We start from the raw sequence: 56,812 nt of genomic DNA, 5'->3' as shown, positions 1-56,812 counted from the left end.
ATCTAGTACAGTGGGTTCCATTAAAGGAATCATACAAATCATCACCTATTCCATCATTGTAGGAGGTTGTGTTGTCCTTTCTCTCATCTTGATACTCTGGCTGAGAGAAAGAATATATGAAATCGGCATACTCTTGTCTATCGGCATAGGAAAGAAAGACATTATCGGACAATTTATCATGGAATTGGTCTTTCTATCTATCCCTAGTCTAGTGATTTCGACTATCGTAGGCTATATTGCAACAGGAAAAATAGTCAGCGAGATGATAGCTAACGGTAAACTCATCAGTATGCTAGACAAAGCAAGGATGACAAGTGGTAATGTGCTGGTGGTAGCACAAAGCTATGGTTTGATGATTTTTATCATCGTTTTATCGGTTTTAGTCACTTCAGGAATATTCTTACTGAAAAAACCAAAGGAAATTTTATCAAAAATAAGTTAAGGAGTTATTAAAATGAGTGTATTAAGTATGAAACATGTGAGCTATAGTTATAAAGATTCAAAAGAAAATATCTTAATTGATGTCAGTACGGATTTTGAATTAGGAAAATTTTATGCTATCGTAGGAAAATCTGGAGCAGGGAAGTCCACTTTCCTATCCTTGCTAGCAGGTCTTGATGTCCCAGTAAATGGCGAGATACAATTTGAAGGCGAAAACATTGCCACAAAGGGGTACAGTCATCATAGAAGTAAACAAGTCTCCTTGGTATTTCAAAATTATAATTTGATTGATTATTTGACCCCCATGGAAAATGTTCGTTTGGTCAATAAAAAAGCAGGCAAAGACATCTTACTTGAATTAGGCTTAGACAAACAACAAATCAATCGCAATGTCATGAAACTATCAGGTGGTCAACAGCAACGGGTGGCTATCGCAAGAGCCTTGGTATCTGAAGCACCGGTCATATTAGCTGACGAGCCGACAGGAAACTTAGACGAACACACTGCCCTTGAAATTATTGAAATGCTTCATAAATTGGCAAAATCAAGAAATAAATGCGTCATCGTAGTGACTCACAGTAAGGAAGTGGCAAAAGCAGCAGATATTGTATTGGAGATAACAGATAAACGCTTACAGGAAGTTGCTGCTAAAGAAGTTTAGATAAGGAGAAAGGTATGTTTAGAAACGCATTATCATATATCACAAGAAAAAGACTCAAGAGCCTCGTTATTTTTGCTGTTATCTTAGTCATGGCAACACTTAGTTTGGTTAGCTTATCGATAAAAAATGCAACTACCGAGGCCTCAAAGGAAACCTTTAAAGATATTACCAATAGCTTTTCCATTCAAATCAATAGAAGAGTCAATCAAGGGACTGCCAGAGGTGCAGGAAATGTCAAAGGCCAAGATATCAAAAAAATTTCAAGTTCAAAAGAGATTGAAAGCTATATCAAACGGATTAATGCCGTTGGTGATTTGGTCGATCATGATATCATTGAAACAGAAGAAACCAAGAGAAATCAAAGTGTTGAAAGAGCAAAAACTTTTGGTAAGGCAGTCATGCTGACGGGGGTGAATGACTCTTCTAAAGAAGACAAATTTGTCTCCGGGTCCTTTAAGTTGGTAGAAGGAAGACATCTAAAAACAGGGGATAAGGACAAAGTTATCCTACATAAGGATTTGGCGGAAAAAAATAAACTCAAAATCGGAGATAAGATTAAACTAAAATCTAATCTTTACGATGCTGATAATGAAAAGCAAGCTAACGAAACAGTAGAAGTAGAAATAGTAGGATTATTTGAGGGTAAAAACAAGGCCAACGTTTCCTACTCACAAGAACTTTACGAAAATAATATCGTATCAGATCTTCATACAGCAGCTAAATTATATGGCAATACCGAAGATACTGCCACATATCAAGACGCTACTTTCTTTGTTAATGGAGACAAAGACATTGATAGTGTTATCGAAAAGATGAAAAAACTAGACATTGACTGGCAGTCTTACGATCTCATTAAGAGCTCAAACAATTATCCAGCCTTGCAACAATCTATCTCTGGTATTTACAAAGTAGCAAATACCTTGCTCATAGGTAGCTTAGTCTTTGCAGGTCTCGTTCTAAGTCTGCTATTGCTATTGTGGATCAATGCTAGAAAAAAAGAGATTGGTATTATGCTGGCACTTGGTATCACCAAAGTTCATATACTAGGTCAATTTATCATGGAAGTGCTCACCATTGGCGTTTTTGCCTTTATTGGATCTTACTTCTTGGCAAATCATACAGGTAAGACAATCGCAAATAGTATATTAAATAGTGTTACATCAGACATTGCTAAAAAGACTGCCTCAGAAGCTACTTCAGCCAATCTTGGTGGGGGAGCTGAAGTCGATGGCTTTAATAAATACCTAACCAGTCTCGATATTCATATCCGTTCAATAGACATGATTTATGTAATCATTGCTGGTATCATTATCATGTTGATAGCTCTACTGTTATCTTCTCAAAAAATGCTACGAAAACATCCAAAAGAATTATTGACAGATATTGAATAAAATTGGTTAAATCTAACACGCTAGCTTAAAAATAAACCAACAGCCATCTGTGTTTTTCAGAGAACTGAGTCTGACATAGATGGTTTTTTATCTGTGTATAGGATAAATTTGGAAAGATGAGCAAACTTGTGCTATAGTGTAATAGAGGAGGGGAAAATGAATATACTAGTCGTAGAAGATGAGCAGACAATTTTAGAAGGAATCTGTGAATTTTTAGAAGAACATAATTATGATTGTTTTGCGGCTTCGGACGGACAAGAGGCTATTGAGACGTTTGAAAATAACGATGTTCATTTGGTCTTATTGGATATTATGCTACCAAAGTTAAACGGAATAGAAGTACTCCATCGTATCCGAAAAAAGAGTAGTATCCCTGTTTTGATGTTGACTGCTTTTAATGATGATGATTCTAAAATTAAGGCTTTTTCGGAGTTGTGTGATGGCTATATCGAAAAGCCGTTTTCGCTTTCTCTACTTAAAACAAGGGTGGATACTATAATAAAAAGGTATTATACTTCTTATTCGACTTTCACTTATAAGGATTGCCAAGTGAATTTTTCAAGTTACACGGCGACCTATCAGGGAAAAGAAGTTGCTGTTCATGCTAAGGAGCTAAAAATCTTGGAACTTTTGTTACAACATGAAAATATTGTGCTAACTAGAAATCAGATTATAGACGGCGTTTGGAAGGAAGATGAGCCTATTCCATATGACAGGGTGGTCGATGTGTATATCAAGGAACTGAGAAAAAAACTAGGCTTGGATTGTATAGAGACCGTCCGAAATGTGGGATATAAGATGACGATAAGATGAAAAAGATAAAACTATTTCCAAAAATATTTATATATACCTTTGCAATTATGTCTTCGTTGATCATCATCAGTCATTTGCTGATTTATTTTATTTTTCCAATCACTTATTTAGCTGATCGAAAAGAAAGTATTAGGCATACCGCAGACAGACTAACAAAAACAATTGATGGTAAGGATTCGTCTTTTATCCATCAAACATTAGAGCTGTTTTCTAAAAATGATGATGTCCAAGTTTTGCTGAAAACGAATACGATGGATAATGCGGTTGATGTCAAGGATAAGATAACAATAAACCGTGATAGTCAGGATAATTCTCTAATTATAGAAGAAAGAAAGATTCATACCAGCACAGGTGGGGTTTTAGTCTTGCAATTTATCTCTTCAAAAGACATGAAAAGAGAGGCAAAAGATATTAGTCTGTCTTTTTTACCCTATACAATTATTATTAGTTTTATTTTTTCGATGATCATTTCCTATTTCTACACAAAAATCATTGTATCTCCCATTGTGGATATTACAAAAATGACTAATCATATGATGAATTTGGAAAAAGGTGCCCTTTTAAAGGTCACTTCCTACGATGAAATAGGCAGTCTAAAAAATCAGATTAATACTCTATACACCAGATTGTTAGGGGTGATAGATGACCTAGATCAAAAGAATAAGGAAATTATCAATCTTGAAAAAAGAAAAGTCGAATTTTTACGCAGTACGTCGCACGAGTTGAAGACGCCCCTTGCCAGCCTCAGGGTTCTCTTGGAAAATATGAAGTACAAGGTAGGCAAGTATAAAGACAGGGATAAGTATCTGGATGTATCGCTTGAGAAGATTGATAAGTTGACCAGTATGATTGTTGACATAGTGACCATCTCATCTCTCCAAGAATTAGAAAACGACAAAGAGCATGTCAATCTCAATCAGGAGGTTCAGAGGATATTAGAAGATTACGCCCTCTTAGCCCAGCATAAGCATATCGAGATACAAAATTTCTTAACGACAGAAGAGGTCTACATGTCAAAACGTGCTCTTAATAAGATTTTGACAAATCTCATTAGTAATGCGATAAAATATTCCTATGAAAATGGAGAGATAACGATTAGCACAAAAAACGACTGCTTTTTTATCGAAAATACCTGCGAACCTTTAGATAACGAAAAGATAGATTCATCTTTTAACTTATTTTCCGGAAGTGAGGACGACAATAGCAATGGCTTGGGACTTTTTGTGGTCAAGAGTATCTTGCTCAATTCTGCTATTCCTTACGGATTTGAAAAAAGTGAAAAAGGTATGAAGTTTTATTTTAGGATTCGTTAAAGTTATAAACCGAAAAGTATGCAAATATATTTTTTAAAACATGATACAGAGGAGTAATATGTATGCCCTTATTTAATTTTGAAAAAGAACCTGTTGAGTCAATCTCAACTCGCTGTAAGAATCTTCGAAAAGCAACTGGTTTTAGGCAAGGAGATATTACTGATAAGAAATATATTAGTAATATCGAAACGGCAAAGTATAAAGGGGGAGATAACTTTATTAGTATTTCAACCCTTGAAAGTTATGTAGATTTGTTTGAGAAAACCATGGAAGAAATCATTTTTGAAAATGAGGTGGAACTAGAGGAGTTGTTACGAGATTTCTTTAGCAATCTATTTAGGCTTGTTGGGGTTCGTAATTTAGATAAGGATATGGATCCCAGGATATTTCACAACTAATCAAGTTATAGCACATCGTTGGCAGAATAGACTTAATAAGGCATTGTTAGAGTCAGTTGACATTTTTGTAGTACTTCAAAATAATCTATTGACTCTAGTAACTGAAAAAGAGCTTCAAAAGTTTGGAATATAAAGAGATGGGCAGAATTGAAATTCAATTCTGTTTTTTTATTTACAAATTTGTTGGTAATGTGTGGGTATTTTTGATAGGGAAAATACCACGTACACTACCAACTTAAATTTTTCGAGATGTTCTAAAATAGAATTACCAAAATTCAGCAAGGCTTTATTGGAATCAATTCGCTGGTCATCATGACAGCTTACGTACTGGTAGGTTATGCATTTATCGGACTGAATCATGTACTCGGTCCCAAAGATTAGATTGGAGACTTCGTCTGTTGCAGACGCGCTAGCAGGGCTTCGCGCTAATGAAGCCCGTTATTTCTGGAATAAATTCAAAGTTGAGTTTGAGACGTTCCCGGTAGTAGAACGCCCAGAATTGATGGCTGACATCACCGATCTACTCGAACGCGAGCGTGGCTTGGTCTTTGCAGCTAAACCTTTGGAAATTGCTCAGCTATTTTTGGAAGCTCGCATCCTTTGGACCCACGTCTTTTATGAAGACGGCTTGGCAATCAATGTCTTGTACGAGCTAGATAACCTCAAGAAACGCGCAGTCGGTGTGAAACTGTCTGACGGCATGGAAATTCCAGCAGAGCTAGTCGACAAGTTTAAGTTTGCTCGTCAGAAGTCAAAACTAGCCGACACCATTCGTGGCTCTTACTTCACCCTAAAAGGCGACAACGAAGTCATGATTAAGCGTTGGTTGGAAAATGTGAACAATAACTAATCACAGTCAAGGTTGGAACAGCAGTACCCAGCCTTTTTATGTGACTAACTTTGACTTGCCCATCAAACTGGGTTACAATGGAAGGACGATTAAGTAAGTTAGGAGAAAACTGTGCATAAAACAAGCAACAAAAGCGAAAAATTATGGCTCTTTTTCAAAATATTTATCCCAGTTCTAATTTATCAGTTCGCCAATTATTCGGCTAGTTTTGTCGATAATGTCATGACTGGGCAATTTAGTCAGTTGCATCTTGCGGGTGTCTCGACGGCTAGTAATCTATGGAACCCTTTCTTCACCCTGGTGACGGGGATTGTTTCAGCCTTGGTTCCTATTGTCGGACACCACTTGGGACGGGGAGAAAGAGAGAAAATTAAGACAGATTTTCATCAATTTCTCTACTTGGGGCTGATTTTATCGGCAGTGTTTTTTTTGATTGTTCAGTTTATCGCAAAGCCCATCCTTGGACACATTGGCTTGGAGGCAGAAGTTCTCAAGGTTAGCTTGGGCTACCTGTCCTACATCACGATTGGCATTTTGCCCCTGATTTTGTTTAGCATTTGCCGATCTTTCTTCGATGCGCTGGGCTTGACCCGCATGTCCATGTACCTGATGCTCTTGATTTTGCCCTTTAATTCCTTTTTCAACTACGTTTTGATTTATGGAAAATTTGGCCTCCCAAGTTTGGGAGGCGCTGGCGCTGGTCTGGGGACTTCGCTAACCTACTGGGCGGTCTTTATCGTGATAGCAGTGGTTATGTCGGTCTACCCCAAAATAAAAACCTACCGAGTTTGGCAGTTTGAAAAGGTGAATTGCCATCTCATCAAGGATGATGTCCGTCTTGGCTTGCCAATCGGCTTGCAGGTCTTTGCGGAAGTCGCTATCTTTGCTGTCGTTGGACTCTTCATGGCAAAATTTTCATCAGAAATCATCGCCGCCCACCAATCTGCCATGAATTTCGCTTCCTTGATGTATGCTTTTCCTTTGAGCATCTCGACAGCCTTGTCCATCGCTGTTTCCTTTGAAGTAGGTGCCCGCCGTTATCAAGATGCCAAAGAATACAGCCAACTCGGTCGCCTAACAGCCGTAGGGTTCGCCATCTGTACCCTCAGTTTCCTCTTTATTTTCAGAGAAAATGTGGCTGCGCTCTACAACAGTAACCCAGATTTTGTACGAATAACCTCGACTTTCCTAACTTTCAGCCTCTTTTTCCAATTTGCAGATGCCTATGCAGCACCCATACAGGGAATTTTGCGTGGTTACAAGGACACCACCATGCCATTTATCATCGGTGTCGGTGCCTACTGGATAATATCTCTGCCCCTAGCCCTGATTCTAGATGGTACCACCAAACTTGGTCCTTACGGTTACTGGGTTGGCTTGATTGTGGGAATCTTTGTCTGTGGCTTGGCGCTTAATCAGCGGTTGAAGAAGATTCGCAGACGCTATCAATAATCTCAAATCCACCTCCGTGGTGGATTTTTTGCTATAATTAAAGCTATGAACGAACTGATTAAACATAAACTAGAACTCTTGCCGGATAGTCCAGGTTGTTATCTGCATAAGGATAAGAATGGGACTATTATTTATGTGGGCAAGGCCAAGAATCTTAAGAATCGTGTGCGCAGCTATTTCCACGGAAGTCATAACACTAAGACAGAGCTTTTGGTGTCTGAAATCGAGGATTTTGAGTATATCGTCACGACGTCAAATACCGAGGCGCTTTTGCTGGAGATTAACCTCATCCAGGAGAACATGCCCAAGTACAATATCAAGCTCAAGGATGATTCCTCTTACCCTTATATCAAGATTACCAATGAGATTTACCCTCGCCTTATGATTACCCGTCAGGTCAAGAAGGATGGCGCCACTTACTTCGGTCCTTATCCTGACTCGGGCGCAGCCATGGAGATTAAGCGGCTCTTGGATCGCCTTTTTCCTTTTAAAAAATGTACCAACCCAGCCAACAAGGTCTGCTTTTATTACCATCTTGGGCAATGTAATGCCCATACCATTTGCAAGACTGACAAGGCCTATTGGGATGGTCTTGTCGAGGACATCAAGAACTTTTTGAACGGCAAGGACGACAAAATTGTTGACGGTCTGCGTGAGAAGATGCTGAAAATGTCTTCTGAAATGGAATTCGAACGCGCTGCTGAATATCGAGATTTGATTGAAGCCGTTAGTCTTCTTCGTACCAAACAACGTGTCATCCACCAAGACATGATGGACCGTGATATTTTCGGATATTATGTTGATAAGGGTTGGATGTGTGTGCAGGTTTTCTTCGTCCGTAATGGGAAACTCATCCAGCGTGATGTCAATATGTTCCCTTACTATAATGAACCAGAAGAAGATTTCTTGACCTACATGGGACAATTTTACCAAGACACCAAGCACCTGTTGCCTAAGGAAATTTTCATTCCGCAGGACATTGATGAAGAGCTGGTCAAGGCCATTGTAGATAGTAAACTCATCAAGCCACAGCGTGGTGAGAAGAAGCAGTTGGTCAATTTGGCGACGAAAAATGCGCGTGTGAGTCTGCAACAGAAATTTGACCTCTTGGAAAAAGATATTCGTAAGACCCACGGTGCGGTGGAAAATCTTGGGGAACTTCTCAATATTCCCAAGCCAACTCGCATTGAGGCTTTTGATAACTCCAACATCCAAGGGACAAGTCCAGTTGCTGCTATGGTGGTTTTTGTGGACGGTAAGCCAAGTAAGAAAGATTACCGTAAATTTAAGATTAAAACCGTTGTCGGTCCTGATGATTATGCCAGCATGCGCGAGGTCATTTACCGCCGTTACAGTCGTGTTATGAAAGACGGCTTGACGCCACCAGATTTGATTGTTATCGATGGTGGGCAAGGCCAAGTCAATATCGCTAAAGATGTCATTCAAAACCGCTTGGGACTAGATATTCCAGTCGCTGGTCTGCAAAAAAACGACAAGCATCAGACCCACGAATTGCTCTTTGGAGAGCCGCTTGAGGTGGTAGAATTACCAAGGAATTCTGAGGAATTTTTCCTCCTTCATCGGATTCAAGATGAAGTTCACCGCTTCGCTATCACTTTCCACCGCCAGCTTCGCTCAAAAAATTCATTTTCAAGCAAGCTGGACGGCATTGCAGGGCTTGGACCTAAGCGCAAGCAATTACTCATGAAACATTTTAAGAGCCTGCCTAATATTCAAAAGGCAGACATCGAGGATATCGTGACCTGCGGGATTCCGCGTCCAGTCGCCAAGGCGATTTTGCAGAAGTTGAATCAAGAAACAACTGATGCGGAGCAAGTAGCTCCCTCAGTTGATGTTAAACTGTAAAGTCGCGGTCAAATGGGGTAGGTAATTTGCAGATGAAACGTTCAACATGACGAAAAATCCGCGAAGGCTGAGTCAAAACAGTTTAGCATTGCGAAAAAATTCATGAACGCCGAGGTAAAACATTTCAACATCGCGAAAATTTCGCGAACGCCGAGGTGAATCTGACTGAATTAAAAGAATACTACGGTTTTCAGAACGAATCTGCTTGGATTTGGAAAAATACTATAGTCTTCAGAGCGACTCTGGTCGGATTTGGGAAAATACCATAGTCTTCAGAGCGAATCCGCTTGGATTTTAAAAAATACCCTAGTCTCCAGAGTAAATCCGCTTGGATTCAGAAAAATACTACAGTTTTCAAAGCTAATCTGGTCGGATTTTAAAAAATACTATAGTCTTCAGAGTGAATCTGCTTGGATTTAAAAAAATACAGCAGTCCCCAGAGTGAATCTGACTGGATTCAAAAAAATACTACAGTTTTCAAAGCGAATCCGAGTGGATTTGAAAAGATACTGTGTTATCCAGAGTGAATCTGCTTGGATTCAGAAAAATACTGCCTTATCCCAAGTGACTCTGCTCATATTTATAAAAAATCTACCAGCAAGAGAGTAACCACAGTTAATATGACGAAAATAAAGTTATAAAAATTCCTTTCTTTGTTTGATGACTTAGCAAAAGTGCTATAATAACAGCAAAGAAAGGAATTTTTATGTCGAAATCTTCTAAATCACTCAATGCTTTTCATCTGAATATCGTGGCTATCATTGCCATGTTTATCAATCATATCGGGCATACTTTGAATATGTCTACAACCCACCTGTCTGAAATTTTATCTATCTGGCCATCGGTCTACTGACTTTTCCTATCATGGCCTACTTGCTGGTTGAGGGTTTCCATTACCCCCATAGCAAGTGGAAGTATGTTGGGCGCCTAGCTATTTTTGGGGCTGATTTCCATCATCCCTTTTGAGAACCTATTCGACCCTGGATTTCCCGTGCCTTATTTTAATAACATTATGTTCACTCTGATGATGGGAGTCCTCATGATGATGGCTTTGGAAAAGGTCAAACGGTCTGTCTTTGTAGCTCTGATAGTGCTCATTTTTGCCATCTTAACCCTCTTTTCCGACTGGCAGGTTTATGCACTCTCATTATTTGGGGATTTTACCAAAATTATCAAAAGCCTGATGGCATCAGCAAGGTGATTATCACTCCCTTTTTGATAATGGCTCTCCTTTTGGGAAGCAATCTGTTAGATGGACCAACTCCCTATAATTTGTCCTGCTTTTTAGCTCAATTTGGAATTTTACTGACGATTCCGCTTCTAAAAGCCTACAATGAGCAACGTGGTTATTCACCAACTTGGGTAAAATGGGGTTTCTATGTCCTTTTATCCCTTGCACCTTAGTCTACTTTGGTTGCTTCGCTTCCTTATTCTAGGTCATTAAGTCTGCGACTTTTCGAATCTGGTGGCATGAATCAATGTTGAGTAATCAATATGACAAAAAAACATGAACTTTAGAGTTGTAAAGTTCACTCCATAACCCCTATTTATCAAAGGTGACCCTATGTTAAGTCTTAAACCAATTTTAGAACCCTTAACAGTCTGCCAAGTTGCAGATTATTCCCAAGTCAATTGGGATAGCGACTTCGTCTTTGTCGGTCAAACGGATGAAGAAAAGTCGCTAGTTTGCTACAGCAAGGACGTGCCTGAAAATACGACACAAGTAGATGAAGGTTGGTCAGGCTTTCGTATTGAGGGAGTTTTGGACTTCTCCCTAGTTGGGATCTTGGCGAAAATTTCTAGCTTGCTAGCTGAAGAAAAAATTAGTATCTTTGCCTTATCGACTTATAATACTGATTATGTCTTAACCAAGACGGCAGACTTTGACAAGGCGCTTGAAGTTTTGGAAGCTGCTGGGTATGCGGTGGTTAGATAAAGTATTTTAATTAAGAGAATGTGTAAAAGGCCTTGGAACAGTTATGTGGTTCCAAGACCTTTTGAGTTTTTTATTCATTCAATTATTGCGCTAAAAACAGAGCAATGATTATTGAAAATTTCTTCGTAATCAATATGACTGCCTAGGATAATGATATGAGCTACATCAGAGTGACTTTGCATATCTTGCAGGTCAGCATACATTTGCTTCTATGTTAAAAATTTTGACTTTATGATAAAATAGGTTGTATTTTATTTTACATTGAGAGTCTGGGACAAAATAATTCCCAGACTCTTTTACTGCTTAATATCCCAAAGTCGCATGGCGCGGTCAAAGTAGCTTTGGTTTTGTTTTTGGTCTTTTTTGATTTCTTTGAAGAGGTCTAGTTTATCAGTGATGACACCGTTGGCTGAGCTTATCAGGATGTGTTGCATGGTTGGTTCGTCGTTGATAGTCCAGACATAAACATCTTTTTTCTGACTTTCAGCGTAGAGAGCAAAGAGGTCATTGTAAGAAAATTCTTCGACAGCGTAGAAGTCAGTCTTGGTCTTGGCTAGTGGTCCGAATTGGAAGGAAATCAGGTAACCTGTGATAATTTGAGGTAGCTTAGTCTCGACATATTCGATGGTTGATTTGTCCATAGACATGACGCGGTGTCCTTGTTCCCAAACTTTGAGCCGTTTGAGTTCAGCGGTGATGCGTTTTTTGTAATCACTGGGTTCATTACCTGTCAGTTTGAGCTCGATGAAGAGTTTTTGGTGAATCTTGTCAGAAGCAGCTAGAAATTCTTCCAAGGTCGGGATCTTGCTAGTAAACCCATTTTCTTTGAGGGTGACTTTTCTGACTTGCGAAAGAGTCATATCGGAAATATTTTTGTCAATACCTGCTAAGCGCTTGAGATTATTGTCATGGGCAATGACAAACTTCTTATCCCTGGTGATGAGCACGTCCATTTCCGAAAAATTAGCCCCAGCTTTATGAGCAGCCTGCATGGCTTGGATAGAGTTTTCAACACCATTTTCGATATCACCACGGTGGGCAATCATGACTTCGCTAGGATTCGATTGCACTAGGTAAAGGTCCAAAGCATTGTAGCCCAGCCAGAAGATAAGAGTAGCTCCGATAAGCCACCGTCCCGTCCTCTGATAAGGAAAGGCCTTGGTCTTCTGCTCTGCTATTTTCCCCAAAGAAAGCAAGTGACGGCAAACCATACTGATGATGAAGTACTTGACGCTGAGGTTGAAAATGAAGCTGAACCCAGTGATACCGCTGTAAAAGGCAGTCTCAAGTAGGAGTGAGTTACCTTGTGGATCCAGCAGCGTAAAGAGGCCGACTAGCCCCGTGTCAAGCAGGCTGACGAGGAGAAAGGCTAGCGCTGTTGGAAGGAGCCACCTGCTGAGATTAGACAAGGTTTTTCGACGCGACAAGTCCCAGCTGTGCTTCATAGCCTGTCTCGGCGTGTCATTGCCGATAATGTAGAGCGGTAAAAAATAAATGAGACGGATGTTCAGGTAAACCACCAAGGTCATCAAACCACCATACAGCCAAGTCCCTTGCGTCGTCTTTAACAATTCACCGCTGATAAAGGAAGGAATCTTAAAGCGTTGGAGCAGAGTTGAATTGAGTCCCCAGTTAGCGATGGGAAGGAGAATGATGAGATAAAGAACAAAGAAGAATAGCTGAGGGCTCAGTAATTCCTTGGCTTTTTGCGGCAGTTGCTTGAAATCGCTGATAATATCTTTGCGCTGAGTCTGTCCAGTAACAGCCCTAGTCAGCACCGTGTATTCGAAGATAATAGTGGCAGTCAAGAGCACCAAATAGACCAGAAAAAGCAGAATGGCTAAAGGATGTTTGAAGAGCTGAGCGAAGTTAGCAGTGGTCAACCCAGTCATATTGGCCTGTCCCAAGACACGCTTGAAGAGGTAACTGAGGATACCCTTGGCAACATAATTTAAAAATGGGTAGAGAATGATTGACACGAGAACAAAACGTCTAAAAACCGGATAACGCTCAGCCCATCTTGATTTAATCGTTTGTAACATGAGTCTATTATATCACGAATAGCAAATGGAAGCTGAGGGAGTAACGGATTTTTTAACTAAACTATCAGAAATCATTTTTTAATTTCAATGAATAATAGATAAAAACTAGGAAAGTTAACCGAAATAGCTGAAACCTCTTTCAAAAAGTGTTAAAATAGAAGGACGGAACATTAGAAAGGGAAAGCTTATGAAATTTCTAGAGCTCAATAAAAAACGCCACGCCGTTAAGACATTTAATGACAAGCCAGTCGATTTCAAGGATGTTCGCACAGCGATTGAAATTGCGACTCTTGCCCCTTCAGCCAACAATATCCAACCTTGGAAATTTGTTGTCGTTGAGGACAAAAAAGCTGACTTAGCTAAAGACCTCCCTGACTTGAATAAAAAACAAGTCGAAGAAGCGCAATATGTCGTTGCTTTGTTTACAGATACTGACTTGATTCAACGATCACGCAAAATTGCCCGCGTCGGACGCCGCAATTTGCCTGATGACTTGATTGGTTATTATATGGAAACTTTGCCACCACGCTATGCTAAATTCTCTGACCAAGTTAAGGGAGAATATCTAGCTCTCAACGCTGGGATTGTGGCAATGAATTTGGTCCTTGCCTTGACAGACCAAGGCATCGCATCGAATATGATTCTTGGATTTGATAAATCTCTAACCAATGACATTTTGGACATTGATAAACGTTTCCGCCCAGAACTATTGATTACGGTTGGTTATTCGGATGCCAAAGTTGATCCAAGCTACCGCTTGCCAGTTGACGAAATCATCGAACGCCGTTAAAAAACTTAGAAAATAGGAGAACACATGACAACTGTAGATTTTAAAGCAGAAGTTGAAAAACGCAAAGATGCTATGATGGAAGACTTATTTAGCCTTCTTCGCATCAATTCAGAACGAGACGACAGCCAAGCTGACGCTGAACACCCATTTGGCCCTGGCCCAGTGAAAGCTCTTCATCATTTCCTAGCAATGGCAGAGCGCGATGGTTACGAAACTAAAAATGTCGATAACTACGCTGGTCACTTCACATTTGGTCAAGGTGAAGAAGAGCTTGGCATCTTCGCTCACTTGGACGTTGTGCCTGCTGGTAGCGGTTGGGAGACAAATCCTTACGAACCTGTTATCAAGGACGGTCGTCTTTATGCACGTGGCTCATCAGATGACAAGGGTCCTACAATGGCTTGCTACTATGCTTTGAAAATCATCAAAGAACTTGGCTTGCCAGTTTCAAAACGCGTTCGTTTCATCGTTGGTACTGACGAAGAATCAGGCTGGGGCGACATGGATTACTATTTCGCAAATGTCGGTCTTCCAGAACCAGACTTTGGATTCTCACCAGACGCAGAATTTCCAATCATCAACGGTGAAAAAGGTAACATCACTGAGTACCTTCATTTCTCTGGGGCAAATAGCGGATCTTATACCTTACATAGCTTTACTGGCGGACTTCGTGAAAACATGGTACCAGAATCAGCAACCGCAGTCTTCTCTGCCGATACAGACCTAGCAGACTTTCAAGCAAGATTGAATGCATTTGTTGATGGCAAACCTGTCACAGCCGACATCAAAGAAGAAAATGGTCAATTTATCGTCACTGTTTACGGTAAATCAGCACACGGTTCAACTCCAGAAGAAGGTATCAACGGTGCAACTTACTTGGCTATCTTCTTGAACCAATTTGCCTTCGAAGGACCAGCCAAAGCCTTTATCGATGTGACTGCAAATGTTCTTCATAACGATTTTGACGCTAAGAAACTTGGCGTTGACTATGTTGATGAACGCATGGGTGCCCTTAGCATGAACGCGGGAGTTTTCAATTTTGATGAAGCCTCAGCTGAAAATACCATTGCTCTCAACTTCCGTTACCCACAAGGTACTGATGCTAAGACAATTCAAGCTGGTCTTGAAAAAGTTGCTGGCGTTGAGAAGGTAACCCTTTCAGAACACGAACACACACCACACTATGTTCCTATGGATGATCCATTGGTAGCAACATTGCTTGCCGTTTACGAAAAACAAACAGGTCTTAAAGGACACGAACAAGTTATCGGTGGTGGAACATTTGGTCGTCTTTTGAAACGTGGTGTTGCTTACGGAGCTATGTTCCCAGACTATGTAAATACCATGCACCAAGCTAATGAATTTGCGGATGTGGAAGACCTCTTCCGTGCCTCAGCTATTTACGCTGAAGCCATCTATGAACTCATTAAATAAGATTTTGAAAACTATCGGACAAAAGCTTTATCGCTTTCTCTTTGTGCCACCTGAAAATTCGCTATTTTTGAAGAAAAATCAAAAGCAACGCTATATCGGTGGTCAAAAAACGCGAGATGTCGCTAAAGCCATACTCTTGTACGATGAGATTCAAAAGTAAAATCGCGAAAATAGAAGAGGTTTGAGCTCAGATCAGCCTCTTTTACCATAAGGAGACTGTTTATGGACAAGATTGAAGAGATTTTTCAAACTATTCAAGCTGATGAGCAAAATAAAAGCTATACCGAAGCTGGTATTCCGCCACTTTTTGCAGCACCGAAGACTGCGCGGATTAACATTGTTGGTCAGGCGCCTGGTCAAAAGACGCAAGAAGCAGGACTCTATTGGAAGGATAGGTCAGGTGACCGTTTGCGTGATTGGTTGGGCGTTGACGAGGAGACATTTTACCATTCGGGGAAATTTGCAGTGCTTCCGTTAGATTTTTATTTCCCAGGGTCTGGAAAGTCGGGAGACCTTCCGCCAAGAAAAGGCTTCGCTGACAAATGGCATAAGCCGATTTTAGACGAGCTTCCTGATATCCAACTAACCCTCTTGATTGGACAATACGCGCAGAAATATTATCTGGGAAAGACAGCGCAAAAAAATCTGACGGAGACGGTGAAGCACTACCAAGATTATTTGCCAACCTATTTGCCATTAGTGCACCCTTCCCCCCGAAATCAGATTTGGCTCAAAAGGAACCCTTGGTTTGAAGAGGATTTACTTCCTGATTTGAAGAACATTGTGGCTGATATTTTGAAAGATTAACCTTTTATTGTCTCACGAAAACCACTAGCTGTGCTAGTGGTTCCGAAAAGCTTTTAGCGATGTATCAAAAAAGTCCCCCTAAAGCAATGTCATTAAGTTAAGACATGCTTTAGGGGGACTTTTAAGGTTATCTTAGTGTGCAACACGTTTACGAGCCGCTTTTTTACGATTTTCTTCGATGAAAGCCGCTTTCTTTTCTTCTGGTTCGATGATTTTTTTCTTAACAGCAAATGCTGCGCCAGCAACAGTTGCAACAGTGGCTACCACACCAGTAGCAAGACCTTTTGCGAATGCGAATTTTTTAGCCATAATAATTCTCCGATCTATGACGAGTTTTGTTCCTCGTCCTATGTTATAATAATGGTAACGAAAATAGCTTGAAAATTCAAGCAAAAACATTCAGAAGTGAGAAGGTATGACATCACAAAAACTTAAACTTATCGCGGTAGTTGGTCCGACAGCGGTGGGGAAAACTGCCTTGGGAATTGAGCTAGCTAAGGCTTACAATGGTGAGATTATTAGTGGCGACAGCCAGCAGGTTTATAAACACTTGGACATTGGCACGGCCAAGGCGACACCCAAAGAGCAAGCGCAAGCCATTCACCACCTAATCGATGTCCGTGAAGTGGATGAGACCTATTCTGCCTTTGATTTTGTGGAGGGGGCTAGGGCTGCTATTGAGGACATCACGGCGCGTGGGAAACTTCCCATTATCGTTGGTGGTACGGGACTTTACCTACAGAGTCTTCTTGAAGGTTACCACCTTGGAGGTGATGTGGACCAAGAAGCGCTCCTAGCTTATCGCAAAGAGTTGGACACTTGGACGGATGAGGAGCTTTTTGGAAAAATAGCAGAGCTGGACATCACCATTACTCAACTTAATCGTCGTCGTGCCATGCGAGCCTTGGAGCTGGCTAAATTTGGACAAGATTTAAAAAATACGAAAAGTCCTTATGACGCCTTACTGATTGGTCTCAATGATGAGCGACCAGTTCTCTACGACCGTATCAATAAACGTGTGGATGCTATGGTTGAGCAGGGCTTACTCGAGGAGGTCAAGTGGCTCTACGATAATTATCCAGATGTTCAGGCTAGCCGAGGTATTGGTTATAAGGAATTATTCCCTTATTTTTCAGGACAAGAATCTTTGGACCAAGCTCTTGAAACCCTCAAGCAAAATACAAGACGCTTTGCGAAACGTCAGATTACCTGGTTCAAGAATCGCATGGCAGTTGACTTTTACATGGTCGGAGAAGCTGACTATCGCCAACAAATCAACCAAGCTGTAGAAGCGTTTTTAAAGAAAAACTAGATAGTAAAAGCCCCAAAAGTTTGGTCTTTATGCTATAATAAACATTACGCATTTATCGGGAAGAAAGGAGCCATGAGATGATTGAAACGCAAGAAAAGCAGGAGCGTGTCCTCCTCATAGGCGTTGAATTGCAAGAAAGTAAGAACTTCGACATGTCCATGGAAGAGTTGGCTAATCTTGCTAAAACCGCTGGCGCAGAAGTGGTTGACCGTGTGGTGCAAAAGCGTGAGCGCTATGATAGTAAATCCTTCATCGGCTCTGGAAAATTAGCCGATATCAAGGACCTCGTTGATGCTTTTGAAATTGATACGGTCATCGTCAACAACCGCCTAACCCCACGTCAAAATACTAACTTGGAAGCTGAATTAGGTGTTAAAGTTATTGACCGTATGCAGTTGATATTGGACATTTTTGCTATGCGAGCTCGTAGTCATGAAGGCAAGTTGCAAGTTCATTTAGCTCAGCTTAAATACATGTTGCCACGCTTAGCTGGTCAAGGGATTATGCTCAGTCGTCAGGCTGGTGGGATTGGTAGTCGTGGACCTGGTGAAAGTCAGCTTGAACTCAACCGCCGTGCTGTCCGAAATCAGATTACAGATATCGAGCGCCAGCTTAAAATTGTTGAGAAAAATCGTGAAACCATTCGTGAAAGACGCATCGATTCTGATACCTTTAAGATTGGTCTGATAGGTTATACCAATGCTGGCAAATCAACTATCATGAACATTTTGACGGATAACAAACAGTACGAAGCTAATGAACTATTTGCGACTTTGGATGCGACAACCAAGCAGATTTATTTGCAAAATCAATTTCAAGTCACTCTGACAGATACTGTTGGTTTTATTCAAGATTTGCCGACTGAACTGGTGGCTGCTTTCAAATCAACCTTAGAAGAGAGCAAAAATGTTGACTTGCTCCTTCATGTTATCGATGCCAGTGACCCCAACCATACTGAGCACGAGAAGGTTGTGCTGGATATTTTGACTGATTTGGGCATGCAGGACATTCCCCGTTTGGCTGTTTACAACAAGATGGACAAGGCTGACAATCTGACTGCGACCGCTTTTCCAAATGTGCGTATATCTGCTAAGGAAAAAGGTAGCCGAGACCTCCTTCGCTGTTTGATTATTGATGAAATTCGTCACATTTTCGATGAGTTTTCAATCAAAGTCCACCAAAATCAAGCCTACAAACTCTATGATCTCAACAAAATTGCCCTCCTAGACAGCTACAGCTTCGAGGAAGAATACGAAGAAATTTCGGGTTACATTGCCCACAAGAACAAATGGAGGTTAGAAGAATTTTATGACTAATTACATTGATTTAGCCCTAAAATATGGCGGTTTCACTAGCCTTGATAAGGTTTATTTGGAAAATGTGCTGGCGCCACTATCAGATGCTCAGAAGCTGACCTTTATCACACCGCCGCCTAGCGTTATCAATGCTTATTTTGCTGAAATCTACCAAAAACAAGGAGCAGAAGCAGCGACTGACTACTTTTTAGACTTGTCTAAGGCTCTGAATCTTTTTAACGACCATCCAACTTTCGACGAACATCACCCCTTCATTCGTTTGAATTTGACAGGAAAATCATTTGGCTTCGCTTTTGAAAATGCCAAAGAAGAGGCGCGTGTTTTTGCAGAACTTGATGAAAAGATTACTCCGGCCGTCTTATTTGAATTGGCACAAGTCTTCCCACAATATAAAATCTACCAAGATAACCGAGGTATCAAGATGTCCAGAATTGATATGGATGAAAAAAATGCCAAAGACATCACTCCTGAGACAAGTCTGCTCAGCCATGTGTCGCAATTAAAAGGTGGCATTATCAAAATCTCAAGTTTTAATCAGGACGAGCTTCTTGATTTAGCCAGCCACTACAAAGGGCAAAAGTACTTTGCCAGCCAAGGACGCGAAGCAATTCTCTATATTAAAAACTAGAAAGAACGACAATAATGGAAATTCAATTTTTAGGAACTGGAGCTGGACAACCAGCCAAGGCCCGCAATGTTTCAAGTTTAGTCTTGAAATTACTGGACGAAATCAATGAAGTTTGGATGTTTGATTGCGGTGAAGGCACTCAGCGTCAGATTTTGGAAACGACGATTCGTCCTCGAAAAGTGAAAAAAATCTTCATTACGCATTTACATGGTGACCATATTTTTGGTTTGCCAGGTTTTTTGTCAAGCCGTGCCTTCCAAGCCAATGAGGAACAAACTGACTTGGACATCTATGGACCTGCAGGCATTAAATCCTTTGTCATGACTAGCCTTCGTAATTCAGGTTCTCGTTTGCCTTATCACATCAATTTCCATGAGCTAGACGCTAATTCACTGGGAAAAATTATGGAAACGGATAAATTTGTGGTTTATGCTGAACAGCTTGACCACACTATTTTCTGCGTGGGCTATCGTGTGATGCAAAAGGATTTGGAAGGAACGCTTGATGCAGATGCTCTGAAAACAGCAGGTGTACCATTTGGTCCCCTCTTTGGAAAAGTAAAAAATGGTCAAGATGTAGTTCTTGAAGACGGTACAAAGATTGTTGCTAAGGATTTCATCTCAGCACCCAAAAAAGGAAAAATTATCACTATTCTTGGCGACACTCGTAAAACAGACTCAAGCGTACGTCTAGGTTTAGGTGCGGATGTCCTTGTTCACGAATCAACTTACGGAAAAGGCGATGAAAAGATTGCTAAGGCACACGGTCACTCAACGAACATGCAGGCGGCCAAGGTTGCTAAAGAGGCCTCAGCTAAGCGCCTCCTACTCAACCACATTAGCGCTCGTTTCTTGGGTCGTGATTGTAAAAAAATGGAGCTGGATGCTCAGACTATTTTTGAAAATACGCACCTAGTCCGTGATTTAGAGGAAGTTAAGATTTAATGACAGCACGTATTATCTTCATGACAGGGGCGTCAGGTGGCTTGGCGCAAGCGATTGTTACCCGATTAGCAGAGAATGACCACTTGATTTTGGCTGGTCGTAGCAAGGAGAAGTTGGAGAAACTTTACGCTCACCGCCCTAACACGACTTGTCTGGCGCTTGATTTGACGGACGACGCTGCCTTGGAAGAGGTTGTTGAGACTATCTATCGCGATTTCGGTCGTCTGGACATTCTCATCAACAACGCTGGTTACGGTTCCTTTAAGGCTTTCGACGCTTATGATAGCCGCGAGGTTCGCGACATGTTTGATGTCAATACCTTTGCCTCTATGACCTTAGCCCGTTTGATTGGGCGGAAAATGGCAGAGCAGGGCAGTGGACATATTGTTAATATCGTTAGCATGGCTGGCTTGATTGCGTCTAGCAAATCTTCTATTTATGCAGCTAGCAAGTTTGCAGTCATCGGCTTCTCAAATGCACTCCGTCTGGAATTAGCAGAGCAAGGCGTTTATGTCACGACTGTCAATCCAGGTCCGATTGCCACCAGCTTTTTTGACACAGCGGACCCAACGGGAGATTACCTTAAAAGCGTTGGACGCTATGTCTTGACAGCAGACCAGGTGGCTAAAAAGACAGTGGCTTGCCTAGGGAAGAATAAACGGGAATTAAATTTGCCCTTTGCCCTAGCCGCCGCCCACAAAGCCTATACCCTATTTCCAAAGACGGCAGATTTCTTTGCCAGAAAGGTCTTTAATTACAAATGATTTCATCAAAATATGAATGGAAACAATTAGAAAAAGAGCCAGATGATGGCTTTTTTCAGCTTGCTAAAAAAGAACAGTTATCGGAAACTGTTGCCAGAATAGCCTATTCTCGTGGCGTTGATACAGCAGATAAATTATCAGATTTCTTGAATGCAGACTTGTCACATCTCCACGACCCCTATCTCCTCCATGACATGGAAAAGGCGGTTAAGCGTATCCGTCAAGCCATTGAAAATTATGAACAGATTTTGGTTTACGGAGATTATGACGCTGACGGGATGATCTCAGCCTCTATCATGAAAGAGGCGCTTGAAATGCTGGGTGCTGAGACTCAGGTTTATCTCCCCAATCGCTTCACAGATGGCTACGGCCCCAACCAAAGTGTTTACAAATACTTCATTGACCAGCAAAAGGTCTCACTTATTATTACGGTGGACAATGGCGTAGCCGGTAAGGAAGCCATCGCCTATGCTCAAGAGCAAGGTGTAGATGTCATTGTGACCGACCACCATAGCATGCCAGCTGAGTTGCCGAACGCCTTTGCTATCGTCCATCCAGAACATCCAGAAGCAGATTATCCCTTCTCCTATCTAGCAGGTTGTGGCGTTGCTTTCAAATTAGCTTGCGCGCTCTTGGGATCTATTCCTACCGAAATGCTGGATTTGGTTGCCATTGGAACTATTGCTGACATGGTGAGTCTGACAGATGAAAATCGCATCATGGTCAGAGTTGGCTTGCAGATTCTCAAAGACACAGAACGCATCGGTTTGCAAGAATTGATGAAAGTGTCTGACATTGACCCAGATAGTTTGAATGAAGAAACGATTGGCTTCAAAATTGCTCCTCAGCTCAATGCCTTGGGGCGTCTGGATGACCCAAACCCAGCCATCGAACTTTTGACAGGCTTTGACGATGAAGAAGCGCTAGTCATTGCCAAAATGATTAACGGTAAAAACGAAGAGCGTAAAACCATTGTTCAGACTATTTTTGACGAGGCAATCGCCATGGTTGATCCTAGCCAGCCTGTACAGGTTTTAGCCAAGGAAGGTTGGCACCCTGGTGTTCTTGGGATTGTCGCAGGACGCATTCTTGAGCAAATCAGTCAACCAGTCATTGTGCTTAACATCGAAAATGGACTTGCCAAGGGTAGTGCCCGCAGTGTCGAGGCTCTCAATATTTTTGAGGCTCTTGATGACCACCGCGACCTTTTCGTCGCCTTTGGTGGGCATAGCGGAGCTGCTGGTATGACTTTGGAGGCTGACAAGCTGCCAGCTCTCTCTCAAGTTCTCAGTGGTTACATTGAAAATAATCATTTGGACATGAGTCAGAAAAAAACGTTGACTATTGATGACGAATTGCATTTTTCAGACTTGAGTTTAGAAACTGTTCGTAGCTTAGAGAAATTAGCACCGTTTGGTATGGACAATAAGAAACCTGTTTTCTTGCTCAAAGACTTCACCGTCAAACAAGCCCGTACTATGGGACAAAACGGGGCTCACCTCAAATTAAAACTTAGCCAAGCTGGTGAGGATTTTGATTTAGTAGCTTTCGACATGGGAGCGCAGGTCCAAGAATTTCAACAGGCTCAAGGACTTGAATTAGCGGTCACCTTGTCTGTCAATGTGTGGAATGGCTCGACAACGCTTCAACTGATGCTAGAAGATGCGCGCGTGAACGGTATTCAACTGTTTGACATTCGTGGGCGAAATAGCCAGCTGCCACAAGGGGTGCCTGTTCTTGATGAGGAAGTGCAGGGAGATGCGGTGGTGTTATTGGACATTCCTGAAAATCCAAATGAGCTCAAATCTCTTTTTAGAGGACAGCACCTCCAAGCCATTTATTTCAAAAATCAAATAGCTAAGTCTTATTATCTTGCCGGTTACGGCACGCGCGAGCAATTTGCCAAACTCTACAAAACCATCTATCAATTCCCAGAATTTGATGTCCGCTACAAACTTAAAGAGTTGAGTCACTATTTGAAAATTCCTGATATTCTTTTGGTAAAAATGGTTCAGATTTTTGAGGAGTTAGGCTTTGTGACCATCACAGATGGTGTCATGATAGTCAATAAAGATGCGGAAAAACGTGAGATTTCGGAGAGCCATATCTATCAAAATCTCGTGTCTCTGGTAAAATACCAAGAGTTGATGGCCTTGGGCACGCCGCAGGAAATCTATGACTGGCTCATGGAAGATTAGAATCAATTCCGAATAATAGAATTGTAAAAAAACAGCGAGGTCTTACAATGAAAAGTGTAACACAACTCAACCTCTTTGAGGAGACAGGTCTACTTGAACAGATAGAATCCAAACGTAAAGGAGGGCGTCAAGACTATAGCGTTGAGTCTTACTTTATAGCCTATATTGCCAAATTAATGCTTCAATTTCAAACTGACAAGCAACTGATTCGTCAACTCAACTGTAACAGTCAGCTACGTCAAATCTGTGGCTTCGAGACTCACTATGTTACTCTAAAAGATGGGAGCTCCAAGAAAGTCCATGCCCCATCGGCAGCCAGTTTCTCACGTTTTATGACAGACTTAGAAGCAGTCGTTGACAACTTAGAGACTTGGGCTAAAACTGCGGTCACCGTCTAGTCATGGTAGGCTTCGCCTTGTACAAGCTCAATCACGGGCAGACGTCACAGTTAGCCAGTTGGGTTGTTTAACTTTAAAAGTTTCCCTTAAGACCAAGGGTGGAGTCTGCCCCTTTGGGGAGGACAGTACTCCTTTCAATTCTAAATCACACTGAACAGGGCGATTTGTGTACACCATATTCTTTTTTGATGGTCAAAATGTTCCTCCAAAGAGTGATAGATGGCAAAAAACAGACTTTCGGAATTGATTCGATTAAGCAGAATATTTACGAAAATTTAAAAATATGCTATAATTGAATGTAAAAACATTTTAGGGATACCCTTAGAAAGACTAACAAATGGATTTAAGAAATTATATTGCATCAATTGAAAACTATCCTCAAGAAGGGATCACTTTCCGTGACATCTCACCACTTATGGCTGACGGCAATGCCTATAGCTATGCAGTTCGTGAAATCGTTCAGTACGCAACTGACAAGAAAATTGACATGATTGTAGGACCTGAAGCACGTGGTTTTATCGTTGGTTGTCCAGTTGCTTACGAACTTGGTGTTGGCTTTGCTCCTGTCCGTAAACCAGGAAAATTGCCACGCGAAGTCATTTCAGCAGACTATGAGAAAGAGTACGGTATTGACACTTTGACAATGCACGCTGACGCTATCAAACCAGGTCAACGTGTACTTATCGTTGATGACCTTTTGGCAACAGGTGGTACAGTCAAAGCAACTATTGAAATGATTGAACGCCTTGGTGGTGTCGTTGCTGGTTGTGCCTTCCTTATTGAATTGGACGGCTTGAACGGTCGCGAAGCCATTAAAGGATACGATACAAAAGTCTTGATGAACTTTCCAGGTTAACTTATAGTCTTTACCTATAACCAACTAAAGAAATTATATAATTGAAAACTATATCTCCATGCTTTATAATAATAGTATGATTATTATAGAAATGGAGATATTTTCATGCCTATCAAACTCGATAAAGAATTACCCATTTTAGAAATTTTACGTTCTGAAAATGTCTTCATAATGGACGATAGCAGAGCTGACCATCAAGATATCCGCCCTATGGAAGTCTTGGTGCTTAATCTTATGCCGACAAAAGAAGCAACCGAAACGCAATTATTACGCCTGCTAGCAAATACCCCTCTTCAAATCAATGTGACCTTTTTATACATGACAAGTCATGAATCTAAAACAACCCATGCAAAACACATGGAGAATTTTTACCGTACCTTTGATGAAGTCAAGGCTAAATTTTATGATGGCTTGATTATCACGGGTGCACCTGTTGAAACACTACCATTTGAGGAAGTAGATTATTGGGAAGAATTGTGTCAGGTTTTTGACTGGTCTAAGACGCATGTCTATTCGACCCTTCATCTTTGTTGGGGAGCACAAGCTGGTTTGTATTACAAGTATGGTATCCAAAAGCAGCTGGTAGACCAAAAGATTCAAAAGATTTCGGGAATTTTTGATCAAGAAGTGCTCGCAAAGGATAATCTCCTCTTACGTGGTTTTGATGACAGCTTTGCCTCGCCACATTCTCGTCATACAGAAATCAAGGCTTCAGATATTGAAAAAGAGTCTGACTTGGACATTTTGGTAGAGGGGTCAGAGGTTGGCCTTTCCATTGTAGCCAGCAAGGATTTGCGAAATATTTATAGTTTTGGTCATCTTGAGTATGATAGAGATACACTGGACAAAGAATATCAGCGTGATTTATCAGCGGGTAAAAATCCCGAGCTTCCAGCGCATTATTATCCTAATGATGATCCATCCGCTAAACCGCGTATGCGATGGAATTTGGCAGCAACAACTTTCTTTAGTAATTGGTTGAACTATGCAGTTTATCAGGAAACTCCATATCGGCTAGAAGAGCTAGAGAAATAGCTAGCACAAAGAGGTAGTATGAGTTTTTTTGAACATTTTAAGTCTGGTAATGTGATTTTACCGACAAATTTATTGTTTCATTTTAAGGATATTTTTAAGAGTGCAGATGATTTTTTAGTCTGGCAATTTTTCTATATGCAAAATACGACTAAAATGGATGACTTGGCACCCAGTCAGGTTGCCGAAGCTCTGGGTAAAACGGTGGCAGACATCAATCGTTCCATCTCAAATCTGACTGCTCAAGAATTACTGGATGTGAAGACCATCGAACTGGATGGTGAAATCGAAGTTATCTTTGATGCTAGTCCAGCTCTTAGCAAACTTGACGCTCTGCTTTATCAACCAAATGAAACCATGCCACAAGCCCAACCTCAAGTGACCAATACTTTCAAGGACTTGGTGGCAGACTTTGAGAGGGAGCTTGGGCGAATGCTCAGTCCGTTTGAGTTGGAGGAATTGCAGAAAAGTTTGCAGGAAGATCACACAGATCCAGATGTGGTTCGTGCTGCGCTCAAAGAAGCGGTTTTCAATGGCAAGACTAATTGGAATTACATCAATGCTATCTTGCGAAATTGGCGCCGCGAGGGAATTACGACCCTTCGTCAGGTTGAAGAGCGCAAGCTGGCGCGTGAACAGCAGCATCAGGCAGAAGTGTCTGTCTCGGATGATTTCCTCAATGCTATGAATTTATGGGCAGATTAGACCTCAACGGAGAGTTCGATGAATCGGGCTCTCTTTATTTTTACCTTTTTTGATGTTATACTGAATAGGACAAAAGTTAAAGGAAATACCATGGAATTACAATTATCACACCGATTACAAACCGTTGCTAAACTCGTACCTGCGGGTGCTCGCTTGCTTGACGTGGGGAGCGACCACGCCTATTTGCCCATCAATCTAGTGCAGTCCGGACAGATTGACTATGCCATCGCTGGCGAAGTTGTCAAGGGACCTTTTGAGTCCGCACAAACCAATGTTGCCAGCAACCAGTTATCAGATAAGATTGATGTGCGCCTAGCTAACGGCTTGGCTGCTTTTGAGCCTGACGACGCAATTTCCTGCATCACCATTTGTGGCATGGGCGGGCGTCTCATTGCTGAGATTTTGGATAATGGGCAGAGCAAACTCGATAGCGTTGAGCGATTGATTTTACAAGCTAATAACCGTGAAGATGATTTACGCGCCTGGCTAGCGCATCACAACTACCGCATCATTGCAGAAGACATGGTCACTGAGAATGAGAAATTCTACGAAATCATCGTCGCAGAACATGGAGAGATGAACTTGTCAGCACAAGACCTCCGTTTCGGACCAATGCTCAATCAAACGAAATCACCGGTATTTCTAGCTAAATGGAAAAATGAATTGCAAAAATTAAGTCACGCTTACAGTGTGATTCCAGAAAATAAAGTGGCCGAACGCAAGGTAGTTGAAGATAAAATTGTAGCTATTAAGGAGGCTCTTCATGCTAGCTAAAGAATTGATTGCCAGGTACGAAGCCTATTGCCCTCAAGAATTATCTATGGATGGTGACATTTCAGGTTTGCAAATTGGAAGTCTAGATAAAGAGATTAAAACTGTGATGATTGCACTTGACGTTCGTGAGACGACAGTTGCAGAAGCGATTGAGAAAGATGTTGACTTACTCATTGTTAAGCACGCGCCAATTTTTCATCCGTTAAAAAATCTGGTTGCCAATCCGCAGAATCAAATTTATCATGACTTGATCAAGCATGACGTGGCTGTTTACGTCAGCCACACCAATATTGACATCGTTCCAGACGGGCTCAACGATTGGTTTTGCGACTTGCTCGGTATTACCGATACCAGCATTTTGACACCGACTAGTGATGGTTACGGCATTGGTCGTGTCGGAAAGATTGCTCCCCAGACCTTTGAAGAGTTTGCGCTCAAGGTGAAGGAAGTCTTTCGTTTGGATAGCGTTCGCTTGGTTGCCTATGAAAAATCAGCAGAGCTTATTGATCGAGTTGCTATCTGTGGTGGGAGCGGACAGGGCTTTTATCGAGATGCTCTCAAAGCTGGCGCCCAAGTTTTTGTAACCGGAGATATCTACTATCACACCGCTCAAGAAATGATTACTAACGGACTACTTGCTATTGACCCAGGACACCATATCGAAGTGCTCTTCGTCAGCAAACTAGCAGAAATATTTGAAGCTTGGAAAGCCGAAAATAATTGGGATGTGACGATTTTAGAAAGTCAAGCTACGACCAATCCTTTCTATCACTTGTAAGGAGAGTTCACATGACAAAAGTTGCTATTATTGGTGCAGGCGCGGTTGGGGCAACAGCAGCCTACTATATTTCAAAATCAGAAGAGGTCGATGTCACTGTCTTTGATTACGGCCTTGGTCAAGCAACAAAAGCTGCCGCTGGTATTATCAGCCCTTGGTTTTCAAAGCGTCGCAATAAGGCTTGGTATCGCATGGCTCGTTTGGGAGCAGACTTTTACCAAACCTTAGTAGAAGATTTAAAACAAGCTGGTCAGTCAACTGATTTTTACCAACAAACTGGCGTTTTTATTCTTAAAAGGGATGAAAGTAAGCTTGAGGAATTATACGATTTAGCCTTGTCACGTAGAGAAGAATCCCCCTTGATTGGTGAACTCAAAATCTTATCTAAAAATCAAGCTAACACCCTTTTTCCAGACTTAGAGGGATTTGGTGAGCTTTTATATGCTTCTGGTGGGGCTCGTGTTGAGGGAGAAGAATTAACGGCTACCTTGTTAGCTGCCAGTGGAGTTCCTGTGATTTCGGAAAAAGTTGATTTTGAAGTGACAGCCACCGACTACTTAATTCAAGGACAGCATTATGACAAACTCATCCTAGCAACTGGCGCCTGGCTCAGTGAGATTTTAGAGAAGCATGGTTACCGAGTTGATGTTCGTCCGCAAAAAGGGCAACTGTGTGATTACTATTTTGATAATTTGGCGACCGATACTTATCCAGTGGTGATGCCCGAAGGTGAATTGGACATCATCCCTTTTAACAAGGGAAAAATTTCCATGGGAGCTAGTCATGAAAATGATATGGGCTTTGATTTGGCAGTAGACTATGACTTGTTAAATCAAATGGAGCAGGAAGCGCAAGCCTATTTTCCAAGATTTTCAGATGCAACAGAAGCGCGTGAGCGTGTGGGGATTCGTGCCTATACAAGTGACTTCTCACCTTTCTACGGAGAAATTCCAGACTTACCTAATGTTTTTGTAGCCAGCGGATTGGGTTCTACTGGTTTGACGGTTGGTCCTTTAATCGGTCATGAATTAGCTATGCTTATTTTAGGTCAAGAGGGATGGTTGGCAGAAGCAGATTACCCTGTTTGTCGCTACATTAGTCCAACTAAAGGATGACAGTGTTTTCAATTCATGCTATAATAAAAAAGATGAATATATAAGAGGAGACCTTACTATGAAAGGTATTATTTTAGCAGGAGGTTCAGGGACACGTTTGTATCCATTGACTCGCGCTGCCTCAAAACAGCTCATGCCGGTTTATGATAAACCCATGATATACTACCCATTGTCAACCCTCATGTTGGCTGGAATCAAGGAAATTTTGATTATTTCAACACCACAGGACCTTCCACGTTTTGAAGAGCTTCTTGGAGATGGTTCTGAATTTGGTATTTCCTTGTCTTATGCGGTTCAACCAAGTCCAGATGGTTTGGCGCAAGCCTTTATCATTGGGGAGGACTTTATTGGTGATGATAGCGTTGCGCTTATTCTTGGAGATAACATTTATCATGGTCCAGGTCTATCAGCTATGTTGCAACGAGCTGCCGCTAAAGAATCAGGGGCGACTGTCTTTGGTTACCAAGTTAAAGACCCAGAACGCTTTGGTGTGGTTGAATTTGATGACAAGATGAATGCCATCTCAATCGAAGAAAAACCAGAACACCCTAAATCAAATTATGCGGTTACAGGTTTGTATTTCTATGACAATGATGTTGTTGAGATTGCTAAAAACATCAAACCAAGCCCTCGTGGGGAACTTGAAATCACAGATGTTAACAAGGCTTATCTTGACCGTGGAAACTTGTCAGTTGAAGTTATGGGGCGAGGTTTTGCTTGGCTAGATACTGGGACTCACGAAAGCTTGCTTGAAGCTGCTCAATACATTGAAACTGTTCAGCGCATGCAAAATGTTCAGGTAGCTAACCTTGAAGAAATTGCTTACCGCATGGGTTACATCACCAAAGAAGAAGTGCACGACTTAGCACAATCATTGAAGAAAAATGAGTACGGACAATACTTGCTCCGTTTGATTGGAGAAGCCTAATGACAGAACAATTTTTTGAAAAAGAATTAGCTGCGCGTCCAGTTGAAGGTATTTCTGGAATGCTCGAATTTGATATTCCAGTTCATGGAGACAATCGTGGCTGGTTCAAAGAAAACTTCCAAAAAGCAAAAATGGTGCCACTTGGTTTTCCAGAAAGTTTCTTTGCAGAAGGAAAGCTCCAAAACAATGTGAGCTTCTCACGTAAAAATGTACTTCGTGGCCTACATGCAGAACCATGGGACAAATACATTTCAGTCGCTGATGGCGGTAAAGTGCTAGGCTCTTGGGTTGACCTCCGTGAAGGTGAGTCATTTGGTAACACTTACCAAACAGTCATTGATGCCTCAAAAGGTATTTTCGTGCCACGTGGTGTCGCAAATGGTTTCCAAGTGCTATCAGATACTGTTTCCTACAGCTACCTTGTCAACGACTACTGGGCACTTGAATTGAAGCCTAAGTATGCCTTTGTCAATTATGCTGACCCCACACTTGGCATCAAATGGGAAAATCTTGAAGAAGCAGAAGTTTCAGAAGCAGACAAGAACCATCCGCTGCTTAAGGATGTCAAACCATTGAAAGCAGAAGATTTGTAATCTGAACTGCGAATACTAAAAAACATCATAAGGAAGTAACATGACAGACTATAAAAATATTATCGTCACAGGTGGGGCTGGCTTTATCGGTTCTAACTTTGTGCACTATGTTTACAACAATCATCCAGATGTTCACGTCACTGTCTTGGACAAATTGACTTACGCTGGTAACCGTGCCAACATCGAAGAAATTCTTGGCGACCGTGTTGAGCTTGTTGTGGGTGACATTGCTGACGCTGAATTGGTAGACAAATTGGCTGCTAAAGCGGATGCCATTGTTCACTATGCGGCTGAAAGCCATAATGATAACTCATTGCAAGACCCAAGTCCATTCATCTACACAAACTTTATCGGAACTTACACTTTGTTGGAAGCTGCTCGTAAATACGACATTCGTTTCCATCATGTGTCAACTGACGAAGTTTACGGTGACCTTCCGCTTCGCGAAGATTTGCCAGGACATGGTGAAGGACCAGGTGAAAAATTCACTGCGGAAACCAAATACAATCCGTCATCACCTTACTCTTCAACAAAAGCTGCCTCAGACTTGATTGTCAAGGCTTGGGTTCGTTCATTTGGTGTTAAGGCAACGATTTCAAACTGTTCAAACAACTACGGTCCTTACCAACACATTGAGAAATTTATTCCACGTCAAATTACTAATATCTTGTCAGGCATTAAGCCAAAACTTTATGGAGAAGGTAAAAATGTCCGTGACTGGATTCATACCAACGACCACTCAACAGGTGTTTGGGCAATCTTGACTAAAGGTCGCATTGGGGAAACTTACCTTATCGGTGCCGATGGTGAGAAGAACAACAAAGAAGTGCTTGAACTCATTCTTGAAAAAATGGGTCAACCCAAAGATGCTTATGACCATGTAACAGACCGTGCAGGTCACGACCTTCGTTACGCTATTGATTCAACGAAACTTCGTGAAGAACTTGGTTGGGAACCACAATTCACCAACTTTGAACAAGGTTTGGAAGACACGATTAAGTGGTACACAGACCATGAAGACTGGTGGAAAGCCGAAAAAGAAGCGGTTGAAGCCAAATACGCTCAAACCCAAGAAGTTATTAAATAAGATATTAAAAGCCTATCCTATCAACATATTCAGTTGGTGTGGTAGGCTTTTTCTCTTATTTTGGGGCAAAAGTAGGGCTGGGCTATTGAGAGTGTTGCACTCTATGCACTGTTTGAAAGTGTTTCTTGTATTTGTTAATCCCAGTCGTAGGCTGCGACAAAGACTTCAGAGCTAGTCAATCTCCCTCGTACCGTGCGAGAAGTCTTTTTGAATTTGCTATTTCTTGTCGCAGCTTGCAATGGTCCCTTTCATGAGTGCGAACTATCGTCGAATGAATCACAGTCTGTTTTCTGGCTGCTGGGACTCTGTCGAATGAGAGCAGTCGCTATTTCTCCCAAAGTCCTTGCCTGTCGAATGTAAGAGGTGGTTATACTCTTATAGGGCTGATGGTAGAGAAAAAGGCCCCCGTCTTTTGTGTGGGTGGTAGAAGACGAGGTCCTTTAATCTTTGTATGAGAGCTTAATGTGCCTTGTCGGTAGCCCAGTTTTTATTTTCCGAAAAGTCCTTTGATTTTATCGAGGGCACCATCAAGTCCGCCAGCACTTTCCACTAGGGCTTTGGCTTTTTCGAAATAGTCACCTAATTCATCTTTGTGGTCGTTGATAAAATCTTGTGCTGCAGAGAAATCTTTTTTCTCGATAAGTTCTTTAACTTGATTCAACAATTCAGTTGGGTTCATCTAAAATACCTCGTTTTTTCTTTAATTAAATCATATTCTACCCTATTTGTGAACTGATTTAGCTTGGGAAGGTGATGCAAACTGCTTCTGGTACATAAAAATCATGATTGGTTTCTGTTAGAAGACCGGAAGTGGTGTCTCTTTTGAAAACAGTAGCATTATCGGAATCTTGTTGGACAGCGATTAGGTGATTTTCCTTTGGTGTCAAGCAAAAATCTCTTGGTGTTTTTCCAAAGCTAGAAATGATTTGGACGCGCTCTAGCTGCCCATCGCCATAGACACGAAAGACTGCGATAGAGTCATGTCCACAATTGCTGGCATAGACAAATCGACCATCTGATGAGATTCGAATCGCTGCGCAAGCATTGAAACCATCATAATCCTCTGGGATGGTACTATGAGTTTCGTAATGCGCAAATTGCCCATTGCCATCATAAATGAGAACTTCAACGGTCGAATTCAATTCACAAATAAGGTAGGCAACTTTTAGGGAGGGATGGAAGACGATATGACGACTGCCAGCACCTGGACTCGCTTGATAGTTGCCAATGAGCCCGACAGAGCCATCATTTGACAAAGAATAAGTCGCGACACTATCTGTCCCGAGGTCACAGACAATCAGGTGCTTATCGGGTGTTAGCCCCGCAAAATGTACTCTGGATTGGTCTTGGTTGGGATGTGGTCCAGAACCAGAACGCTTAACAGTGTTGAGGAGTTTTAGCTGGCCGTCGTCTGTTAATTGATAAATCAGAACCTCTCCCTTATGGTAGTTGGCGCCAAACACCATATGGCGTTTGGGGTCGCTTGAGAGATAGCAGAGCGGTGCTCCAGATTGGAGAACATGATTGACAGCCTGAAAGTTTTGGTCAAGATTGACAAGTCCGCCCTGCCCATTTTTCCCAGCGACAGCAAAAAGGTGCTTGTCTAAGAAGGCGAGGTAGGTTGGATTGTTTTCGGTCGCTAGGAGTTCTAACTGGCTAAGTTGCCCACTTGTCTCATCAAATTGAGCTTGATAAATGCCTTGTGACGAACGTTTGGTGTAAGTTCCAAAAAATACAGTTCCTGACATGGTACCTCCCTAAATATTATCGAGTCATAACAGTGCTAATTATAGCATAAATTGGAGACATTTTTAATGGCATTTAGAAAAGAATAAGATCTTGTTTTTTTGCTATAATAGTAGTTGTCTTAGAAAGGAAATGACGATGACTAAATTAGCGACAATTTGTTATATTGATAATGGGAAGGAATTGCTTTTATTACATCGCAATAAAAAGCCCAATGATGTTCATGAAGGCAAGTGGATTTCGGTAGGTGGGAAGTTAGAAGCTGGTGAGACTCCAGATGAATGTGCCAAGCGTGAAATATTTGAAGAAACCCATTTTACAGTTAAGGAAATGGACTTCAAGGGCGTGATTACTTTCCCTGATTTTACCCCTGGTCATGATTGGTATACCTATGTTTTCAAAGTGACAGACTTTGAAGGTGACTTGATTTCAGACGAAGAATCAAGAGAAGGAACGTTGGAATGGGTGCCCTATGACCAAGTTTTATCTAAGCCCACTTGGGAAGGCGATTATGAAATTTTCAAATGGATTTTAGACGATGTGCCATTCTTTTCTGCCAAGTTTACCTACAATGATCAGCAAGAGTTGGTTGAGAAAAGTGTGACCTTTTATGACAAATAGAGACTTTCGACTTATTGAAGACGACATTGCCTTCGCTGTCAGAGCTAGCGCGTTGGTAATTAAGGATAATCGCTTACTGACTATATAGGCAGAACAATTGGGTAAATACTATTTGCTTGGCGGAGCGATTCGTGTTGGAGAAGGTACTTCGGTAGCTTTAAAGCGCGAATTGAGGGAAAAACTTGGAGTTGATTGTCAGGTTGGAAATCTAACCTTCGTGGTTGAGAATCCCTTTGAGTTACAAGACCGATTTTGGCATAACATCGAGTTTCACTATTTAGTTGACATTGAAGGACCACTTCCTGAAAAAGTGTTGGAAGGTAGTGAGACTCGCTCTTTAAAATGGCTTCCAATTGACCAACTAGATAGGGTTGATTTCAAGCCAACATTCTTAGCGCAAGTCTTGCCAAATTGGACAGGAAGCCTGCAACACATTAAGTCTGACTATGGTAGAAAGGCAACGAAAGCTTCAGAAAGTGATATAATAGCAGTTAGTACAACGGATACTTAAAATCTGATACAGAAAGGATATTTATGAACCGCACCAAGCAAAAATCATTCAAAGACACATGGTTTTTCAAATGGATTTTAGATAATCAAGCAGTGGCAGTCTTAATGATTACCTTTTTAGTCTTTTTGACCATTTTTTTGCTGACTAAAATCTCATTTTTACTAACGCCAGTCGTCTCGATTATAGCCATTATTATGTTGCCAATGGTGATTTCTGGTTTACTATTCTATTTGACCAAACCCATGGTCGATTTTGTAGAGCGCAGGGGACGTTTAAACCGCTCAGCATCGATTTTGTTTGTGTTTGCCATCATTCTATTATTGATTATTTGGGCGATGTCAGGCTTTATTCCCATGATGATGCGCCAGCTCAGTACATTTGTCAAAGACCTACCTGATTATATTTATAAAGTAAACAAAGAAGCGACCCTCCTATTAGATAGCTCTTTGCTGAAAAATTACCAAACAGAGTTACAGAATATATTGTCTAATATTAGTTCAAAAGCGGTCGGATATGCTGAGTCGGTTTCAAAGAACGCTTTGGAATGGGCAAGTACTTTTGCTAGCGCTGTGGCTAAGGTTACTGTCGCCATTATCATGTCTCCCTTCATTCTATTTTATTTGCTCAAGGACGGCGATAAGATGAAAGGTGGCTTGGTGAAAGTCTTCCCAACCAAATTCAGACGTCCGATTTCTAGGATTTTGAGCGATGTCAATTCTCAACTGTCTGGTTACGTCCAAGGACAAGTTACCGTAGCTATCGTTGTCGGCATCATGTTTACCATCATGTATAGTTTGGTCGGTCTTCGTTATGGTGTGACACTGGGGATTATTGCGGGAATTTTGAACATGGTGCCCTATCTCGGTAGCTTTCTGGCTCAGGTACCTGTTTACATTTTGGCTCTAGTAGCTGGTCCTATGATGGTGTTGAAAGTCAGCATCGTCTTCATCATTGAGCAGACTTTGGAAGGTCGTTTTGTTTCGCCATTGGTCTTGGGAAATAAGCTGAGCATTCATCCGATTACCATCATGTTTATCTTATTGGTAGCTGGTTCCATGTTTGGAGTTTGGGGTGTCTTCCTCGGTATTCCAATCTATGCTTCTGTCAAAGTTGTGGTTAAGGAATTATTTGATTGGTACAAGACTATCAGTGGTCTGTATGACGACTAAAAAGAAAGGAATAGAAATATTGCTAAATAGTGAAAAGATGGTTGCATCCATCCAAAATCAAGATTTAATGCGAGCAGATAAATATTTTGAACGAGCCCTTAAAGATGACCCTGAGGAGGTCTTGTTAGATTTGGGGGCTTACTTGGAAAGTATTGGTTTTTTACCACAAGCTAAACGCCTTTATTTGCAATTACGCGATAATTTTGTTGAGGTCAATGTCAATCTTGCTCAGATTGCTGCTGAAGATGGCGACATTGAAGAAGCTTTTCTCTATCTTGATGCTGTTCCAGAGGATAGTGATGATTATCTGTCAGCCCTGCTAGTCATGGCTGATCTTTATGATATGGAAGGGTTGACAGACGTCGCGCGTGAGAAAATGCTCTTGGCAACTCAGTTAAGCCAAGACCCTCTGGTCATTTTCGGTTTAGCAGAGCTTGAGATGTCGCTTGAAAATTATAACCAAGCCATCAAAGAATATGCCAAACTAGATAACCGTGACATTTTAGAAACGACAGGTATTTCCACCTACCAACGCATCGGTCGTGCCTATGCCAGCCTTGGAAAATTCGAATCAGCTGTGGAATTTCTTGAAAAAGCCGCTGAGATTGAATACGACGATCAAACTGTGTTTGAATTGGGAACTATTTTATACGATCAAGAAGAGTATCAAAAAGCCAATTTGTACTTTAAACAATTGGATACCATGAATCCTGATTTTGAAGGTTACGAATATGTCTACGCTCACTCTCTTCGCGAGGAAAATAAATCCGAAGAGGCTCTGCGACTTATTCAGCAAGGCTTGACTAAAAATAGCTTTGACGGCCAACTCCTACTTTTTGCGTCGCAGTTGTCCTACGAGTTACACGACAGCCAATCGGCAGAATCTTATCTCCTTCAAGCTAAGGAAGTTGCTGATGATATCGAAGAGGTATTGATGCGTCTCACTAACCTCTATCTGGAAGAAGAGCGGTTCGACGACGTAATTGCGCTTGATCAGGAAGACATCGATCATATCTTGACCAAGTGGAACATTGCTAAGGCTTATCGTGCCCAAGAGGAGGACGAGGCCTTGGACCGCTACCAAGCTCTCGAAAAAGACTTAGCAGAAAATCCAGAGTTTTTACAGGAGTATGCTTATCTTTTGCGGGAATATGGCTATCGCGATAAAGCCAAAGAAGTGGCAGAAAAGTATTTGAAGATTGTTCCAGATGACGTAGACATGGCGGTGCTTTTCAATGAAAACTAGCCCTAAAGAGATTCTAGCAAGCAATCTAGTGACCCTCATTTTAATCCTGATTCTCCTGTCTATATTTGACCAAAGCGAGCAGACAGTCCGCAATATTTTGATTGTTTGGACGAGCTTTGCTGCAATCATGATTTATGATTTGGTCAAGTGGTGGCGAAATCGTCAGAAATAAAGAATACTACTAATTGAAGATAAATAAAAAATTCACAAGTAAATTTCACAATCTTTATCAAAAACTGTGCTATAATTGACCTATCATTGTGAAAAGAGGGAAAACATGACAGATTCAAAAAAACAATTTGGGGCTGATCTCGTTGTCGATAGTCTCATTAACCATGACGTAAAATATGTATTTGGTATCCCAGGTGCAAAAATTGACCGCGTCTTTGATACGCTTGAAGATAAAGGACCACAATTGATTGTGGCACGTCATGAGCAAAATGCTGCTTTTATGGCGCAAGGTATTGGACGAATCACTGGAGAACCCGGGGTTGTAATTACAACTAGTGGACCGGGTGTCTCTAACCTTGCTACAGGTCTCGTGACAGCAACTGATGAAGGTGACCCTGTTCTTGCTATTGGTGGACAAGTTAAACGCTCTGACCTGCTCAAACGTGCTCATCAATCAATGAACAACGTTGCTATGATGGCACCAATTACAAAATATGCAGCAGAAGTTCAAGATGCCAACACACTTTCAGAAACCTTTGCTAATGCTTATCGCTGTGCCAAATCTGGTAAACCAGGTGCAAGCTTCATTTCAATTCCACAAGACGTGACAGATGCTACAGTATCTGTTAATGCCATCAAACCACTGACTGACCCCAAATTCGGTACAGCCTCTGTCAATGATATTAACTACCTAGCCCAAGCCATCCGTAATGCAGTTTTACCAGTATTCTTGCTTGGTAATGGCGCTTCACCTGAAAAAGTCACTGCAGCTCTTCGTCGCTTGTTGGAAGCTGTTAAATTACCAGTCGTTGAAACTTTCCAAGGTGCTGGTATTGTGTCGCGTGACTTAGAAGAAACCTTCTTTGGACGCGTTGGTCTTTTCCGCAATCAACCAGGTGACATGCTCTTGAAACGCGCTGACTTGGTTGTTGCTATTGGTTATGACCCAATTGAATACGAAGCCCGTAACTGGAATGCTGAAATTTCTGCGCGTGTCATCGTTATCGACGTTGACAACGCTGAAATCGATACTTATTTCCAACCAGAACGCGAATTGATTGGTGATATCGCAGATACGATTGATATGCTGATTCCTGCTATCAATGGCTACCAATTACCTGCTGGTTCGAAAGATTATCTCAAAGGCTTGCGTGAAAATATTGTTGAGGATGTTAAGTTCGACCGTAATTCAAAAGATGGTCTCGTTCATCCTTTGGATGTTGTGGACGTTCTTCAAGACAATATCACTGATGATATGACTGTGACTGTTGACGTTGGTTCACACTACATTTGGATGGCTCGTTACTTCAAATCTTACGAAGCTCGTCATTTGCTTTTCTCAAACGGGATGCAAACACTCGGTGTCGCACTTCCGTGGGCAATCTCAGCTGCGCTTGTTCGTCCAAACACAAAAGTCATTTCAATCTCAGGAGACGGTGGTTTCCTATTCTCAGCACAAGAACTTGAAACAGCCGTTCGCTTGAAATTGCCAATCGTTCATGTCATTTGGAATGACGGAAAATACGATATGGTTAAATTCCAAGAAGAGAAGAAATATGGTCGTTCATCAGGTGTCGATTTTGGACCAGTTGACTTTGTCAAATACGCTGAAAGTTTTGGAGCCAAAGGCTACCGCGTTAACAGCAAAGCAACCTTTGAAGCAACCTTTAAAAAAGCCCTTGTGGAAGCTGAAGACGGACCTGTCCTTATCGATATTCCAATTGACTACAAAGACAATGCTGATTTAGCAGAAACAATCCTACCAGACGAATTTTATTAATCATTAAAAGAGGAAATTATGTCAGAAGCAATTAAACTTTTTCAATACAATACATTAAGTGCCTTGATGGCCGGTTTGTATGGTGGCACACTCACAGTTGGTGAACTGTTAGAACATGGTGATCTTGGTATCGGGACACTTGATTCTATCGACGGGGAACTGATTGTCCTGGATGGTAAAGCCTATCAAGCTAAAGGTTCTGATGGTGTTCCGACAGTTGTAGAGGTGTCTCCAGATGTGAAAGTTCCTTATGCAGCTGTCGTTCCTCACCAAGCGGAGGTCATCTTCAGACAACGCTATGCAATGACTGATAAAGAATTAGCAGAGCGTATCGAATCTTATTATGATGGCGTCAATCTTTTCCGTTCAATCAAGATTCATGGGCATTTTGCTAAAATGCATGTCCGTATGATTCCAAGGTCAACACCAGATACAAAATTTGCGGAAGTTGCGACACGTCAACCAGAATATACTCAAGAAAATATTTCTGGTACTATTGTTGGGATTTGGACACCAGAAATGTTCCACGGTGTTAGTGTAGCTGGTTATCATCTCCATTTTATCTCTGATGATCATACTTTTGGTGGTCATGTGATGGACTATATCATTGATGAAGGCATTGTTGAAGTCGGACCCGTTGACCAACTTGATCAACGTTTCCCAGTTCAAGACCGTAAATATTTGTTTGCGAAATTCAACATGAATGAATTGAAGGAAGATATTGAAAAAAGCGAATAAACGAATATAATTGTCTGATTTCTATTTTATGACTTCGTTAGTTTGTTTTTCAGTATTTAAGTACCGTCTGCGTCTCGTTTCGTACCAAAAGCAAACTATATCAAAAACCCTCGAAGATTATCTCCGAGGATTTTTTCATGGTTATTTTTTCATTCTTTCAATTTTTTCAGCTATTGGTGTAACACGTAGCGTCTTTTGTCCTGTGTAGGTCACAAAACCTGGTTTAGCACCCGTAGGCTTGTTTAATTTTTTAGCTTCAATCATATCAACTTGAACGAGATTAGATAAACGAGCTTTTGAATAATAGGCAGCTAACTCAGCAGCATCAGTCTTAACCTCGTCGCTTGGATTAAGGTTATCTCGGATAAGAACGTGGCTACCAGGAATATCCTTAGCATGGAACCAAAGTTCTCCTTTTTTAGCCATTTTGAAAGTCAATTCATCGTTTTGAAGGTTGTTTCGTCCCACCAATATAATGGTTTTTCCATCAGATGCCAAGTATTGTTCTGGTTTTTTGCGCTTATGACGCTTGTCGTGACTGCGACGCTTGATAAAGCCAGTCTCTACCAATTCTTCACGGATATCCTCGATGTCATCCATAGAAGCGTGATTAAGGGCTGTTTCAACAGATTCCAAGTAGGCAATCGAATCCTTAGTATCCTGAATAATACCATTCAGGTGCTTAACAGCCTCTTTTAGTTTTTGATACTTCTTGAAATATTTTTGAGCATTCTGATTAGGTGTCAAAGCCTTGTCAAGAGCAATCGTGATAGGCTCATTGGTGTAGTAATTATCAAGCGTCACTTGGTCTTGGTCATTTGGAACCATAGACAAGTAAGTTGTCAGCAATTCCCCTTTCTGGCGAAATTTTTCGGCATTCTCAGTAGCCAACAACTCTTCCTCTTGCTTACCAAGTTTTTTAATATTCTTATCAAGTTCGTTTTGAACACGGTGAATGAGGTCGCTAGCCTGTTGGGCAATGCGGTCGCGTTCAGCCTTTTCTTGGTAGAAATAATCCAGTAATTCTCCTAAAGTTTCGAAGGTTTGTCCACTATCTGAAAATGGCACAGCTGAAAATGATTTTTCCGTTAAACTTGGAGAGAAGGGGCGGTTAAAGAAGTCACGAAAGGCTTGCAAACGATTAGTTTTTAATTGACCAGCCAACTCGGTTGCAGTATCTCGTCCCAACCCTTGAAATATTTTTTGGAGTGATTTGGGCGCTAAATCTTGGGTTTGTAATATTTCAAACAACTTTTCGTCGGCAATGTCAAAGGGATTCTTAGCATCTGTCTTAGGTGGTGCGATATAAGTTGCCCCAGGTAAAATAGTGCGGTAACTGTTTTGCGAGAAACCGACGTGCTTGATGGACTCAATAATCTTACTTTCGTTTTTATCAATCAAGATGATATTGCTGTGCTTACCCATGATTTCCACGACCAGAGTCGCCTTGATATGGTCACCAATTTCATTTTTGTTGGAAACAGTGATTTCCAGAATACGGTCATTTTCAATCTGCTCAATAGCTTCGATGACAGCACCCTGCAAATATTTCCGCATAATCATGGTAAAAGTATTTGGTTTTTGAGGGTTTTGAAACTCAGCTTCGGTAACTTGTACGCGACCAAAGATAGGGTGAGCCGAGAGTAGCAGTTTATAATTCTTGCGATTATTACGAACAGTCAAGACCATTTCACGTTCAAAAGGCTGATTAACCTTTTGAATACGCCCAAATAAAACCTGCTCTTGCAATTCTTTAGTTAAATGATGTAAAAAAAATCCGTCGAAAGACATGCTGTCCTCCTTATTTCTAATTGTATTCGATAGCCCTTCCATTATACCATATGCCTATGTAAAATAATTTTTTAAAAATTTCCAGAATCGCTTGCAATTTTCAGAATTTAGTGTATAATTAAAGAAAATATCAAGAAAGGAAGACGAAGATATGACAACACAATTTTTCACAAACTGGCAAAACTGGCGTAAGTAAAAGTTGTGTTTATGGTATGCATAGATACAACTTTTGGAGTACTTCAAAAAGTATCTATGCGCTAGTTTTAGTCTGACAAACATAGGAGCGCATGGTAAAGCAATTTATCAAGCGCTTTTCTTTTACGTAAGTAGTCCGATTTTAGGTAGATTATCAAATTAGAAAAATGTTAGGAGTAAAAAATGAAAAATAAAGGACTAATTGGAACATTAATTATTTTGGTAGTTTTAGTTTGTGGCTCTTTGATTAGTGAGCAGTCGAAATCCAAAACGACGCAAGCAAATAAAGTGGTTAAGGTAGGGATTTTACAATACGTCACCCATGAGGCACTAGACGAGATTGAAAAAGGGGTTGAAGATGGTTTGGCAGACGCAGGGTATTCTGGTAAGCATGTCAAATTGACTGTTTTAAATGCGGAAGCCGACCAAAGTAAAATTCAAACCATGAGTAAACAACTGGTTAACGCTAAAAATGATGTCGTCATTGGGATTGCGACTCCAGCAGCTCAAGGCTTAGCATCAGCCAGTTCAAAAATACCAGTCATTATGGGAGCTATCTCAGACCCAGTAGGTGCTAAGTTGGTCAAGAATATTAAAAAACCTGAAGGAAATGTTACGGGAATATCCAACCAAGTCCCAATTAAACAGACTGTGGAGTTAATTCAACAATTGACACCAAATGCTAAAACAATCGGTGTTTTATATGCCAGCAGTGAGGATAATTCGGTTTCTCAAGTTGCTGAATTTAAAAGATATGCTAAACAAGCAGGTCTAAATGTTGTCGAGTATTCAGTACCATCAACCAACGAAATCAAAACAACCATGTCTGTTATGACTGGTAAAGTTGATGCAATCTTTGTTCCTCAAGATAATACCATTGCTAGCGCCTTTACGACAGTCGTTGATTTAGCTACCGCAGCTAAAATTCCTGTCTACTCTAGTGTCGATACAATGGTCAAGCAAGGAAGTATTGCTTCAATAGCTCAAAGTCAATATGATCTTGGTATTGAAACAGCCAAAGAAGCTGTTAAATTGTTGAATGGTAACAAGGTTTCAGAAGTGCCAGTCAAGGTTATTGATACTGGAAAACCAACTTTGAACTTAAAAGCTGCCAAAGAACTTGGTATTACAGTACCAGATGATCTTTTGAAATCAGCTGACATTGCCGTTAAAGAATAGTGAATTAGGGAGAAGTTAACATGATTATTTCATCGGTATCACAAGGTCTCTTGTGGGGGATTCTTGGTTTAGGGATTTATCTAACCTTTCGTATTTTGAATTTTCCTGATATGACAACTGAAGGGTCATTTCCACTAGGTGGCGCTGTTGCGGTCACACTCATGAACCACAGTGTCAATCCATTGCTAGCAACTTTGGCGGGGATGTTAGCAGGCTGTTTGGCAGGTTTAGCAACTGGTCTCTTGTACACTAAAGGAAAAATTCCGACACTTCTAGCAGGAATTTTGGTCATGACCTCATGTAACTCTATCATGCTTATGGTCATGAAACGTGCCAATCTTGGTCTGCTGGACAGTAAGACCTTGAAAAATTTATTACCATTCACTGACGAGGTCAATCTCCTAATCCTGGGATTGATTGCTGTTGTTATTGTGATTTCTTGCTTGATTTATTTCTTGTACACACGTCTAGGGCAAGCTTATATTGCCACGGGAGATAATAGCGATATGGCCAAAAGTTTTGGTATCAATACCGACCGCATGGAAGTTATGGGATTGGTTATTTCAAATGGTTTGATTGCCTTATCAGGTGCTTTGGTCAGCCAACAAGATGGTTACGCTGATGTCTCAAAAGGGATTGGTGTGATTGTTATCGGACTTGCTAGCATCATTATTGGTGAGGTAGTCTATTCAACCAACTTGACCCTTTTAGAACGTTTGATTGCGATTGTCGTTGGTTCAATTTTCTACCAATTCTTGATTACAGGTGTCATTGCACTCGGATTCAATACCAACTATCTCAAATTATTCAGCGCAATCGTCTTGGCAATTTGTCTAATGGTGCCAGTGCTTAAAGAAAAAATCTTCAAGGGAGTGAGGTTATCACGATGACAGTAATTATTGAATTAAAAGATGCAACTGTTCAAGTTAATAACGGTTTTGACGAAACTAAGACCATTCTAGACCATGTTAATTTGACCATCCATGAACATGATTTTATTACTATTCTCGGAGGCAACGGTGCTGGTAAATCGACCCTGTTCAATGTGATTGCTGGGACTCTAATGTTAACCAGCGGTAGCATTTTCATCATGGGAGAAGATGTTACAAACTTCACAGCTGAGCGTCGTGCAAAATATTTGGCGCGTGTCTTCCAAGATCCTAAGATGGGAACCGCTCCTCGGATGACTGTCGCAGAGAATCTGCTGATTGCCAAATATCGTGGCCAAGGTCGTGGCTTGGTTCCAAGACGAATCGGTCACTTCAAAAATGAATTTAAGACCTTACTAGCACGCACTGGAAACGGTTTGGATAAGCATGTTGATACGCCGACAGGTCTTTTATCTGGTGGTCAACGTCAAGCACTTAGTCTTCTCATGGCAACGCTTCAGCGTCCAGAATTGTTGCTTTTGGATGAACATACGGCTGCGCTTGACCCCAAAACAAGCGTGTCCTTGATGGCATTAACGGATAGTTTTGTCAAGGGTGATCAACTGACTGCCTTGATGATTACTCATCATATGGAAGATGCTTTAAAATATGGAAATCGCGTCTTGGTTATGAAGGACGGAAAAATCATCCGAGACTATAGCCAAGCTGAAAAAGCCAAAATGGAAATCGCGGATTATTATCAATTATTTGAATAACGATGAAAAATCAATTTGTAAGAGTAGATAGAGCAGAATAGCCTTTGAACAGACGCTTGAAAGTTGTATTGGAGAATCTGAATTGTACCGACAAAGTTGCAATCATGGAAATCGATGATAGTTTTACTAACGGTAGACAGATTGTTGATACCTATCAATTTCCAGAAGAACTTGGCATCAATACCCTCTTTTTCAAGGGAAAGAAGGGAAAGCAAGTTGATTACCTAGCGATACTTGCCCCTTTTAAGAAAAAAGTGGTGACAAAAACCATCAAGAAAAATCTAGGTTATCGTGATTTGGAATTTTTGGATAAAAATGAGGCAGAGCAAATAACGCATCAAGAATTTGGGGCCTTTTCTCCCTTTGGGCTTCCGAGTGATTGGAAGATTTTGACCAGTGAAGATATTACCAATATGCCAGAACTTATCATCGGGTCCGGTGAGCGACGGCTGACGTTGAAAATAGAAGGAAAGCTACTGTTAGAACTTTCAAATATTTCAGTAGTCCCTCAAAATATGGACTATATTAGTTAATAATATGGAAATCGGGTTGTTCCTAATAAGACTATTCGATTTTTGATTTTCTTTGAGGGTCATACGACTAGTAGGAGAATATTTTCTGAAAATATGATACAATAGAGTTGCTGTAATTCGACTTGTGTTCGCCACAAGGACCGTAAGTATTCAAAATCAGAGCCTAGCTCTGCTATTACCATAAAAATTACAAGGAGAAAAATCGTCATGAGCGATATTAAAATCATGGCCTTAGGTGGTGTGCGTGAAAACGGCAAGAACCTTTATGTGGTCGAAGTTAATGATTCTATTTTTGTCTTAGATGCTGGTCTGAAATACCCAGAAAACGAGCAGTTGGGTGTTGATGTTGTCATTCCAAATCTAGACTATTTGATTGAAAATAAGGACCGTGTGCAAGGAATTTTCCTAACACATGGTCATGCAGATGCCATCGGAGCATTGCCTTACATTATTGCTGAAGTTAAGGTACCAGTTTTCGGGTCGCCTCTTACTATTGAGCTTGCAAAACTTTTCGTGAAAAATAGCACGGCTGTTAAGAAATTTAACAATTTTCATGTTATTGACAGTGAAACTGAAATCGAATTTCAGGACGCCGTTATCTCATTTTTCAAAACAACGCACTCAATTCCAGAATCAATGGGGATTGTTGTTGGGACTGACCAGGGAAATATTGTTTACACCGGTGATTTTAAATTTGACCAGGCTGCACGCAAATATTATCAAACAGACCTTGCTCGCCTAACTGAAATTGGTAGCGACGGTGTTCTTGCCCTCCTATCTGATTCGGCAAATGCAAGTAGCACAGAACAAACTGCCAGCGAATATGAAGTTGGCGATGAAATCAATAATGTCATCGGTGATGCTTTAGGTCGTGTCGTGGTTGCCGCTGTCGCTTCAAACTTAGTTCGTATCCAACAAGTTTTCGATGCTGCTGCAAACCATGGACGTCGTGTCGTTTTGACTGGATTTGACATTGAAAATATTGTCCGTACAGCTATTCGCATGAAACGTATCCATTTGGCAGACGACCAGTTGTTAATTAAGCCCAAAGACATGTCTCGCTTCGAAGACCATGAGCTGATTATTTTGGAAACTGGTCGTATGGGTGAGCCAATCAATGGTCTTCAAAAAATGGCTGTTGGTCGTCACCGTTATGTTCAAATTAAAGAAGGAGACCTTGTCTTCATCGTTACTACGCCAAGTATCGCTAAAGAAGCAGTTGTTGCCCGTGTTGAAAACTTGATTTACAAGGCAGGTGGTTCTGTCAAATTGATTACGCAAAACTTGCGCGTGTCAGGACATGCTAACGGTCGTGACCTTCAGTTGATGCTTAACCTGCTTCGTCCTAAATATCTCTTCCCTGTCCAAGGAGAGTATCGTGATTTGGCGGCCCATGCTTCCTTGGCTGAAGAGGTCGGTATGTTCCCAGAAAATATCTACATCGTCAAGCGTGGTGATGTGATGATTTTGGAAAAAGATGGCTTCTTCCATAGTGGGGCTGTTCCAGCGAGCGATGTTATGATTGACGGTAATGCCATCGGTGATGTTGGCAATATTGTTCTTCGTGACCGCAAGGTCTTGTCGGAGGATGGCATTTTCATCGTTGCTATCACGGTCAATAAGAAAGAAAAGAAAATTGTTTCACGCGCTAAGGTCAGCACACGTGGCTTCGTTTATGTTAAGAAGAGCCGTGACATCTTGCGTGAAAGTGCTGAGCTGGTTAATACAACTGTTGAAAATTACTTGGCACAAGGCACTTTTGACTGGGGGGAATTGAAAGGTTCTGTTCGCGATGAAGTGAGCAAGTTCCTCTTTGACCAAACTAAACGTCGCCCAACTATTCTTCCAGTAGTCATGGAAGTTCGCTAATCAATACACATGAAAAAGGTTACCCTAGCGGTAGCCTTTTTGACTAAAGGAGAATCACATGGCATTTTTTAAAATTGAGTACCATTCTAAACTGTTGCGCATGGAGCGTCAGGTCAATGTTATCTATCCAGATGCTTTTGAAATTGATGACAATCAGGTCAATGACCGAGACATCCCAGTTCTTTATCTTCTACATGGTAGCGGTGGTAATGAAAATTCTTTCCAAAAACGTACCGATATTGAACGCCTCCTGCGTCATACTAATTTAATTGTCGTTATGCCGTCAACGGATTTAGCCTGGTACACAGACACAGCTTATGACTTGCCCTATTTTCGTTCAATTGCTGAGGAATTACCTCAGGTTTTGCAACGATTCTTTCCCAACATGACAAAAAATCGCGAGAAAACCTTTATTGCAGGTGTGTCTATGGGTGGTTACGGAGCCTACAAGATTGCCTTATCAACTAATCGCTTTTCACACGCGGCAGCCTTTTCAGGTGCTTTAAAACTAAATCATCCTGATTTGCTATCAAAGGAGAGAGAGGCTTACTGGTCTGGCATTTTTGGTGGTGTGTCAGAAGAGGATTTGAGGCCTCATTTGTTGACAAGGCTGGCAGCGAAGTCTGATAAACAAACCGAATTTTTTGCTTGGTGTGGTTACGAAGATTTTCTCTACCCTGCTAATGAAGAAGCAGTGGCAGATTTACGAAAAGAAGGTCTCTTAATCGACTATCGAACGTCCCACGGTAGTCACGATTGGTACTATTGGAATCAGCAGCTAGAAGCTGTGCTAGAGTGGTTGCCGATTGACTATGTTAAGGAAGAGAGACTTTCTTAATATGACTTAACGACTGTTACATCTTGATGTTTGTATACTTTTTACTTGTCAGTTTAAGGAAACCTTGGTATACTGAGTTTTCAAGTTTTAGGATTGTTAATGACACTAAGAAGGTGAGGATTTTCATGCGAAATCTATTTCATATATTATTTGCAATCCCGAGGTTCTTTATCCATTTGGTTTGGAATGTTTTTTGGCGATTGGTACGAACGGCGATTGTTCTTGCATTGGTGGTACTTGGTCTAGCTTTTTATGCTAATCATAGTCAATCAGCGCTGGCACAAAGCATTTCTTCTACCTTGCAAACCGTCAGCCAGTATTTTCAATCACAGAGCGCAAGCAATGTCACCAAAAAACTGTCCAGCTTAACGACGGATGATCTTAAAGTTTATAGCGGTACGAGGTGGACGACAAATAGTGCTAGTATTTATATTAAGACGCAGGATGCGACCTTAGTATCTGCCTACCAAGAGGCTATTACAGCATGGAATGCAACAGGTGCTTTTACCTTGACATTGACTACTGATGAATCGAGCGCGGATATAATTGCCACGGATTATTCTGATGCGAGCACGCAAGCGGCTGGACTTGCGGAGACAGAGTCAAATGCTGTAACTAACCATTTGACTCACGTTGATGTTAAGTTGAATACTTATTATCTGCTTGATGACTCATATGGCTATACTTACGAGCGAATTGTCAATACAGCAGAACATGAATTGGGACATGCTATGGGCTTGTCGCACGATGATAGTGAAGATTCGGTCATGCAGTCGTCAGGTTCCTATTTTGGTATCCAAGACGCTGACATTCAGGCTTTAAAGAAACTCTATCAGTCATAGAAAGTTTAGAAAGACATGTTAAGAAAACTTAAACGCTTTGCCAGACGGCACCCTGACCAAGCTTTTCTTTTGCTATTTAACACGGGGATTTTTACTTGGTTGCAGACGACAGGTTTGCTCATTGCTTCAAAACTAGGCCTCGACAGTGTTCGACTTGCCGAGATTAGAGCGTTTATTCCAGATTGGCTTCGCCTTTTTGTAGGTGACCATTTGGGGAAATGGCAGAGCTTCTTTGGTAGTTCACCGATTGGTTGGTTTATTTTATCCATGATTTTGGCTTATTTTATCAGATTTCTGAGAGGTCTGACAAAAGCAGTAGTGATGATTATCATTATAGCCGTAGGCGTCTATCTCATCTCTAAAAATCAACAACTCTTACAGCTTTTAAATACGTTCGGATAACACTTGAGGCCAAGGAATTTCTCCAAGGTCTCTTTTTACTAGCCTAGCCCCGTGGAAAATGCTTTCGACAATTAAGTAAAACATGGTATAATAGTAAATTGGAACAGGTTAGCCCTGTATGATGAACTTAAAGCACATAGGAGAAGTCATGGACGAATTGAAAAAAATTGCTGGCGTTACCGCAGCTCAATATGTTAAAGATGGAATGACCGTAGGACTTGGAACAGGCTCAACAGCTTATTTCTTTGTTGAAGAGATTGGTCGCCGTGTTAAAGAAGAAGGCTTGTCTGTTGTTGGTGTCACAACGTCAAGTCAAACAACTGCTCAAGCTGAAAGTTTAGGCATTCCCTTGAAATCAGCCGATGATATTGATGTGATTGATGTCACCGTCGATGGTGCTGATGAGGTCGACCCTAACTTTAACGGTATCAAAGGTGGTGGTGGTGCCCTCCTCATGGAGAAAATTGTGGCAACACCAACCAAAGACTACATCTGGGTTGTGGATGAGAGCAAACTCGTGGACACTCTCGGTGCTTTCAAACTTCCTGTCGAAGTTGTTCAGTACGGCTCTGAACGTCTTTTGCGTGTATTTGAAGCTAAAGGCTACAAACCAGCTTTTCGTCAAGTTAATGGCAAGCGTTTTGTGACTGACATGGGGAACTTCATCATTGATTTAGATTTAGGAAAAATTGCTGACGCTGATGCCCTAGCAAATGAATTAGACCACACAGTCGGTGTTGTCGAACATGGACTTTTCAACGGTATGGTCAACAAAGTCATCGTGGCCGGCAAAGACGGTGTTCAAATTCTTGAATCAGATAAATAAGCTAAGATATTTTATAGGTTTTGGGTGCCAACCGTAACCACCCTAGAAAAGGATAAATATTATGTCTAAATTTGATCGTATTCACCTGGTAGTTTTGGATTCTGTTGGTATTGGTGCTGCACCAGATGCAAATAACTTCCAGAATGCCGGTGTTCCTGATGGTGCATCAGATACCCTCGGTCACATTTCAAAAACAGTAGGACTTGATGTCCCTAACATGGCAAAAATTGGTCTAGGAAATATTCCTCGCCCACAAGCCCTAAAAACAGTTCCAGCCGAAGAAAATCCAAGCGGTTATGCAACAAAACTGCAGGAAGTTTCTCTCGGAAAAGATACCATGACAGGTCACTGGGAAATCATGGGACTTAACATTACGGAACCTTTCGATACTTTCTGGAATGGCTTCCCAGAAGAAATTATCACAAAAATCGAAGAATTTTCTGGCCGTAAAGTTATCCGCGAAGCTAACAAACCTTACTCAGGAACACAAGTTATTGAAGACTTTGGTGCTCGCCAAATGGAAACTGGTGAATTGATTATTTACACATCAGCTGACCCAGTGCTTCAAATCGCTGCACACGAAGACATTATTCCACTTGATGAGTTGTACCGCATCTGTGAATATGCTCGTTCAATTACTTTGGAACGACCAGCGCTTCTTGGTCGTATCATTGCACGTCCATACGTCGGTGAACCTGGCAACTTCACTCGCACAGCTAACCGTCGCGATCTTGCCGTATCACCATTTGCCCCAACCGTCCTAAATAAATTGGACGAAGCAGGCATTGATACCTACGCTGTTGGTAAAATTAATGATATTTTCAACGGTTCAGGTATCAACCATGACATGGGACACAATAAATCAAACAGCCATGGTATGGATACTTTGATTAAAACAATGGGTCTTCCAGAGTTTGAGAAAGGCTTCTCTTTCACCAACTTGGTTGACTTTGATGCCCTTTACGGTCACCGTCGTAACGCACATGGCTACCGTGATTGCTTGCATGAATTTGACAACCGACTTCCAGAAATTATCGACGCAATGCGCGACAAGGACCTTCTTTTGATTACGGCTGACCACGGAAATGACCCAACCTATGCAGGAACAGACCATACACGTGAGTACATTCCACTTTTGGCTTATAGCCCAGCATTCACAGGTAACGGAGTCATTCCAGTAGGTCATTTCTCAGATATTTCAGCGACAATTGCTGAAAACTTTAGTGTTGACACTGCTATGATTGGTGAATCATTCTTGGATAAATTGGTCTAAGTTTCTATTCACTCCGTCTAAAAGAGACTAGCAGACAAATCTACTGATTGAATTATTTTACGAGGTAAAACATGACATTACTAGAAAAAATCTACGAAACACGTGATTTCCTACGAGCTAAAGGCATGATAGAACCAGAATTTGGTTTGATTTTGGGGTCAGGTTTAGGTGAATTGGCTGAAGAGATTGAAAATGCAATCGTAGTTGATTATGCTGATATCCCAAACTGGGGTCGTTCAACAGTTGTTGGGCATGCTGGCAAATTGGTTTATGGTGACCTTGCTGGGCGCAAAGTCCTTGCTCTCCAAGGACGTTTCCATTTCTATGAAGGCAATCCGATGGAAGTGGTGACTTTCCCAGTTCGTATCATGAAAGCACTTGGTTGCCATTCTGTACTTGTGACCAATGCTGCTGGAGGTATTGGTTTTGGTCCTGGCACTTTAATGCTTATCAAAGACCACATTAACTTTACAGGTACCAATCCATTGATTGGTGCTAACTTGGATGAATTTGGTCCACGTTTTCCAGATATGTCAGATGCTTACACAGCTGCTTATCGTGAGAAAGCGCAAGCTATTGCTCAAAAACAAAACATCAAACTTGAAGAAGGTGTCTACATCGGTGTGACTGGGCCAGCTTATGAAACCCCAGCTGAAATCCGTGCCTTCCAAACGATGGGCGCTCAAGCTGTTGGTATGTCAACAGTTCCAGAGGTAATCGTCGCCGCTCACTCAGGCTTGAAAGTCTTAGGAATCTCTGCTATCACCAACTTTGCCGCAGGTTTCCAATCTGAACTCAATCACGAAGAAGTGGTTGAAGTGACGCAACGTATCAAAGAAGACTTCAAAGGACTCGTTAAAGCCCTAATTAAGGAGTTGTAAGATGCGTATTCATTTTATCATTCATGAGTCTTTTGAGGCACCTGGCGCTTACGAAAAATGGGCACAGGACCGCAATCATCAAGTGACTAAGACCTTGCTCTATAAGGGCGAAAAGCTTCCTGCATCAGTTGACCCTATCGATATGTTGATTGTCATGGGCGGACCGCAAAGTCCTAAAACAACTAAGGAGGACTGCCCGCATTTTGACGCTAAGGCTGAAATTGCTTTGATGCAAGCCATGGCTAGCGCTAACAAACCCCTAGTCGGGGTTTGCTTAGGAGCACAGCTATTAGGCGAAGCCTTCGGAGCAGGTGTCAAGCATAGTCCTCACAAGGAAATCGGAAATTTTCAAGTGACATTGACGGACGCAGGCAAGCAAGAACCACTGTTCAAGGCTTTTCCTTCGCAATTTGTCACAGGTCACTGGCATGGGGATATGCCAGGGTTACCAAAGGGGGCACTTGTGCTGGCAGAAAGTCAGGGTTGTCCAAGACAGATTGTCAAATTTGGTGATAAGCAGTTTGGCTTCCAGTGCCACATGGAATTTTCAAAGGACTTGGTTGCAGGTTTAATTGCTGAGGAAGATGATTTAGAAGGTGAGAGCTTAAAAGAGCCTTATGTTCAGTCTTCGTCAGAAATCTTGGCTTACAATTATGATGAAATGAATCATTATCTTTACAACTTCTTAGACGAACTAACAGAGAATGTCTAGAAAAAATGACTACACAGTAAAATTAGTGATTGCCACCCTAATGACTGGACTATGTGTTGGTCTTGGTGGTATTCTAATGAACCTTGCCCTAAAACTTGTTGAGAAAATAGCTTATGGGACTACCGACGAAGACACCAATCGTTTATTCGCTTTAGCACCGCTAAGCCATCGTTTCTGGCCCATCTCATCCTTTTAGCTGCTGCTATCTGGTATTGGTTGCAGTCCAGTTCACGTAGATTGTATTCGATCAAGGCGCAGGTTAATAATGCGGATGATGAGAGTTCGTAGCCCTGGCTACTGGCAACATACGCTACACGCTTTTCTACAACTGATTTTTGTAGGGGCAGGAGCACCCGTTGGCAAAGAAGGTGCTTCAAGAGAAATTGGTGCTTTGACAGCTGGGAGAATAGTTACTAAATGTTCGCTCAATCTTGTAGACCGCAAACTAATGATTATTTGCGGTGCCTTAGCTGGTTTAGCTGTAGTTTATCAGGTGCCATTAGCGAGTGTCTTCTTTGCTTTTGAAACCTTGGCACTTGGTGTTTCACTACGACGTATTTCAATCGTAGCGACTACTACCTATTTGGCAGCTTACATTGCTCAGCTAACAGTCCCGACAGTGCCTTTGTATCAAGTGGCCACTTTTCAAAGAAAAACGTCCATTTGGCAACTGTTTGCTGAAATCTTGCTAGTTTTATTACTGCCTCCCTTTGCAGCATGGTTCCGTAAAATGACTAAAAAGGCTGACCGTATTCGCATTAAAGATAAGAGGATTCTTTAGCACCTACCACTTGTGACTCTTTTTACCGCAGGATTCGCTATCAAAATCCCTGAAGTTCTGGAAAATGGCAGTGCCATAGCGCAATTTATTTTTGATAAACCTACGGTCACTTGGTCGCTCCTAATTCTAGTCGCCTTAAAAGTAATCCTTCCTTTGTTAACGTTGAAAGATGGGGGTTACTGAGGTACCTTGATACCTTCTTTTTCATTGGGCGTAGCCCTTGCTTATTTGCTGGGAGTATTGCTAAACTTCTTGTTTCCTGGAAGTAGTTTATCTTTAGTCGATTTGTCCTTGGTTGGCGCAAGCATTTTTTTGACGACCACTATGAAGGCTCCCTTAACAGTGGTAGGCTTGGTTGTGTCATTTACTGTGCAAACAAATCAAACCCTCATTCCACTTATCGTGATTGTTGCACTGACAACAGTTTACGATCGTTATTTATTACAATAGAAAGAGTCAATTATGTCAATCCATATCGAAGCTAAACAAGGTGAAATTGCTGATAAAATTTTGTTGCCGGGTGACCCCCTTCGTGCAAAATTCATTGCTGAAAACTTTTTAGAAGATGCTGTCTGCTTTAACCATGTCCGTAATATGTTCGGTTACACAGGTACCTACAAAGGTCAACGTATTTCTGTCATGGGGACTGGGATGGGAATGCCATCCATTTCAATCTATACGCGCGAGCTAATTGTTGACTACGGTGTGAAAAAACTTATTCGCGTCGGGACAGCAGGTTCTGTTAACACAGATGTTCATGTCCGCGAACTTGTCCTAGCTCAAGCGGCAGCAACAAATTCAAACATCATCCGCAATGACTGGCCAGAATACGATTTTCCACAAATTGCAAGTTTTGACTTGCTTGACAAGGCCTACCATATTGCTAAAGACATGAATATTACAACGCACGTTGGTTCGGTCTTGTCTTCCGATGTCTTCTATTCAAGTATGCCTGAACGCAACATGGCGCTCGGTAAACTTGGTGTCCACGCTATCGAAATGGAAGCGGCAGCGCTTTACTATCTTGCTGCGCAACATGGTGTGGAGGCTCTTGGTATCATGACCATTTCAGACAGCTTGGTTCATCCAGAAGAGGATACGACAGCTGAAGAGCGTCAAACAACCTTCACCGACATGATGAAAGTTGGATTAGAAACTCTTATTGCAGACTAAAAGGATGAGGTGGAAAAATGGCAGAGCTTGCGACAGTATTAAGTGTTTTAGTTGGAAACTATTCCTATTATAATGCCCTTCAATTGGCGTGTGCTTTTGACCATTCTTCAGAGGAGTTCCATTTTCTTTTAGAACTGATGAAGGAGCGACGTGAGCTCAATGTTGACTTCATTTTTGCGCATGAGCAACAAGTTCAGTCTATCGAGGATAAGTATCAGATTAGACTAGTTTCAAATGACTTGGAAAATGAGCGCTTGGCTAATTATATTATGGACTTAGAAGCTAAGGTTCGAAACGGCAATATCATTGACTTTGTGAGAGCAGTCAGTCCGATTCTCTATCGATTATTTTTAGCAATTCTGAAAGAAGAAGTGCCTGACATTGAAAGCTATATTAAGAATTCAAAAAATGCTAAGTATGATAAGTGGGAGAGAAAGTTAATCGACAAATCAGATGACCCTAAACTTAAGGTGATTTTTTCGGATTGGATTGATTTTAAAGTAACCACCGAAAGTCTGGCTGAATGTATCCAGCGCACGCAGGCAAGACCTGAAATCAAGCAGACCGTTCTTAATCTGAGAGAGTTTGAACGCTCGGTCAGAAATCCTCTTGCCCATCTGATTAAGGCTTTTGATGAGGAAGAGCTGCATCGCACGACAGGCTTTTCATCACAAGAATTCCTTAACCAAATCATCTACTTGGCCAAGCAAGTGGGGATTGTCTACGATACAAGAGAATTTCATTTTGATAAAATAAATAGAATTATCATCACTCAAATATTAAATGAAGAATAATAAAAATGACTAGGAGAATTTGCTCTTAGTCATTTTTATCTAGTCTTTATCAAATTTAACTTCTTCTAGAAGATAATCAATAAATCTTTCTCCCATCTTAGAGAGGTTCGCTTTTTCATGTCTGATGTAAACGATATCAATAATATCATCAACATCAAGAGGAATTGAAACGATATTATCACCGTTTAGATTACTATTGAGAATCCCTGTTGCAATCGTGTAGCCGTCCAATCCGATAAGGAGATTAAACAGAGTCGCGCGGTCGCTGACTACGATTGATTTTTTATGTGAAAATTGAGAGAGAATCTCTTCTGAAAAATAGAACGAATTGTGAATGCCTTGGTCATAACTGAGGTAGGGAAAGTCCTCTAAGTCACTGAGAGAAACGTTTTTTTTCTGCGCTAGCGGATTATTCTTGCTGACAAAAATGTGTGGCTTGGTCGTAAATAAACTGGTGTAAGTCAGATGATTATCATCAAACATCTTGGTCAAAACATCTCGGTTATAACTATTAAGGAAGAGGACGCCGATCTCTGAACGAAAATTTTTAACGTCATCGATGATTTCCCAGGTCCTTGTCTCACGAAGGAAGAGCTCGTAGCGCGTCATGTCAGTCCCTTCAAGCAGTGAGACAAAAGCATTGACCACAAAAGCATAGTGCTGGGCAGAGACGCTGAATAATTCTCGATTTTTATTCTGTCCCTTGTAACGCTCTTCTAAAAGGGCAGTTTGCTCAACCACTTGGCGAGCATAGGATAGAAACTCAACACCGTCCTTAGTCAGAGTGATTCCTTTAGGGTTTCGGATAAAAATATCAATACCCATCTCCCGCTCAAGGTCACGTACAGCATTGGAGAGGCTTGGTTGAGTGATGAAAAGTTGCTTGGCAGCTTCGTTCATACTTCCGGTTTCTACGATTTTAATAATGTAATGTAATTGTTGGATACGCATACCATAAGTTTAACCTAAAAAATGCGACACTGCAAGGTGTTTTCTAATTGAATCAATTCCGAAAGTCCGTTTTTTGCCATCTATCACTTCTTTGGAGGAACATTTTGACCATCAAAAAAGAATATGGTGTGCTCAAATCGCCTTGTTCAGTGTGATTTAGAATTGAAAGGAGTACTGTCCTCCCCAAAAGGACAGACGCCACCCTTGGTCTTAAGGGAAACTTTTAAAGTTAAACAACCCAACTGGCTAACTGTGACATCTGCCCGTGATTGAGCTTGTACAAGGCGAAGCCTACCATGACTAGAAAGCTCATGGTGACAACTACTTTCATTTTAGCTAAAGCCCCTAATGGTGTGATTTTCCAAACGAAAATCCCTATCCAATCGCCATTTAGCTTCTCGATACTCGTCCGTTCTTTGTAAAGTCTCTTAAACTTAGCACTGGAACGAGCTACGATAGTGACTATAATAGGCTCAACACTACGCTTCAAGCGATAACTCTTAGAATTATTGTATTTAGGATG

General features: G+C 41.3%; 62 protein-coding genes and 1 pseudogene (1 of these 63 cut by a window edge). 56 read left to right on the top strand and 7 right to left on the bottom strand.

Annotated features, from left to right (window positions below):
* The 12 genes from IYQ92_RS02115 to IYQ92_RS02065 form a co-directional block, all read left to right on the top strand.
* Positions 1-442: the 3' end of an ABC transporter permease gene (locus IYQ92_RS02115; protein WP_195675126.1), read on the top strand. It extends 851 nt beyond the left edge of the window; only the last 442 of its 1,293 coding nucleotides appear in the window; its start codon lies beyond the left edge, outside the window; the stop codon is at positions 440-442.
* A gap of 12 nt (positions 443-454) precedes the next feature.
* Positions 455-1,102 carry an ABC transporter ATP-binding protein gene (locus tag IYQ92_RS02110; RefSeq protein WP_195675125.1) on the top strand — a complete coding sequence of 216 codons (648 nt, stop codon included), beginning with the start codon at positions 455-457 and terminating at the stop codon, positions 1,100-1,102.
* Positions 1,103-1,116: 14 nt separating this feature from the next.
* Positions 1,117-2,493, top strand: a complete 1,377-nt coding sequence (locus IYQ92_RS02105; protein WP_195675124.1) for an ABC transporter permease — start codon at positions 1,117-1,119, stop codon at positions 2,491-2,493.
* 156 nt (positions 2,494-2,649) lie between these two features.
* Positions 2,650-3,306, top strand: a complete 657-nt coding sequence (locus IYQ92_RS02100) for a response regulator transcription factor (protein WP_195675123.1) — start codon at positions 2,650-2,652, stop codon at positions 3,304-3,306.
* On the top strand, positions 3,303-4,619 hold the full coding sequence (locus IYQ92_RS02095; RefSeq protein ID WP_195675122.1) for a sensor histidine kinase: 1,317 nt from the start codon (positions 3,303-3,305) through the stop codon (positions 4,617-4,619). The genes IYQ92_RS02100 and IYQ92_RS02095 overlap by 4 nt, the downstream gene beginning before the upstream one ends.
* Positions 4,620-4,681: 62 nt before the next feature.
* The gene (locus IYQ92_RS02090) at positions 4,682-5,017 is read left to right on the top strand and encodes a helix-turn-helix transcriptional regulator (protein WP_195675121.1); all 336 of its coding nucleotides are present in this window, start codon (positions 4,682-4,684) and stop codon (positions 5,015-5,017) included.
* Positions 5,018-5,375: 358 nt separating this feature from the next.
* Positions 5,376-5,867, top strand: a complete 492-nt coding sequence (locus IYQ92_RS02085) for a phage tail protein (protein ID WP_195675120.1) — start codon at positions 5,376-5,378, stop codon at positions 5,865-5,867.
* A 111-nt stretch (positions 5,868-5,978) separates the two neighbouring features.
* The gene (locus IYQ92_RS02080; protein WP_195675119.1) at positions 5,979-7,319 is read left to right on the top strand and encodes an MATE family efflux transporter; all 1,341 of its coding nucleotides are present in this window, start codon (positions 5,979-5,981) and stop codon (positions 7,317-7,319) included.
* Between the two features lie 45 nt (positions 7,320-7,364).
* Positions 7,365-9,185 (top strand): excinuclease ABC subunit UvrC, encoded by a 1,821-nt coding sequence (gene uvrC, locus IYQ92_RS02075; protein WP_195675118.1) that lies wholly within the window; start codon positions 7,365-7,367, stop codon positions 9,183-9,185.
* A 706-nt stretch (positions 9,186-9,891) separates the two neighbouring features.
* Positions 9,892-10,038 (top strand): hypothetical protein, encoded by a 147-nt coding sequence (locus tag IYQ92_RS10170; protein WP_229311268.1) that lies wholly within the window; start codon positions 9,892-9,894, stop codon positions 10,036-10,038.
* A gap of 84 nt (positions 10,039-10,122) precedes the next feature.
* Positions 10,123-10,386: a TraX family protein gene (locus IYQ92_RS10165; protein ID WP_229311267.1), complete on the top strand. Its 264-nt coding sequence runs from the start codon at positions 10,123-10,125 to the stop codon at positions 10,384-10,386.
* Positions 10,387-10,749: 363 nt separating this feature from the next.
* Positions 10,750-11,121 carry an ACT domain-containing protein gene (locus IYQ92_RS02065; RefSeq protein ID WP_195675117.1) on the top strand — a complete coding sequence of 124 codons (372 nt, stop codon included), beginning with the start codon at positions 10,750-10,752 and terminating at the stop codon, positions 11,119-11,121.
* A 296-nt stretch (positions 11,122-11,417) separates the two neighbouring features.
* Here IYQ92_RS02065 and IYQ92_RS02060 read toward each other — a convergent pair whose 3' ends face one another.
* Entirely contained in the window at positions 11,418-13,163 is a 1,746-nt protein-coding gene (locus tag IYQ92_RS02060) for a glycerophosphodiester phosphodiesterase (RefSeq protein WP_195675116.1), read from the bottom strand.
* Positions 13,164-13,350: 187 nt separating this feature from the next.
* On the opposite strand from IYQ92_RS02060, the gene IYQ92_RS02055 reads away from it, so the two are divergent.
* From IYQ92_RS02055 to IYQ92_RS02040, 4 genes are all read left to right on the top strand, one after another.
* Positions 13,351-13,953 carry a nitroreductase family protein gene (locus IYQ92_RS02055; protein WP_195675115.1) on the top strand — a complete coding sequence of 201 codons (603 nt, stop codon included), beginning with the start codon at positions 13,351-13,353 and terminating at the stop codon, positions 13,951-13,953.
* A 24-nt stretch (positions 13,954-13,977) separates the two neighbouring features.
* The gene (pepV, locus tag IYQ92_RS02050; protein ID WP_195675114.1) at positions 13,978-15,387 is read left to right on the top strand and encodes a dipeptidase PepV; all 1,410 of its coding nucleotides are present in this window, start codon (positions 13,978-13,980) and stop codon (positions 15,385-15,387) included.
* Positions 15,371-15,547 (top strand): hypothetical protein, encoded by a 177-nt coding sequence (locus IYQ92_RS02045; RefSeq protein WP_195675113.1) that lies wholly within the window; start codon positions 15,371-15,373, stop codon positions 15,545-15,547. The genes pepV and IYQ92_RS02045 overlap by 17 nt, the downstream gene beginning before the upstream one ends.
* A 62-nt stretch (positions 15,548-15,609) precedes the next feature.
* Positions 15,610-16,194 (top strand): uracil-DNA glycosylase family protein, encoded by a 585-nt coding sequence (locus tag IYQ92_RS02040; RefSeq protein ID WP_195675112.1) that lies wholly within the window; start codon positions 15,610-15,612, stop codon positions 16,192-16,194.
* A 132-nt stretch (positions 16,195-16,326) separates the two neighbouring features.
* Here IYQ92_RS02040 and IYQ92_RS02035 read toward each other — a convergent pair whose 3' ends face one another.
* Entirely contained in the window at positions 16,327-16,503 is a 177-nt protein-coding gene (locus tag IYQ92_RS02035) for a DUF3042 family protein (RefSeq protein ID WP_195675111.1), read from the bottom strand.
* A 106-nt stretch (positions 16,504-16,609) separates the two neighbouring features.
* Between IYQ92_RS02035 and miaA the strand changes: the two genes are divergently transcribed.
* The 16 genes from miaA to rfbB all read left to right on the top strand — a co-directional run bounded on the left by miaA (position 16,610) and on the right by rfbB (position 31,622).
* Positions 16,610-17,506 (top strand): tRNA (adenosine(37)-N6)-dimethylallyltransferase MiaA, encoded by an 897-nt coding sequence (miaA, locus tag IYQ92_RS02030; protein WP_195675110.1) that lies wholly within the window; start codon positions 16,610-16,612, stop codon positions 17,504-17,506.
* A gap of 77 nt (positions 17,507-17,583) precedes the next feature.
* Positions 17,584-18,822 carry a GTPase HflX gene (gene hflX / locus IYQ92_RS02025; protein WP_195675109.1) on the top strand — a complete coding sequence of 413 codons (1,239 nt, stop codon included), beginning with the start codon at positions 17,584-17,586 and terminating at the stop codon, positions 18,820-18,822.
* On the top strand, positions 18,815-19,450 hold the full coding sequence (locus IYQ92_RS02020) for a cystathionine beta-lyase (protein ID WP_195675108.1): 636 nt from the start codon (positions 18,815-18,817) through the stop codon (positions 19,448-19,450). Before hflX ends, IYQ92_RS02020 begins: the two co-directional genes overlap by 8 nt.
* A gap of 14 nt (positions 19,451-19,464) precedes the next feature.
* Positions 19,465-20,394: a ribonuclease Z gene (gene rnz / locus IYQ92_RS02015; RefSeq protein WP_195675107.1), complete on the top strand. Its 930-nt coding sequence runs from the start codon at positions 19,465-19,467 to the stop codon at positions 20,392-20,394.
* Positions 20,394-21,158: an SDR family NAD(P)-dependent oxidoreductase gene (locus IYQ92_RS02010; protein WP_195675106.1), complete on the top strand. Its 765-nt coding sequence runs from the start codon at positions 20,394-20,396 to the stop codon at positions 21,156-21,158. Before rnz ends, IYQ92_RS02010 begins: the two co-directional genes overlap by 1 nt.
* Entirely contained in the window at positions 21,155-23,356 is a 2,202-nt protein-coding gene (recJ, locus tag IYQ92_RS02005; RefSeq protein WP_195675105.1) for a single-stranded-DNA-specific exonuclease RecJ, read from the top strand. Before IYQ92_RS02010 ends, recJ begins: the two co-directional genes overlap by 4 nt.
* Before the next feature lie 47 nt (positions 23,357-23,403).
* A complete protein-coding gene (locus IYQ92_RS02000) occupies positions 23,404-23,754 on the top strand; it encodes a transposase (RefSeq protein ID WP_195675104.1) in 351 nt (116 codons plus the stop codon).
* Between the two features lie 337 nt (positions 23,755-24,091).
* The gene (locus IYQ92_RS01995; protein WP_195675103.1) at positions 24,092-24,610 is read left to right on the top strand and encodes an adenine phosphoribosyltransferase; all 519 of its coding nucleotides are present in this window, start codon (positions 24,092-24,094) and stop codon (positions 24,608-24,610) included.
* Positions 24,611-24,715: 105 nt separating this feature from the next.
* Positions 24,716-25,645, top strand: a complete 930-nt coding sequence (gene metA / locus IYQ92_RS01990) for a homoserine O-acetyltransferase MetA (protein WP_195675102.1) — start codon at positions 24,716-24,718, stop codon at positions 25,643-25,645.
* Between the two features lie 18 nt (positions 25,646-25,663).
* Positions 25,664-26,347 carry a DnaD domain-containing protein gene (locus IYQ92_RS01985; protein WP_195675101.1) on the top strand — a complete coding sequence of 228 codons (684 nt, stop codon included), beginning with the start codon at positions 25,664-25,666 and terminating at the stop codon, positions 26,345-26,347.
* 90 nt (positions 26,348-26,437) lie between these two features.
* Entirely contained in the window at positions 26,438-27,121 is a 684-nt protein-coding gene (locus IYQ92_RS01980) for a tRNA (adenine(22)-N(1))-methyltransferase (RefSeq protein ID WP_195675100.1), read from the top strand.
* Positions 27,111-27,899 (top strand): Nif3-like dinuclear metal center hexameric protein, encoded by a 789-nt coding sequence (locus tag IYQ92_RS01975; protein ID WP_195675099.1) that lies wholly within the window; start codon positions 27,111-27,113, stop codon positions 27,897-27,899. The genes IYQ92_RS01980 and IYQ92_RS01975 overlap by 11 nt, the downstream gene beginning before the upstream one ends.
* Positions 27,900-27,910: 11 nt before the next feature.
* Positions 27,911-29,014, top strand: coding sequence for an NAD(P)/FAD-dependent oxidoreductase (locus IYQ92_RS01970; RefSeq protein ID WP_195675098.1), 1,104 nt, complete (start codon positions 27,911-27,913; stop codon positions 29,012-29,014).
* Positions 29,015-29,072: 58 nt separating this feature from the next.
* Complete coding sequence (rfbA, locus tag IYQ92_RS01965; protein WP_195675097.1) at positions 29,073-29,942, top strand: glucose-1-phosphate thymidylyltransferase RfbA; 870 nt, start codon at positions 29,073-29,075, stop codon at positions 29,940-29,942.
* Positions 29,942-30,535, top strand: coding sequence for a dTDP-4-dehydrorhamnose 3,5-epimerase family protein (locus tag IYQ92_RS01960; RefSeq protein WP_195675096.1), 594 nt, complete (start codon positions 29,942-29,944; stop codon positions 30,533-30,535). The genes rfbA and IYQ92_RS01960 overlap by 1 nt, the downstream gene beginning before the upstream one ends.
* Before the next feature lie 40 nt (positions 30,536-30,575).
* On the top strand, positions 30,576-31,622 hold the full coding sequence (gene rfbB, locus IYQ92_RS01955) for a dTDP-glucose 4,6-dehydratase (RefSeq protein ID WP_195675095.1): 1,047 nt from the start codon (positions 30,576-30,578) through the stop codon (positions 31,620-31,622).
* A gap of 487 nt (positions 31,623-32,109) precedes the next feature.
* Here rfbB and IYQ92_RS01950 read toward each other — a convergent pair whose 3' ends face one another.
* Together IYQ92_RS01950 and IYQ92_RS01945 are read right to left on the bottom strand one after the other, a co-directional pair.
* Positions 32,110-32,301, bottom strand: coding sequence for a hypothetical protein (locus IYQ92_RS01950; protein WP_195675094.1), 192 nt, complete (start codon positions 32,299-32,301; stop codon positions 32,110-32,112).
* Between the two features lie 58 nt (positions 32,302-32,359).
* Entirely contained in the window at positions 32,360-33,370 is a 1,011-nt protein-coding gene (locus tag IYQ92_RS01945) for a lactonase family protein (protein WP_195675093.1), read from the bottom strand.
* Between the two features lie 136 nt (positions 33,371-33,506).
* Here IYQ92_RS01945 and IYQ92_RS01940 point away from each other — a divergent pair, with 136 nt between their 5' ends.
* The 7 genes from IYQ92_RS01940 to budA all read left to right on the top strand — a co-directional run bounded on the left by IYQ92_RS01940 (position 33,507) and on the right by budA (position 39,604).
* Positions 33,507-33,989, top strand: a complete 483-nt coding sequence (locus IYQ92_RS01940; RefSeq protein WP_195675092.1) for an NUDIX hydrolase — start codon at positions 33,507-33,509, stop codon at positions 33,987-33,989.
* 97 nt (positions 33,990-34,086) lie between these two features.
* Positions 34,087-34,500, top strand: a complete 414-nt coding sequence (locus IYQ92_RS01935) for an NUDIX hydrolase (RefSeq protein WP_195675091.1) — start codon at positions 34,087-34,089, stop codon at positions 34,498-34,500.
* A gap of 23 nt (positions 34,501-34,523) precedes the next feature.
* Entirely contained in the window at positions 34,524-35,669 is a 1,146-nt protein-coding gene (locus IYQ92_RS01930) for an AI-2E family transporter (RefSeq protein WP_195675090.1), read from the top strand.
* A gap of 19 nt (positions 35,670-35,688) precedes the next feature.
* Positions 35,689-36,915 carry a tetratricopeptide repeat protein gene (locus IYQ92_RS01925; protein ID WP_195675089.1) on the top strand — a complete coding sequence of 409 codons (1,227 nt, stop codon included), beginning with the start codon at positions 35,689-35,691 and terminating at the stop codon, positions 36,913-36,915.
* Positions 36,905-37,087, top strand: a complete 183-nt coding sequence (locus IYQ92_RS01920; RefSeq protein ID WP_195675088.1) for a sec-independent periplasmic protein translocation protein TatC — start codon at positions 36,905-36,907, stop codon at positions 37,085-37,087. Before IYQ92_RS01925 ends, IYQ92_RS01920 begins: the two co-directional genes overlap by 11 nt.
* Before the next feature lie 105 nt (positions 37,088-37,192).
* On the top strand, positions 37,193-38,866 hold the full coding sequence (gene alsS, locus IYQ92_RS01915) for an acetolactate synthase AlsS (protein WP_195675087.1): 1,674 nt from the start codon (positions 37,193-37,195) through the stop codon (positions 38,864-38,866).
* Positions 38,867-38,884: 18 nt separating this feature from the next.
* On the top strand, positions 38,885-39,604 hold the full coding sequence (budA, locus tag IYQ92_RS01910; RefSeq protein ID WP_195675086.1) for an acetolactate decarboxylase: 720 nt from the start codon (positions 38,885-38,887) through the stop codon (positions 39,602-39,604).
* 141 nt (positions 39,605-39,745) lie between these two features.
* On the opposite strand, the gene IYQ92_RS01905 is transcribed toward budA, so the two are convergent.
* A complete protein-coding gene (locus tag IYQ92_RS01905) occupies positions 39,746-41,395 on the bottom strand; it encodes an Rqc2 family fibronectin-binding protein (protein WP_195675085.1) in 1,650 nt (549 codons plus the stop codon).
* Between the two features lie 378 nt (positions 41,396-41,773).
* Here IYQ92_RS01905 and trpX point away from each other — a divergent pair, with 378 nt between their 5' ends.
* The 17 genes from trpX (at position 41,774) to IYQ92_RS01820 (ending at position 55,338) form a co-directional block, all read left to right on the top strand.
* On the top strand, positions 41,774-42,769 hold the full coding sequence (gene trpX, locus IYQ92_RS01900) for a tryptophan ABC transporter substrate-binding protein (RefSeq protein WP_195675084.1): 996 nt from the start codon (positions 41,774-41,776) through the stop codon (positions 42,767-42,769).
* Between the two features lie 20 nt (positions 42,770-42,789).
* A complete protein-coding gene (locus IYQ92_RS01895; protein WP_195675083.1) occupies positions 42,790-43,659 on the top strand; it encodes an ABC transporter permease in 870 nt (289 codons plus the stop codon).
* On the top strand, positions 43,656-44,414 hold the full coding sequence (locus tag IYQ92_RS01890) for an ABC transporter ATP-binding protein (RefSeq protein ID WP_195675082.1): 759 nt from the start codon (positions 43,656-43,658) through the stop codon (positions 44,412-44,414). Before IYQ92_RS01895 ends, IYQ92_RS01890 begins: the two co-directional genes overlap by 4 nt.
* A 56-nt stretch (positions 44,415-44,470) precedes the next feature.
* Positions 44,471-44,947, top strand: coding sequence for a YbaK/EbsC family protein (locus IYQ92_RS01885; RefSeq protein WP_195675081.1), 477 nt, complete (start codon positions 44,471-44,473; stop codon positions 44,945-44,947).
* Positions 44,948-45,154: 207 nt separating this feature from the next.
* Positions 45,155-46,816 (top strand): ribonuclease J, encoded by a 1,662-nt coding sequence (locus IYQ92_RS01880; RefSeq protein WP_195675080.1) that lies wholly within the window; start codon positions 45,155-45,157, stop codon positions 46,814-46,816.
* 58 nt (positions 46,817-46,874) lie between these two features.
* Complete coding sequence (locus IYQ92_RS01875; RefSeq protein WP_195675079.1) at positions 46,875-47,654, top strand: alpha/beta hydrolase; 780 nt, start codon at positions 46,875-46,877, stop codon at positions 47,652-47,654.
* 125 nt (positions 47,655-47,779) lie between these two features.
* Positions 47,780-48,496: a matrixin family metalloprotease gene (locus IYQ92_RS01870; RefSeq protein ID WP_195675078.1), complete on the top strand. Its 717-nt coding sequence runs from the start codon at positions 47,780-47,782 to the stop codon at positions 48,494-48,496.
* Positions 48,497-48,511: 15 nt separating this feature from the next.
* Entirely contained in the window at positions 48,512-48,898 is a 387-nt protein-coding gene (locus IYQ92_RS01865; protein WP_195675077.1) for a hypothetical protein, read from the top strand.
* A 148-nt stretch (positions 48,899-49,046) separates the two neighbouring features.
* Positions 49,047-49,724, top strand: a complete 678-nt coding sequence (gene rpiA / locus IYQ92_RS01860) for a ribose-5-phosphate isomerase RpiA (protein WP_195675076.1) — start codon at positions 49,047-49,049, stop codon at positions 49,722-49,724.
* 61 nt (positions 49,725-49,785) lie between these two features.
* Positions 49,786-50,997 carry a phosphopentomutase gene (locus tag IYQ92_RS01855; RefSeq protein WP_195675075.1) on the top strand — a complete coding sequence of 404 codons (1,212 nt, stop codon included), beginning with the start codon at positions 49,786-49,788 and terminating at the stop codon, positions 50,995-50,997.
* Positions 50,998-51,068: 71 nt separating this feature from the next.
* Positions 51,069-51,878, top strand: a complete 810-nt coding sequence (locus tag IYQ92_RS01850; protein WP_195675074.1) for a purine-nucleoside phosphorylase — start codon at positions 51,069-51,071, stop codon at positions 51,876-51,878.
* A gap of 1 nt (position 51,879) precedes the next feature.
* On the top strand, positions 51,880-52,590 hold the full coding sequence (locus IYQ92_RS01845) for a glutamine amidotransferase-related protein (protein WP_195675073.1): 711 nt from the start codon (positions 51,880-51,882) through the stop codon (positions 52,588-52,590).
* A complete protein-coding gene (locus IYQ92_RS01840) occupies positions 52,583-52,786 on the top strand; it encodes a hypothetical protein (RefSeq protein ID WP_195675072.1) in 204 nt (67 codons plus the stop codon). The genes IYQ92_RS01845 and IYQ92_RS01840 overlap by 8 nt, the downstream gene beginning before the upstream one ends.
* A gap of 69 nt (positions 52,787-52,855) precedes the next feature.
* Complete coding sequence (locus IYQ92_RS01835) at positions 52,856-53,371, top strand: chloride channel protein (protein WP_195675071.1); 516 nt, start codon at positions 52,856-52,858, stop codon at positions 53,369-53,371.
* Between the two features lie 189 nt (positions 53,372-53,560).
* Positions 53,561-53,821 carry a chloride channel protein gene (locus IYQ92_RS10680; protein ID WP_195675070.1) on the top strand — a complete coding sequence of 87 codons (261 nt, stop codon included), beginning with the start codon at positions 53,561-53,563 and terminating at the stop codon, positions 53,819-53,821.
* A gap of 12 nt (positions 53,822-53,833) precedes the next feature.
* Positions 53,834-54,544 (top strand): purine-nucleoside phosphorylase, encoded by a 711-nt coding sequence (deoD, locus tag IYQ92_RS01825; RefSeq protein ID WP_195675069.1) that lies wholly within the window; start codon positions 53,834-53,836, stop codon positions 54,542-54,544.
* A 17-nt stretch (positions 54,545-54,561) separates the two neighbouring features.
* Positions 54,562-55,338, top strand: coding sequence for a LytR family transcriptional regulator (locus IYQ92_RS01820; RefSeq protein WP_195675068.1), 777 nt, complete (start codon positions 54,562-54,564; stop codon positions 55,336-55,338).
* A gap of 39 nt (positions 55,339-55,377) precedes the next feature.
* Here the strand turns inward: IYQ92_RS01820 and IYQ92_RS01815 are convergent, their stop codons facing one another.
* The gene (locus IYQ92_RS01815) at positions 55,378-56,289 is read right to left on the bottom strand and encodes a LysR family transcriptional regulator (RefSeq protein ID WP_195675067.1); all 912 of its coding nucleotides are present in this window, start codon (positions 56,287-56,289) and stop codon (positions 55,378-55,380) included.
* Positions 56,290-56,518: 229 nt separating this feature from the next.
* A pseudogene (locus IYQ92_RS01810) lies at positions 56,519-56,812 on the bottom strand (DDE transposase); the annotation flags it as partial.

The sequence above is a fragment of the Streptococcus sp. HF-1907 genome, assembly GCF_015594605.1.
Classification (GTDB): domain Bacteria; phylum Bacillota; class Bacilli; order Lactobacillales; family Streptococcaceae; genus Streptococcus.
Note: the sequence above shows the minus strand (reverse complement) of the source record. Positions and strands in the feature narration are given on the sequence as shown.

Excerpts from the sequence above, each read along its gene's own strand:
- IYQ92_RS01995 (WP_195675103.1), top strand. The coding sequence starts at position 24,092 with ATGGATTTAAGAAATTATATTGCATCAATTGAAAACTATCCTCAAGAA.
- hflX (WP_195675109.1), top strand. The coding sequence starts at position 17,584 with ATGATTGAAACGCAAGAAAAGCAGGAGCGTGTCCTCCTCATAGGCGTT.
- IYQ92_RS01880 (WP_195675080.1), top strand. The coding sequence starts at position 45,155 with ATGAGCGATATTAAAATCATGGCCTTAGGTGGTGTGCGTGAAAACGGC.
- IYQ92_RS01815 (WP_195675067.1), bottom strand. The coding sequence starts at position 56,289 with ATGCGTATCCAACAATTACATTACATTATTAAAATCGTAGAAACCGGA.
- IYQ92_RS02100 (WP_195675123.1), top strand. The coding sequence starts at position 2,650 with ATGAATATACTAGTCGTAGAAGATGAGCAGACAATTTTAGAAGGAATC.
- rnz (WP_195675107.1), top strand. The coding sequence starts at position 19,465 with ATGGAAATTCAATTTTTAGGAACTGGAGCTGGACAACCAGCCAAGGCC.
- IYQ92_RS01905 (WP_195675085.1), bottom strand. The coding sequence starts at position 41,395 with ATGTCTTTCGACGGATTTTTTTTACATCATTTAACTAAAGAATTGCAA.
- pepV (WP_195675114.1), top strand. The coding sequence starts at position 13,978 with ATGACAACTGTAGATTTTAAAGCAGAAGTTGAAAAACGCAAAGATGCT.
- IYQ92_RS02055 (WP_195675115.1), top strand. The coding sequence starts at position 13,351 with ATGAAATTTCTAGAGCTCAATAAAAAACGCCACGCCGTTAAGACATTT.
- IYQ92_RS01840 (WP_195675072.1), top strand. The coding sequence starts at position 52,583 with ATGTCTAGAAAAAATGACTACACAGTAAAATTAGTGATTGCCACCCTA.
- IYQ92_RS01975 (WP_195675099.1), top strand. The coding sequence starts at position 27,111 with ATGCTAGCTAAAGAATTGATTGCCAGGTACGAAGCCTATTGCCCTCAA.
- IYQ92_RS01960 (WP_195675096.1), top strand. The coding sequence starts at position 29,942 with ATGACAGAACAATTTTTTGAAAAAGAATTAGCTGCGCGTCCAGTTGAA.
- IYQ92_RS02095 (WP_195675122.1), top strand. The coding sequence starts at position 3,303 with ATGAAAAAGATAAAACTATTTCCAAAAATATTTATATATACCTTTGCA.
- rfbB (WP_195675095.1), top strand. The coding sequence starts at position 30,576 with ATGACAGACTATAAAAATATTATCGTCACAGGTGGGGCTGGCTTTATC.
- IYQ92_RS01985 (WP_195675101.1), top strand. The coding sequence starts at position 25,664 with ATGAGTTTTTTTGAACATTTTAAGTCTGGTAATGTGATTTTACCGACA.
- IYQ92_RS01845 (WP_195675073.1), top strand. The coding sequence starts at position 51,880 with ATGCGTATTCATTTTATCATTCATGAGTCTTTTGAGGCACCTGGCGCT.
- IYQ92_RS02020 (WP_195675108.1), top strand. The coding sequence starts at position 18,815 with ATGACTAATTACATTGATTTAGCCCTAAAATATGGCGGTTTCACTAGC.
- IYQ92_RS02090 (WP_195675121.1), top strand. The coding sequence starts at position 4,682 with ATGCCCTTATTTAATTTTGAAAAAGAACCTGTTGAGTCAATCTCAACT.
- IYQ92_RS02110 (WP_195675125.1), top strand. The coding sequence starts at position 455 with ATGAGTGTATTAAGTATGAAACATGTGAGCTATAGTTATAAAGATTCA.
- IYQ92_RS01950 (WP_195675094.1), bottom strand. The coding sequence starts at position 32,301 with ATGAACCCAACTGAATTGTTGAATCAAGTTAAAGAACTTATCGAGAAA.
- IYQ92_RS01970 (WP_195675098.1), top strand. The coding sequence starts at position 27,911 with ATGACAAAAGTTGCTATTATTGGTGCAGGCGCGGTTGGGGCAACAGCA.
- trpX (WP_195675084.1), top strand. The coding sequence starts at position 41,774 with ATGAAAAATAAAGGACTAATTGGAACATTAATTATTTTGGTAGTTTTA.
- IYQ92_RS01945 (WP_195675093.1), bottom strand. The coding sequence starts at position 33,370 with ATGTCAGGAACTGTATTTTTTGGAACTTACACCAAACGTTCGTCACAA.
- recJ (WP_195675105.1), top strand. The coding sequence starts at position 21,155 with ATGATTTCATCAAAATATGAATGGAAACAATTAGAAAAAGAGCCAGAT.
- IYQ92_RS02105 (WP_195675124.1), top strand. The coding sequence starts at position 1,117 with ATGTTTAGAAACGCATTATCATATATCACAAGAAAAAGACTCAAGAGC.
- IYQ92_RS01850 (WP_195675074.1), top strand. The coding sequence starts at position 51,069 with ATGACATTACTAGAAAAAATCTACGAAACACGTGATTTCCTACGAGCT.
- IYQ92_RS01870 (WP_195675078.1), top strand. The coding sequence starts at position 47,780 with ATGCGAAATCTATTTCATATATTATTTGCAATCCCGAGGTTCTTTATC.
- IYQ92_RS02065 (WP_195675117.1), top strand. The coding sequence starts at position 10,750 with ATGTTAAGTCTTAAACCAATTTTAGAACCCTTAACAGTCTGCCAAGTT.
- rfbA (WP_195675097.1), top strand. The coding sequence starts at position 29,073 with ATGAAAGGTATTATTTTAGCAGGAGGTTCAGGGACACGTTTGTATCCA.
- budA (WP_195675086.1), top strand. The coding sequence starts at position 38,885 with ATGTCAGAAGCAATTAAACTTTTTCAATACAATACATTAAGTGCCTTG.
- IYQ92_RS02085 (WP_195675120.1), top strand. The coding sequence starts at position 5,376 with ATGTACTCGGTCCCAAAGATTAGATTGGAGACTTCGTCTGTTGCAGAC.
- IYQ92_RS01820 (WP_195675068.1), top strand. The coding sequence starts at position 54,562 with ATGGCAGAGCTTGCGACAGTATTAAGTGTTTTAGTTGGAAACTATTCC.
- IYQ92_RS02040 (WP_195675112.1), top strand. The coding sequence starts at position 15,610 with ATGGACAAGATTGAAGAGATTTTTCAAACTATTCAAGCTGATGAGCAA.
- IYQ92_RS01865 (WP_195675077.1), top strand. The coding sequence starts at position 48,512 with ATGTTAAGAAAACTTAAACGCTTTGCCAGACGGCACCCTGACCAAGCT.
- IYQ92_RS10170 (WP_229311268.1), top strand. The coding sequence starts at position 9,892 with ATGTCGAAATCTTCTAAATCACTCAATGCTTTTCATCTGAATATCGTG.
- uvrC (WP_195675118.1), top strand. The coding sequence starts at position 7,365 with ATGAACGAACTGATTAAACATAAACTAGAACTCTTGCCGGATAGTCCA.
- IYQ92_RS01920 (WP_195675088.1), top strand. The coding sequence starts at position 36,905 with ATGAAAACTAGCCCTAAAGAGATTCTAGCAAGCAATCTAGTGACCCTC.
- IYQ92_RS01895 (WP_195675083.1), top strand. The coding sequence starts at position 42,790 with ATGATTATTTCATCGGTATCACAAGGTCTCTTGTGGGGGATTCTTGGT.
- IYQ92_RS01875 (WP_195675079.1), top strand. The coding sequence starts at position 46,875 with ATGGCATTTTTTAAAATTGAGTACCATTCTAAACTGTTGCGCATGGAG.
- rpiA (WP_195675076.1), top strand. The coding sequence starts at position 49,047 with ATGGACGAATTGAAAAAAATTGCTGGCGTTACCGCAGCTCAATATGTT.
- alsS (WP_195675087.1), top strand. The coding sequence starts at position 37,193 with ATGACAGATTCAAAAAAACAATTTGGGGCTGATCTCGTTGTCGATAGT.
- IYQ92_RS01890 (WP_195675082.1), top strand. The coding sequence starts at position 43,656 with ATGACAGTAATTATTGAATTAAAAGATGCAACTGTTCAAGTTAATAAC.
- IYQ92_RS01835 (WP_195675071.1), top strand. The coding sequence starts at position 52,856 with ATGCGGATGATGAGAGTTCGTAGCCCTGGCTACTGGCAACATACGCTA.
- IYQ92_RS01980 (WP_195675100.1), top strand. The coding sequence starts at position 26,438 with ATGGAATTACAATTATCACACCGATTACAAACCGTTGCTAAACTCGTA.
- IYQ92_RS02000 (WP_195675104.1), top strand. The coding sequence starts at position 23,404 with ATGAAAAGTGTAACACAACTCAACCTCTTTGAGGAGACAGGTCTACTT.
- miaA (WP_195675110.1), top strand. The coding sequence starts at position 16,610 with ATGACATCACAAAAACTTAAACTTATCGCGGTAGTTGGTCCGACAGCG.
- IYQ92_RS02060 (WP_195675116.1), bottom strand. The coding sequence starts at position 13,163 with ATGTTACAAACGATTAAATCAAGATGGGCTGAGCGTTATCCGGTTTTT.
- deoD (WP_195675069.1), top strand. The coding sequence starts at position 53,834 with ATGTCAATCCATATCGAAGCTAAACAAGGTGAAATTGCTGATAAAATT.
- metA (WP_195675102.1), top strand. The coding sequence starts at position 24,716 with ATGCCTATCAAACTCGATAAAGAATTACCCATTTTAGAAATTTTACGT.
- IYQ92_RS02010 (WP_195675106.1), top strand. The coding sequence starts at position 20,394 with ATGACAGCACGTATTATCTTCATGACAGGGGCGTCAGGTGGCTTGGCG.
- IYQ92_RS02045 (WP_195675113.1), top strand. The coding sequence starts at position 15,371 with ATGAACTCATTAAATAAGATTTTGAAAACTATCGGACAAAAGCTTTAT.
- IYQ92_RS01855 (WP_195675075.1), top strand. The coding sequence starts at position 49,786 with ATGTCTAAATTTGATCGTATTCACCTGGTAGTTTTGGATTCTGTTGGT.
- IYQ92_RS02035 (WP_195675111.1), bottom strand. The coding sequence starts at position 16,503 with ATGGCTAAAAAATTCGCATTCGCAAAAGGTCTTGCTACTGGTGTGGTA.
- IYQ92_RS01940 (WP_195675092.1), top strand. The coding sequence starts at position 33,507 with ATGACTAAATTAGCGACAATTTGTTATATTGATAATGGGAAGGAATTG.
- IYQ92_RS01930 (WP_195675090.1), top strand. The coding sequence starts at position 34,524 with ATGAACCGCACCAAGCAAAAATCATTCAAAGACACATGGTTTTTCAAA.